General features: G+C 34.5%; 53 protein-coding genes (1 of these 53 running past the window's edge). 17 read left to right on the top strand and 36 right to left on the bottom strand.

Annotation, left to right across the window (positions count from 1 at the left end; all coding sequences use genetic code 11):
- Both katG and ABXQ82_RS15565 read left to right on the top strand, forming a co-directional pair.
- A protein-coding gene (gene katG / locus ABXQ82_RS15570) for a catalase/peroxidase HPI (RefSeq protein WP_367061784.1) crosses the window boundary here: on the top strand, positions 1 to 592 show its 3' portion. 1,613 nt of this gene lie to the left of the window's left edge; 592 of the gene's 2,205 nt are visible here — the last part of the coding sequence; its start codon lies beyond the left edge, outside the window; the stop codon is at positions 590 to 592.
- 256 nt (positions 593 to 848) lie between these two features.
- Complete coding sequence (locus ABXQ82_RS15565) at positions 849 to 1,319, top strand: ankyrin repeat domain-containing protein (protein ID WP_367061781.1); 471 nt, start codon at positions 849 to 851, stop codon at positions 1,317 to 1,319.
- Positions 1,320 to 1,370: 51 nt separating this feature from the next.
- On the opposite strand, the gene ABXQ82_RS15560 is transcribed toward ABXQ82_RS15565, so the two are convergent.
- Entirely contained in the window at positions 1,371 to 2,396 is a 1,026-nt protein-coding gene (locus ABXQ82_RS15560; protein WP_367061778.1) for a COX15/CtaA family protein, read from the bottom strand.
- 189 nt (positions 2,397 to 2,585) lie between these two features.
- Positions 2,586 to 4,028 carry an HD domain-containing protein gene (locus tag ABXQ82_RS15555; protein WP_367061775.1) on the bottom strand — a complete coding sequence of 481 codons (1,443 nt, stop codon included), beginning with the start codon at positions 4,026 to 4,028 and terminating at the stop codon, positions 2,586 to 2,588.
- Positions 4,029 to 4,243: 215 nt separating this feature from the next.
- On the opposite strand from ABXQ82_RS15555, the gene ABXQ82_RS15550 reads away from it, so the two are divergent.
- Both ABXQ82_RS15550 and ABXQ82_RS15545 read left to right on the top strand, forming a co-directional pair.
- Entirely contained in the window at positions 4,244 to 5,116 is an 873-nt protein-coding gene (locus tag ABXQ82_RS15550; RefSeq protein ID WP_367061772.1) for a hypothetical protein, read from the top strand.
- 1 nt (position 5,117) lies between these two features.
- The gene (locus ABXQ82_RS15545) at positions 5,118 to 5,915 is read left to right on the top strand and encodes a glycosyltransferase family 2 protein (protein WP_367061769.1); all 798 of its coding nucleotides are present in this window, start codon (positions 5,118 to 5,120) and stop codon (positions 5,913 to 5,915) included.
- Here ABXQ82_RS15545 and ABXQ82_RS15540 read toward each other — a convergent pair.
- Positions 5,912 to 6,850: a glycosyltransferase gene (locus tag ABXQ82_RS15540; protein ID WP_367061766.1), complete on the bottom strand. Its 939-nt coding sequence runs from the start codon at positions 6,848 to 6,850 to the stop codon at positions 5,912 to 5,914. The genes ABXQ82_RS15545 and ABXQ82_RS15540 overlap by 4 nt on opposite strands.
- Positions 6,851 to 7,034: 184 nt before the next feature.
- Between ABXQ82_RS15540 and ABXQ82_RS15535 the strand changes: the two genes are divergently transcribed.
- Entirely contained in the window at positions 7,035 to 7,802 is a 768-nt protein-coding gene (locus ABXQ82_RS15535) for a lipopolysaccharide kinase InaA family protein (RefSeq protein WP_367061763.1), read from the top strand.
- A 261-nt stretch (positions 7,803 to 8,063) separates the two neighbouring features.
- Here the strand turns inward: ABXQ82_RS15535 and ABXQ82_RS15530 are convergent, their stop codons facing one another.
- Positions 8,064 to 8,828, bottom strand: coding sequence for a glycosyltransferase family 2 protein (locus ABXQ82_RS15530; protein ID WP_367061760.1), 765 nt, complete (start codon positions 8,826 to 8,828; stop codon positions 8,064 to 8,066).
- A 44-nt stretch (positions 8,829 to 8,872) separates the two neighbouring features.
- Between ABXQ82_RS15530 and ABXQ82_RS15525 the strand changes: the two genes are divergently transcribed.
- Positions 8,873 to 9,691 (top strand): glycosyltransferase family 2 protein, encoded by an 819-nt coding sequence (locus ABXQ82_RS15525; RefSeq protein ID WP_367061757.1) that lies wholly within the window; start codon positions 8,873 to 8,875, stop codon positions 9,689 to 9,691.
- On the opposite strand, the gene ABXQ82_RS15520 is transcribed toward ABXQ82_RS15525, so the two are convergent.
- Both ABXQ82_RS15520 and ABXQ82_RS15515 read right to left on the bottom strand, forming a co-directional pair.
- Positions 9,681 to 10,742, bottom strand: a complete 1,062-nt coding sequence (locus ABXQ82_RS15520; protein WP_367061754.1) for a glycosyltransferase family 9 protein — start codon at positions 10,740 to 10,742, stop codon at positions 9,681 to 9,683. The genes ABXQ82_RS15525 and ABXQ82_RS15520 overlap by 11 nt on opposite strands.
- Before the next feature lie 92 nt (positions 10,743 to 10,834).
- Complete coding sequence (locus ABXQ82_RS15515) at positions 10,835 to 11,650, bottom strand: 2,3,4,5-tetrahydropyridine-2,6-dicarboxylate N-succinyltransferase (protein WP_367061751.1); 816 nt, start codon at positions 11,648 to 11,650, stop codon at positions 10,835 to 10,837.
- A 327-nt stretch (positions 11,651 to 11,977) separates the two neighbouring features.
- On the opposite strand from ABXQ82_RS15515, the gene ABXQ82_RS15510 reads away from it, so the two are divergent.
- From ABXQ82_RS15510 to ABXQ82_RS15485, 6 genes are all read left to right on the top strand, one after another.
- A complete protein-coding gene (locus ABXQ82_RS15510) occupies positions 11,978 to 12,241 on the top strand; it encodes a hypothetical protein (protein ID WP_367061748.1) in 264 nt (87 codons plus the stop codon).
- Between the two features lie 447 nt (positions 12,242 to 12,688).
- Entirely contained in the window at positions 12,689 to 13,099 is a 411-nt protein-coding gene (gene ruvX / locus ABXQ82_RS15505; protein WP_367061745.1) for a Holliday junction resolvase RuvX, read from the top strand.
- A gap of 70 nt (positions 13,100 to 13,169) precedes the next feature.
- Complete coding sequence (gene def / locus ABXQ82_RS15500) at positions 13,170 to 13,760, top strand: peptide deformylase (RefSeq protein WP_367061742.1); 591 nt, start codon at positions 13,170 to 13,172, stop codon at positions 13,758 to 13,760.
- A gap of 59 nt (positions 13,761 to 13,819) precedes the next feature.
- Positions 13,820 to 14,242, top strand: a complete 423-nt coding sequence (locus ABXQ82_RS15495) for a DUF5606 domain-containing protein (protein ID WP_367061739.1) — start codon at positions 13,820 to 13,822, stop codon at positions 14,240 to 14,242.
- A 92-nt stretch (positions 14,243 to 14,334) separates the two neighbouring features.
- Entirely contained in the window at positions 14,335 to 15,006 is a 672-nt protein-coding gene (locus tag ABXQ82_RS15490; protein WP_367061736.1) for a Crp/Fnr family transcriptional regulator, read from the top strand.
- Positions 15,007 to 15,078: 72 nt separating this feature from the next.
- Positions 15,079 to 15,942 (top strand): anti-sigma factor, encoded by an 864-nt coding sequence (locus ABXQ82_RS15485; protein WP_367061865.1) that lies wholly within the window; start codon positions 15,079 to 15,081, stop codon positions 15,940 to 15,942.
- A gap of 84 nt (positions 15,943 to 16,026) precedes the next feature.
- Here ABXQ82_RS15485 and ABXQ82_RS15480 read toward each other — a convergent pair whose 3' ends face one another.
- From ABXQ82_RS15480 to ABXQ82_RS15430, 11 genes are all read right to left on the bottom strand, one after another.
- On the bottom strand, positions 16,027 to 18,015 hold the full coding sequence (locus ABXQ82_RS15480) for a DUF349 domain-containing protein (protein WP_367061733.1): 1,989 nt from the start codon (positions 18,013 to 18,015) through the stop codon (positions 16,027 to 16,029).
- A 97-nt stretch (positions 18,016 to 18,112) separates the two neighbouring features.
- A complete protein-coding gene (locus ABXQ82_RS15475) occupies positions 18,113 to 18,856 on the bottom strand; it encodes a shikimate dehydrogenase (RefSeq protein WP_367061729.1) in 744 nt (247 codons plus the stop codon).
- Positions 18,849 to 19,865 (bottom strand): DUF368 domain-containing protein, encoded by a 1,017-nt coding sequence (locus ABXQ82_RS15470; RefSeq protein ID WP_367061726.1) that lies wholly within the window; start codon positions 19,863 to 19,865, stop codon positions 18,849 to 18,851. Before ABXQ82_RS15470 ends, ABXQ82_RS15475 begins: the two co-directional genes overlap by 8 nt.
- Positions 19,865 to 20,785, bottom strand: coding sequence for a DUF368 domain-containing protein (locus tag ABXQ82_RS15465; protein ID WP_367061723.1), 921 nt, complete (start codon positions 20,783 to 20,785; stop codon positions 19,865 to 19,867). Before ABXQ82_RS15465 ends, ABXQ82_RS15470 begins: the two co-directional genes overlap by 1 nt.
- Before the next feature lie 44 nt (positions 20,786 to 20,829).
- Positions 20,830 to 22,218 (bottom strand): tetratricopeptide repeat protein, encoded by a 1,389-nt coding sequence (locus ABXQ82_RS15460; protein WP_367061720.1) that lies wholly within the window; start codon positions 22,216 to 22,218, stop codon positions 20,830 to 20,832.
- 147 nt (positions 22,219 to 22,365) lie between these two features.
- Entirely contained in the window at positions 22,366 to 23,550 is a 1,185-nt protein-coding gene (locus ABXQ82_RS15455) for an aspartate aminotransferase family protein (RefSeq protein WP_367061717.1), read from the bottom strand.
- A gap of 25 nt (positions 23,551 to 23,575) precedes the next feature.
- Positions 23,576 to 25,714: an OstA-like protein gene (locus tag ABXQ82_RS15450; RefSeq protein ID WP_367061714.1), complete on the bottom strand. Its 2,139-nt coding sequence runs from the start codon at positions 25,712 to 25,714 to the stop codon at positions 23,576 to 23,578.
- A 148-nt stretch (positions 25,715 to 25,862) separates the two neighbouring features.
- On the bottom strand, positions 25,863 to 26,855 hold the full coding sequence (locus ABXQ82_RS15445; RefSeq protein ID WP_367061711.1) for a ThuA domain-containing protein: 993 nt from the start codon (positions 26,853 to 26,855) through the stop codon (positions 25,863 to 25,865).
- Between the two features lie 11 nt (positions 26,856 to 26,866).
- The gene (locus tag ABXQ82_RS15440; protein ID WP_367061708.1) at positions 26,867 to 27,916 is read right to left on the bottom strand and encodes a ThuA domain-containing protein; all 1,050 of its coding nucleotides are present in this window, start codon (positions 27,914 to 27,916) and stop codon (positions 26,867 to 26,869) included.
- Positions 27,917 to 27,983: 67 nt separating this feature from the next.
- The gene (locus ABXQ82_RS15435) at positions 27,984 to 28,964 is read right to left on the bottom strand and encodes a Gfo/Idh/MocA family oxidoreductase (protein ID WP_367061705.1); all 981 of its coding nucleotides are present in this window, start codon (positions 28,962 to 28,964) and stop codon (positions 27,984 to 27,986) included.
- 119 nt (positions 28,965 to 29,083) lie between these two features.
- Positions 29,084 to 29,575, bottom strand: coding sequence for a hypothetical protein (locus ABXQ82_RS15430; RefSeq protein ID WP_367061702.1), 492 nt, complete (start codon positions 29,573 to 29,575; stop codon positions 29,084 to 29,086).
- 137 nt (positions 29,576 to 29,712) lie between these two features.
- Here ABXQ82_RS15430 and ABXQ82_RS15425 point away from each other — a divergent pair, with 137 nt between their 5' ends.
- The gene (locus ABXQ82_RS15425) at positions 29,713 to 32,637 is read left to right on the top strand and encodes an FAD-linked oxidase C-terminal domain-containing protein (protein WP_367061699.1); all 2,925 of its coding nucleotides are present in this window, start codon (positions 29,713 to 29,715) and stop codon (positions 32,635 to 32,637) included.
- 876 nt (positions 32,638 to 33,513) lie between these two features.
- Entirely contained in the window at positions 33,514 to 34,575 is a 1,062-nt protein-coding gene (aroC, locus tag ABXQ82_RS15420; RefSeq protein WP_367061696.1) for a chorismate synthase, read from the top strand.
- A 163-nt stretch (positions 34,576 to 34,738) separates the two neighbouring features.
- On the opposite strand, the gene ABXQ82_RS15415 is transcribed toward aroC, so the two are convergent.
- Complete coding sequence (locus ABXQ82_RS15415) at positions 34,739 to 35,917, bottom strand: hypothetical protein (protein ID WP_367061693.1); 1,179 nt, start codon at positions 35,915 to 35,917, stop codon at positions 34,739 to 34,741.
- A gap of 250 nt (positions 35,918 to 36,167) precedes the next feature.
- Positions 36,168 to 37,451 carry a fumarylacetoacetase gene (gene fahA, locus ABXQ82_RS15410; RefSeq protein WP_367061690.1) on the bottom strand — a complete coding sequence of 428 codons (1,284 nt, stop codon included), beginning with the start codon at positions 37,449 to 37,451 and terminating at the stop codon, positions 36,168 to 36,170.
- A 191-nt stretch (positions 37,452 to 37,642) separates the two neighbouring features.
- Here fahA and glyA point away from each other — a divergent pair, with 191 nt between their 5' ends.
- Complete coding sequence (glyA, locus tag ABXQ82_RS15405) at positions 37,643 to 38,914, top strand: serine hydroxymethyltransferase (RefSeq protein ID WP_367061687.1); 1,272 nt, start codon at positions 37,643 to 37,645, stop codon at positions 38,912 to 38,914.
- Positions 38,915 to 39,285: 371 nt separating this feature from the next.
- Here the strand turns inward: glyA and ABXQ82_RS15400 are convergent, their stop codons facing one another.
- The 7 genes from ABXQ82_RS15400 to ABXQ82_RS15370 form a co-directional block, all read right to left on the bottom strand.
- Positions 39,286 to 39,594 carry a DUF6122 family protein gene (locus tag ABXQ82_RS15400; RefSeq protein ID WP_367061684.1) on the bottom strand — a complete coding sequence of 103 codons (309 nt, stop codon included), beginning with the start codon at positions 39,592 to 39,594 and terminating at the stop codon, positions 39,286 to 39,288.
- The gene (locus tag ABXQ82_RS15395) at positions 39,594 to 40,217 is read right to left on the bottom strand and encodes a WbqC family protein (RefSeq protein WP_367061681.1); all 624 of its coding nucleotides are present in this window, start codon (positions 40,215 to 40,217) and stop codon (positions 39,594 to 39,596) included. Before ABXQ82_RS15395 ends, ABXQ82_RS15400 begins: the two co-directional genes overlap by 1 nt.
- A 59-nt stretch (positions 40,218 to 40,276) precedes the next feature.
- A complete protein-coding gene (lepB, locus tag ABXQ82_RS15390) occupies positions 40,277 to 41,872 on the bottom strand; it encodes a signal peptidase I (RefSeq protein ID WP_367061678.1) in 1,596 nt (531 codons plus the stop codon).
- Positions 41,873 to 41,937: 65 nt separating this feature from the next.
- The gene (dapB, locus tag ABXQ82_RS15385; RefSeq protein ID WP_367061675.1) at positions 41,938 to 42,642 is read right to left on the bottom strand and encodes a 4-hydroxy-tetrahydrodipicolinate reductase; all 705 of its coding nucleotides are present in this window, start codon (positions 42,640 to 42,642) and stop codon (positions 41,938 to 41,940) included.
- Position 42,643: 1 nt separating this feature from the next.
- The gene (locus tag ABXQ82_RS15380) at positions 42,644 to 43,264 is read right to left on the bottom strand and encodes a DUF5683 domain-containing protein (RefSeq protein ID WP_367061672.1); all 621 of its coding nucleotides are present in this window, start codon (positions 43,262 to 43,264) and stop codon (positions 42,644 to 42,646) included.
- A complete protein-coding gene (locus ABXQ82_RS15375; RefSeq protein ID WP_367061669.1) occupies positions 43,254 to 44,168 on the bottom strand; it encodes a ParB/RepB/Spo0J family partition protein in 915 nt (304 codons plus the stop codon). The genes ABXQ82_RS15380 and ABXQ82_RS15375 overlap by 11 nt, the downstream gene beginning before the upstream one ends.
- Positions 44,169 to 44,171: 3 nt before the next feature.
- Complete coding sequence (locus tag ABXQ82_RS15370; RefSeq protein ID WP_367061666.1) at positions 44,172 to 44,936, bottom strand: AAA family ATPase; 765 nt, start codon at positions 44,934 to 44,936, stop codon at positions 44,172 to 44,174.
- 185 nt (positions 44,937 to 45,121) lie between these two features.
- On the opposite strand from ABXQ82_RS15370, the gene ABXQ82_RS15365 reads away from it, so the two are divergent.
- Positions 45,122 to 47,890: a pitrilysin family protein gene (locus tag ABXQ82_RS15365; RefSeq protein ID WP_367061664.1), complete on the top strand. Its 2,769-nt coding sequence runs from the start codon at positions 45,122 to 45,124 to the stop codon at positions 47,888 to 47,890.
- 206 nt (positions 47,891 to 48,096) lie between these two features.
- On the opposite strand, the gene ABXQ82_RS15360 is transcribed toward ABXQ82_RS15365, so the two are convergent.
- From ABXQ82_RS15360 to ABXQ82_RS15315, 10 genes are all read right to left on the bottom strand, one after another.
- Complete coding sequence (locus tag ABXQ82_RS15360; RefSeq protein ID WP_367061661.1) at positions 48,097 to 48,714, bottom strand: hypothetical protein; 618 nt, start codon at positions 48,712 to 48,714, stop codon at positions 48,097 to 48,099.
- Positions 48,690 to 48,884: a hypothetical protein gene (locus ABXQ82_RS15355; protein WP_367061659.1), complete on the bottom strand. Its 195-nt coding sequence runs from the start codon at positions 48,882 to 48,884 to the stop codon at positions 48,690 to 48,692. The genes ABXQ82_RS15360 and ABXQ82_RS15355 overlap by 25 nt, the downstream gene beginning before the upstream one ends.
- A 727-nt stretch (positions 48,885 to 49,611) precedes the next feature.
- Positions 49,612 to 50,178 (bottom strand): hypothetical protein, encoded by a 567-nt coding sequence (locus ABXQ82_RS15350; RefSeq protein WP_367061656.1) that lies wholly within the window; start codon positions 50,176 to 50,178, stop codon positions 49,612 to 49,614.
- A 12-nt stretch (positions 50,179 to 50,190) separates the two neighbouring features.
- Positions 50,191 to 52,425, bottom strand: a complete 2,235-nt coding sequence (gene scpA, locus ABXQ82_RS15345) for a methylmalonyl-CoA mutase (protein WP_367061861.1) — start codon at positions 52,423 to 52,425, stop codon at positions 50,191 to 50,193.
- Positions 52,425 to 53,102 carry a hypothetical protein gene (locus ABXQ82_RS15340; protein ID WP_367061654.1) on the bottom strand — a complete coding sequence of 226 codons (678 nt, stop codon included), beginning with the start codon at positions 53,100 to 53,102 and terminating at the stop codon, positions 52,425 to 52,427. Before ABXQ82_RS15340 ends, scpA begins: the two co-directional genes overlap by 1 nt.
- Before the next feature lie 5 nt (positions 53,103 to 53,107).
- The gene (locus ABXQ82_RS15335) at positions 53,108 to 54,478 is read right to left on the bottom strand and encodes a methylmalonyl-CoA mutase subunit beta (protein ID WP_367061652.1); all 1,371 of its coding nucleotides are present in this window, start codon (positions 54,476 to 54,478) and stop codon (positions 53,108 to 53,110) included.
- Positions 54,471 to 54,800, bottom strand: a complete 330-nt coding sequence (locus ABXQ82_RS15330; RefSeq protein WP_367061649.1) for a septum formation initiator family protein — start codon at positions 54,798 to 54,800, stop codon at positions 54,471 to 54,473. The genes ABXQ82_RS15335 and ABXQ82_RS15330 overlap by 8 nt, the downstream gene beginning before the upstream one ends.
- A gap of 3 nt (positions 54,801 to 54,803) precedes the next feature.
- A complete protein-coding gene (udk, locus tag ABXQ82_RS15325) occupies positions 54,804 to 55,409 on the bottom strand; it encodes a uridine kinase (protein ID WP_367061647.1) in 606 nt (201 codons plus the stop codon).
- Between the two features lie 69 nt (positions 55,410 to 55,478).
- Positions 55,479 to 55,883, bottom strand: a complete 405-nt coding sequence (locus ABXQ82_RS15320; protein WP_367061644.1) for a cytochrome c — start codon at positions 55,881 to 55,883, stop codon at positions 55,479 to 55,481.
- 3 nt (positions 55,884 to 55,886) lie between these two features.
- Positions 55,887 to 57,014 (bottom strand): PQQ-dependent sugar dehydrogenase, encoded by a 1,128-nt coding sequence (locus ABXQ82_RS15315; protein WP_367061642.1) that lies wholly within the window; start codon positions 57,012 to 57,014, stop codon positions 55,887 to 55,889.
- A 255-nt stretch (positions 57,015 to 57,269) separates the two neighbouring features.
- On the opposite strand from ABXQ82_RS15315, the gene ABXQ82_RS15310 reads away from it, so the two are divergent.
- Positions 57,270 to 57,596, top strand: coding sequence for a GIY-YIG nuclease family protein (locus ABXQ82_RS15310; protein WP_367061640.1), 327 nt, complete (start codon positions 57,270 to 57,272; stop codon positions 57,594 to 57,596).
- Positions 57,597 to 57,671: the final 75 nt, after the last annotated feature.

The following is a 57,671-nucleotide window of genomic DNA, read 5'->3' as shown; positions in this document are numbered from 1 at the left end:
TTTGGCTGGTACAGCAGGCGTTGAAGAAGCTGCTAAAAAGGCTGGGCACAATGTGAATGTTGAGTTTACGCAGGGTAGAGGTGATGCGTCCCAAGAACAAACAGATATAGAATCGTTCAGTTATTTAGAACCCATTGCCGATGGATTTAGAAATTACATCAAGTCCGATTCCAAAATAGCTGCCGAAGATTTATTGGTTGATAAAGCTGAATTACTAACACTTTCCATTCCAGAAATGACTGTTTTGGTTGGTGGCTTACGAGCAATGGGTGCAAATTATAATGGTTCCGATTACGGCATTTTTACAGATAAGGTTGGAAGCTTAACCAATGATTTCTTTACAAATATTCTGGATTTCACATATACATGGAAAGCGACTTCGAGTGATGATACCATTTTTGAAGGAAGCGATCGCAGAACTGGAGCCGTAAAATTTAAAGGTACACGAGCAGATCTGATTTTTGGCTCTAATGCCGAATTGCGTGCTGTTGCCGAAGTTTATGGTGCAGACGATGGACAAGAAAAATTTGTAAACGATTTTGTTGCAGCCTGGACAAAAGTGATGAATTTAGACCGTTTTGATTTGAAATAATTAGAGGGTTACTAATTTTAATTGGGGTAGATGTTTTGATACATGTATCCCAATTTTAGTTTTAGTTCTGTCATTCCGCACTTGATGCGGAATCCACCAAAGTTTAAATGGGAAAGCCCCTAATAAATTTAACCAAAACTGTCCTCGAATTAGTTGACTTTTACAAGTTCGAGTGTCTCGTATTTATTTCGGGATGTATCGAGAACCCATCAAATGACAAAAATTTTTAATTGAACAGAAAAAAATAATAAAATATATGAATGACGTAAATTTTTTCTTCGAAGCAATTCAGTCTGGTGAAAAAGACCGTGTTGAAATGCAATTGAAATTTCATCCAGAACTAGTAAACTCAAAAGATACTAGAGGATTTACACCTTTAATTTTTGCTTCTTATTTTGATAAAAAAGATATTGTTGAAACCTTATTAGAATTTGATGCACCTGTTGATGCTACAGATGGTTCTGGAAATACGGCACTTATAGGTGTTGCTTTTAAAGGAAATACGGATTTAGCCCGTCTATTAATTGAAAAAGGAGCAGACGTAAATGCAAAAAACAACCTTGGAATTACACCGCTTATTTTTGCCACTATGTATCAGCAAACTAAAATGGTGGAATTGTTGCTAACCCACAAAGCAGATAAAACCATTAAAGATAACGAAGGGAAGATTGCTTTAGATTATGCTACCGAAAAAGGGTTTGAGGATATTATTGAAGTGTTGAGGTGATGTTTTGTTTCTCTTTTTGTGATTTTGATAATAGCTCTAAAGTCTTGTTTTTTACCTACTAAAACGATGCAAAGTAAACGTCATTGCCGTAAGCAATAAAAAAGCACCTACTTGATGCGCCACGCCCAACCAAACTGGTACTTGCAGTAAAATAGTAAATACACCCAATAAGAATTGTACAGTTACTATTATTAACAAAGCGTTAATACCTTTAATTTGGTAGGACGTCAACATTAGTTTTCTGCATTTATACCATATTAAAATCACAATAAATACGACTACATAAGCCAGAGTTCTATGTACAAACTGCACACCGCTTTTGCCTTCTATAAAATTTTTATAAATCGGGGTTTGCTCTATATAAACCGTTTCGTGCATAAATTTGCCTTCGCTCATCATGGGCCAATGGTTATGAATCCAACCGGCATCTAAACCTGCTACAAAAGCGCCGTAAATAATTTGAAGTAAAAGCACACCCAATCCAAAACGGACTAAATTTCTAAAGTTTTTATCGATTTCTTTTTTATCAGGAAATATTAAATCTAAGGCCACCCAAAATGTATAGGCAAAGGTTATAAACGCCGTAGTCAAATGGGCTGCGAGACGGTAATGGCTCACGTCTGGTCTGTCCACCAAACCACTTTTCACCATATACCAACCTAAAAAACCTTGAAATCCACCTAAACAAAGTAACACGATTGCTTTTTTTATTGTGGACGTTGTAAGCTGTTTTTTTATTAAAAAATATAAAAATGGAATAAAAAACACCAAACCAATAAACCGACCTAAAACACGATGCAGCCATTCCCAGAAATAAATAGCCTTAAAATCCTGAAGTGTAAAATGAGTATTGAGCTTTTGGTATTCCGGGTATTGTTTGTAAAGATTAAAGGCTTCTTGCCATTCAACATCATTCATAGGAGGAATAGTGCCTGAAATCAATTTATAATTAGAAATTGATAAGCCTGAATGTGTTAACCGCGTGATGCCGCCAACCACCACCATGATAAAAATTAAAACACAGCCTGTTAAGAGCCAGTATATTACTGTTTTATTATCTTTTCTTTTGTTTGCCACGATACAAGAATTTTCTATTCTCCATTCTCCATTCCCTATTCCCTATCCTAACTACCTCTCTCATTTCATGCAAAAAAAAGTCGCGCAAAGCCGCGGAGGCGCAAAGAAGAAGGGCGTAAGGGTTGGTGCTGTAAGTACAATTAATAGTATTAATACTTTTTCTATTTTCTATCTTCTATCTTCTATCTTCTATCTTCTATTATCTGTTTCCTTTCTCCCGTCTAAACTCAATCCTAATTCCTTTCCTTTCTTCAACATTAATTCAAATGCTGCTTCATGTTCATTGGGGATGTCGCCTTCTAAGATAGCTTCCTTGATCGCTTCTTTTATAATACCAATTTCACGAGACGGTTTTAAATTGAAGGTTTTCATGATTTCTTCGCCAGAAACTGGGGGCTGAAAATTACGGACTTGATCTCTTTCTTCAACTTCAATGATTTTCTCTCTAACTATTTTAAAGTTATTATGATATTTATTAAACTTTTTAGGGTTCTTGGTTGTAATATCCGCTTCACAAAGTGTCATTAAATCATCTACATATTCGCCAGCGTCAAACACCAAACGTCTTACCGCAGAATCTGTTACCATATCTTGCGCCAAAACAATAGGTCGGGAGCTCATAAACACCATTTTCTGAACAAACTTCATCTTGTCATTTAAAGGCAATTTCAACCTTTTAAAAAGATGATACACCATTTTAGAGCCTTCAAATTCGTGCGCATGAAATGTCCACCCCACTTTTTTGCTGAATCTTTTTGTGGGCGCTTTTCCAATATCGTGGAGCAGGGCAGCCCAACGTAGCCAAAGGTTGTCTGTGTTTTGTGCAATATTGTCAACAACTTCTAAGGTATGGTAAAAATTATCCTTGTGTCGTTGTCCTTCAACTTCATCAATGCCTTTTAGCGCGGTTAACTCTGGCATAATAAATTCTAGAAGTCCTGTTTTTTCAAGCAACAAAAACCCAACAGATGGTGTTGTGCTTTCCAAAATTTTATGCAGTTCTACAACAATACGTTCGTTGGTAATTATCTTAATACGTTCTGCATTTCTGGTTATTGCATTTAAACTTTCATCTTCAATTGTAAAGTTTAACTGGGTTGCAAACCGAATGGCGCGCATCATTCTCAAAGGGTCATCGCTATACGTAATATCAGGATTTAAGGGCGTACGGATCATTTTATCTTCTAAATCTTGAATGCCATTAAATGGGTCTAGCAAGTCACCAAAAGAAGCTTCATTTAAACTCAATGCTAGTGCATTTATGGTAAAGTCCCGCCGGTTTTGGTCGTCTTTTAAACTCCCGTTTTCTACAATCGGATTTCTACTGTCTTCGGCATAAGATTCCTTTCTTGCGCCGACAAATTCAACTTCAATATCTTGATAGCGCAACATTGCTGTTCCGTAGGTTTTAAACACCTGAACTTTCGGTTTTGTTGGTAAGTTTTTTGCAACTTGTCGCGCCAATGCGATACCGCTACCAATGGCAACAACATCAATATCTTTGGCATCTCCTCGTTTTAGAAGAAAATCGCGCACAAAACCACCAATCACGTAACTGTCTAATTCTAATTGATGAGCAGATTTTGATATGACTTTAAATATTTCGTTTTGTAGAGCTTCTTTGTAATTCATATTAGTTTGCACGATCCCGATAGCTATCGGGACACGATTGTTTTATAGCTGTTTTTTTCTTCCTGCAAATTTACGACATACCAAAGACCTTTTAAAACGGCAGGCACTATTTCTTTAAACGTTTTTCGAGAGGGCTTTGTGAAAGAAAACTATTCGGCTATCTTTGTTACATACTTGCACAATTACGTTGAAGTGATTATGAGAATAACAATTTTATGAAAAAAATACAAGTTGGTTTTTTAGTGTCTTATGATTATGAAATGCTCAAAAATTCTATACCCTTAATCTATGAGGAAGCTGATACCATTTTTCTTGCAATTGATAAAAACAGAAAAACATGGAACGGTGCCCCAATAGCTATTTCGCCGGATTTCTACGAATGGATAGAAAACTTTGATACAAAAGGTAAAATCACCATTTACGAAGATGATTTTTATGTTCCAGAATTATCAACCATGGAATGTGAAGTTAGGGAGCGTAAAATGATGGCAGAAAAGATGGGTATTGGCAATTGGATCATTCAATTAGATGCCGATGAATATTTTATCAATTTTAAACGGTTTGTGGATTTCCTGAAAAGCAAAAACCACTATTTGGATCACCCAGAAAAGAATAAGGTGCTTATTCAGCCATTCCATGTTAATTTATATAAGAAAACAGAAAACGGTTATTTTTACGTTAATGAGGCTACAAAAACTGTGGTAGCAACCAATTATCCAGATTACAAAGTTGGGCGAAAAACCAAAGGAAAAGTCATTTATTTTAATGCGCTTATTTTACATGAATGTTTAGCTAGAGATAGAGAAAAATTAATTCAGAAATTGACGAACTGGGGTCATAATGAGGAAGTTGATTTGGACGGATTCATGAAAAAATGGGATAGCGTAAATGAGACTAATTATAAAGAGATGGAAAATTTCTTTTTTTTAGAACCGGAAAAATGGAAGTATTTAGATTTTATAGAAGGGAAAAATTCAACCGAATTATTTGAGAATTTTAGAGCAGAGAAGGAAAAGGGACTTTATAAATCTAATGTCTTCATATTCAAGAAAAATCTAGGTCAATTTTTTAAACACTTATTTAAATAAAATGAACCTTACATCCACTTTGATTATAGCAACATATAATTGGCCAGAAGCGTTGGATTTGGTGTTGATTAGTGTGAGAAATCAAAAAGTTTTTCCTTCGGAAGTTATTATTGCTGATGACGGTTCTAAAGAAGACACAAAGCAATTGGTAGAAAATTATCAAAAGGATTTCCCTGTACCATTACATCACGTTTGGCATGAAGATGTTGGCTTTACAAAATCCATCATTTTGAACAAAGCCATTGCTAAAGCTAGTGGTCATTATATCATTCAAGTTGATGGCGACTGTATTGTACATCCACAATTTGTAAAAGATCATTTGAAATTTGCTGCATCTAATGTTTACCTGTTTGGAAGTAGGGTAACCATTAAAAAGGAGTTTCTACCCATTTTATTTTCAACAAAAAAAGTAAATTTCTCGCCTTTTTCTAAAGGTATCAAAAAGCGTACTAGAGCATTGCATGTGCCTTTGTTTGGGAAACTATATGGCACAAGTGCAGAATTCTCAAAAAAGTATAGAGGTTGTAATACGTCTTTTTTTAAAAGTGATTTTATAGCTGTTAACGGTTATAACGAAGATTTTAAAGGCTGGGGAAGAGAAGATTCTGAACTGGCAATCAGATTCTTGAATTACGGTTTAAGTGCCAGACGATTACGTTATTTAGGAATTGTATATCATATATTTCATGTTGAAAAACCTAAAGACAGACTCGAAATTAATAATGATATTGAAGCCACAACCATAGCTAAAAAAGTGAAATTCTGTAAAAATGGCGTAGATAAATATTTGCTGAATTAAGTTAATGTTTCACCATTAATGACTCTTTCATATAGTGAAAGATAGTTTAACGCCATGGTTTTAGAGTTAAATTTTTCAACAGCATAATCTCTACAGGTTTTAGGACTAAAAGACATGTTTTTTGCAGCATTTATTAGGTCGTCAACATTTTCACTAACATAGCCAACATCCTCATTGATAAGTTCTGGTAAGCTACCATAAGTAGAACCGAAAACAGGACAACCGGCATACATGCTCTCTATAATTGCCAAACCAAAAGGCTCGTGCCATTTCACAGGAAAAATTAAACCTTTTGATGCGCTCATAATTTTCATTTTGGTATTGTTATCAACCATACCATGATATGTTATCAAAGGATGCGCTTTCCAATACCCGCCACGTTTTAAATTCTCATAATTCCATTTTTCGCCACCTAAAACCCTCAATTCTGTTTTTGTTTTTACGGCTATTTTTGCAGCATCGGTTAAGTTTTTAACTTTCCATGTGGCTTTGCCCAAAAAGTGAAAATAGTTTCTTTTTGTGTCAATTGAAAAAGGCTCAAATTCGTCCCAATCTAAACCATTATACACATAAGTGCTTCTATTATTGCGTGTTGCATGATTTTTAGAAATGCAAATTGTATTGTTTGGCATCTCAAATTCTGAAAAAATATTACCGTGTAATGTAAATACATTAGGAATATTTAGTGCGTCTAAATTTAAAACAGAATGTGAATGGATAACATCTATACCATCAGGAATTTGTGACTTTAAATCAATGGTGCTATCATAAAAAATAACATCAGCAAAATCGCAATAGGAGTCTTTTTTTACTAAAAATGTCACTTTATGTTTTAATTTGTAAAGCTCTTTGCCTAAGCTCCAAATCACACGTTCTGTACCTCCGTAGTTTATTACAGGGATTTTGTTATCAATTGCAATAATTAAGATGTGCATAAACTATGGGTATTTAAGATTCACAAATCTATCAATTTTAATTAATTCTATGCTATTTTTGAAGAAATTGAAATATGAAACCTAAAGAAATTTGGTTTAAAAGAGTTCATTAATTGTTTATGCGTAATTTGCAGCTTTTTAAAATATATTATTCTTTATAAAATTAATAGTTGACCTTAGATTCGTGAAATGTAAAAAAGTAATACATACAGATTTTAAATCGCATGATGATTTTTTAGATGACATCATTTATCATTTTGATGAAAAGGGAGAACCTTTTGGAAATCAGGATAGGAATTCCTTGAAACTGTTTGATTTTGAAGATTTTAAGTTGAATGTAAAATCATTTCGAGTACCAAACCTCGTCAATCAAATAGCCTATAGGTTTTTTAGAAAAAGTAAAGCACAACGCTCTTTTGAGTATGCCAATAAACTTACCGAATTAGGTGTGGGAACACCACAGCCCATTGCATATTACGGATTTACAACACCTTTTCTTTTTAAAAGCAGTTATTATATCAGCGAACAGCAACATTGTGATTTAACTTATCGGGAGTTGACAACCGATTTTGATATTCCCAACCACGAAGCTATTTTAAGGGCATTTACAAGATTTACGTTTAACCTGCATGAAAAAGGGATTCACTTTTTAGACCATTCTCCAGGAAATACGCTTATTGAACTTAATGATGGCGACTATAAATTCTACTTGGTAGATTTAAACCGAATGGAATTCAAACCTTTAGATTTTGAAACACGGATAAAGAATTTTGCACGATTGACCATTCATAAAAATATGGTTGAAATTATGAGTGACGAATATGCTAAATGCTCTGGGGAATCATTTGAAACCATTTTTAATTTGATGTGGCAAGAAACTGAAGCATTTCAAGAAAAATACCATCGCAAACGCAGATTGAAAAAGAAACTGAAGTTTTGGAAGAAAGCTTAAAAAGACAGGGAAAATGCAGATTATAAATTTTGTTTGTTAATCCCATTTTAGAGCTAAAATGGTATAAACCAAATTTTTAGTTTTCAGAAACCCCGAAGGGGTTGTATATGCATAGCCCAATCGTTTTTTTTATATGCGACCCCGTTGGGGTCGTATCTTTCTTGGCCCATCGATGTTATAACTATTTGAATCCTTCGGATTCATTAATGAGACCTATTCTTGTTATGACAACTCAAAATGTTTATGGTATGTTTACTCTACCTAATTAGATTTATCCTTTTGCAACTCCCAAAGCTTGGTATATTTCAAAAATGTAATATTGGCAGTTTGTGCACAAATTACAAATCCGTTAATGCCATCTAGAAACCCCAATCTTAAGAAATAGGCCTTGAAAAATGCCCAAGCAGGATTAAAGACTATTTTAATAAAAGACGCTGTTTTTCCTTTATCAAAATACGCTTTTGCGGCAATGGTCGAAAAATATTCGGTTTTGTTGTTAAATTCAGAATAGCTCTGATAGGTCCAATGTAAAATATCGCCCTTTAAATGTCCAACTTCAGCCTTTTTATCATTTAATATGACATTATCATGCGGATTGATGCCTGTCCATGCTGCTTTTCTTCTATCAAAAACCCGAAGCTTTTTATTAGGATACCAATCGGAATATTTTATCCATTGTCCGCAAAAATTATTAAACCTGTTGCAGAAATAGCCATCGTATTTCCAATTGGATTTTAACTTCAAAATAGCATCTTGCAATGCTTCGGAAAGTGCTTCATCGCCATCTAAAGATACTACGTGGTTGTAAGTTGCTTGCGTTAACGCAAAGTTTTTTTGTTCTATATATCCCAAAAATTTTTGCTCTATAAATATCACATTATACGAAGTGCAAATGGATTTTGTACTATCGGTTGAAAAAGAATCTACCACAACTATTTCATCAACAATATCTACAAGAGACTTTAAACATTTTTCAATATTTTTTTCCTCATTAAAAGTTATGATAACTCCTGATAGTTTAATCATGCTAAGATTCAATAATTTTGGTAAAAATAGTTATTTTTGAAGCAATGAAGACAATTGAAGTTTCAGTAATTATTAGCACCTATAATAACCCGGCGTGGTTAGAAAAAGTACTGTGCAGTTATAACTGCCAAACCTATAAAAATTTTGAGGTTGTTATTGCCGATGATGGTTCACGCAAGGAGACCAAAACCTTAATTGCAACCATGAAATCTAAGGTGGACTATCCCATCCAACATATTTGGCATGAAGACAATGGGTTTCAAAAAACAATCATTTTAAATAAGGCGACCGTTGCCAGCAAAGGCAGCTATTTGGTCTATACCGATGGCGATTGCATTGCCCGAAAAGATTTTTTGGAAGTTCATATGAATAGGAGAGAAGCGGGTTATTTTTTATCTGGAGGTTATTTTAAATTGCCAATGTCTATAAGTCAATTAATCACAAAAGAAGATATTGAAACCCAAAATTGCTTCAACATTAATTGGTTGAAAGAACATGGACTAAAATCTTCATTTAAAAATAATAAAATCACTTCAAAAGGTTTAAAAGAAAAACTGCTCAATAAATTCACACCAACAACAGCCACTTGGAACGGGCATAATGCTTCAGGTTATAAATCAGACATTATTGCAGTAAACGGTTATGATGAGCGGATGCAATACGGTGGCGAAGATAGAGAAATGGGCGAGCGTTTATTTAATGCTGGCATTGAAGCGAAACAGATTCGATATTCTGCTATTTGCCTGCATTTAGATCATAAACGAGGTTATGTGACACCAGAAATGATAGAGAAAAACAAAAAGATACGTGAGGTTACTAAAAAAGATAATGTTAAAAGAACACCTTACGGCATTATAAAATAGCTTTTAAGAAGGTTTTTAATTTCGGAATAATTAATTCAGGCGTAAATTCATGATAGTATTTAGAATGGTCCTGCTTGACCGATTTTAAATCTTTGTCTTCATAAAGTTCAGGTTTTACATCTTTTAAATGAATGGAATCGTTTTTATGTCCGTCATCGAACATATTCCAGGCTTCCTTTAAAATCCATGGGGAAAAAATGGCAAAGGTAGGTTTATCAATAGCTTTTGCCATATTAATAGCACCGCCTTCATTTCCTATTAATGCCGTGCAATGTTTTGTTATGGCGATAAATTCCCTGAGACTTTTTCCAAAAACGTTAAAATGTATCTGCTTTTTGGTTGCATCAGCACAGTATTCCATCAGTTGCTTTACATCTTCTTTTTGGCTAGGCATATAATTGAACAAAATGTAGCCTTTAGTTTGAGAGACAATAACATCAATCAATTGTGCCATATATTGTAATGGATATGTTTTTGTTGGGCCACTTCCTAAAACACTTATCATAAATAATGGTTCGGATCCATCAGTTTTGAAATTGGTAAGCAATTTTTTAGCAGTATCGATTTCTGCTGGTGTTAAATAAATTTTCGGTTTAATAGGAGAAAAATCAGTATTACAGATTGGTTTTAAAAGTTTTAATCTGTTTTCAATAGCTAAACCTGCATTTGTTTTTGGAGTTTTACTTTCTTTTAAGGTATGTGTGTAAATAAAAGAACTATACCATTTGTATTTTGAAATTTTTGTTTCAGCTCCAGAAAAAAAAGTAATTAGATTACTGGAGTAATTAGAATACACATCAACTACAACATCATATTTTTCCTCTCGGATGTGCTTTAAAAATGAATAAAACAACCTTTTGCTCTTTTCTATCTCTGGAGTAAAGAATTTAAATTCATCTATAAAAGGATGGTGTTCTACAACTGGGTAGGTGTGTGAATTAACCAAATAATGCAATTTCGCATCAGGATATTCAGCGCGTAATGCTTCAAACAGAATACTGCTTGTAAGCACATCGCCAATCATTTTTTGTTGTATTACTAAAATCTTCATAGACCATTCAAAGTACAAACAAAAAATTCCAAATTCCAATTTAAAATGATTGGAATTTGGAATTTAGGTATTGAAATTTTTAAACTTTGAGTTTACACCGCTACGCTATGTTCACGAAGTGCATCATTTAAGGAGGTCTTTTTATTGGTGCTTTCCTTACGTTTGCCGATAATCAACGCACAAGGTACATTATAACTTCCTGAAGGGAATTCTTTGGCATAACTTCCTGGGATTACCACAGAACGAGCAGGCACAATACCTTTGTATTGAATTGGTTCATCACCAGTAACATCGATTATCTTAGTGCTCATGGTCAATACCACACCAGCACCTAAAACAGCTTCAGTTTCTACTTTTACACCTTCAACCACGATACAACGTGAGCCTATAAATGCATTGTCTTCTATAATTACTGGGGCAGCTTGTAATGGCTCTAAAACACCACCAATACCAACACCACCAGATAGGTGTACATTTTTGCCAATTTGCGCACAACTACCAACCGTGGCCCAAGTATCCACCATAGTGCCTTCATCTACATAAGCACCAATATTTACATAACTTGGCATTAATATAGTACCAGCAGAAATATAAGCACCATGTCTCGCAACAGCATTTGGCACCACACGAATCCCTCTTTCTGCAAAATTTCGTTTTAATGGAATTTTGTCATGGTATTCAAAAATACCAGCTTCCAAAGTTTCCATTTTTTGAATTGGAAAATAAAGTACAACCGCTTTCTTTATCCATTCATTAACTTGCCATCCGCCTTCAATAGGTTGTGCCACACGTAATTCGCCCTTATCTAATAGGTCAACTACTTTTCTAATAGCCTCTTTTGTTTTGCTTTCCTTTAAATGATCCCGGTTATCCCAAGCACTTTCTATAATTTGTTGTAAATCTGTCATCAGTAATATTATTTTGGGCAAATATACTACCTAAAGCCTAAAAGTTGCCTGAATTTCATCTTTAAATATGTTGAAAAATTTTAGCGGTTTTCTGATGATTTTCTAAAATATAGAACCTCTTTTTTCCTTTGAAAAAATATTTTTTATAGATGAAATGCATTTTTTGTGTTATTCATCGGTAAAAATACGCACTTCCACTATTCATCGACCAATCTTTTCCGATTCTCTAGTAATCGAAAATTCCGTGTTGTATGACTAATTTTTTATAGATGAGCTTGCTTATGGATATATATTTGAACCGTTGAAACAAATGAAATACCCCAAATCATGAAAACTAATTTTTACATCTTATTTATCTTATTACTGTCTTTTTCAGCAGTAAGTGCTCAGAACGAAGTTAAGACTGATAGTATTGAAAAAACGATTACTGTTTCTAAAACATTGGAAAACACAATAATTATTGATTCTGTAAAAATTAAAGAAACTATTGCACGTAGTAGTAGTGATATTAGAATTTTCTTAAACAGAGAAAGAAAAGTTGAGAACATCAAATTAGTATTTCCTAAAATTCACAGAAGAAAATTATCTTAAACAAGAGTAGTATTCAAATTTAATAATAAGGTTAAACACGAAAGAGACTGTCTGAAAAGGCAGTCTTTTTTTTTTAGTGAAACCCAAAACCTAAAAGCGCAGCGCATTAGGTTTTGATGGTTGAACTAATCCCGCTATTGGGCGGGATCTGGAAACCCAAAACCTAAAAGCGCAGCGCATTAGGTTTTGATGGTTGAACTAATCCCGCTATTGGGCGGGATCTGGAAACCCAAAACCTAAAAGCGCAGCGCATTAGGTTTTGATGTTGGACTAAATTTCCAAAACCCAATAACTAAATTCCAAAAAATAAAAATCTATAGATTTTTAAAAAAATCCGTGAAAATCCGTGAAATTCGTGTCTTAATACTCTTAATCGGTTTTACATAACCCCATCATTAATCTCTCTATATTTATTTTGAAAGAAGTACTTTTGCACAAAAGAAGTTTATGCCCAGAATTTTAGCAATTGATTACGGAATGAAACGCACAGGAATAGCTGTAACCGATGAGTTGCAAATAATAGCTTCTGGACTTACTACTGTTAATACGAAAGAATTGATACCTTTTTTAAAAGAATATACCTCCAAAGAAAAGGTTGAGCTTTTTTTAGTGGGAGAACCAAAACAAATGGATAACACCGCTTCTGAAAGTGAAGTATTAATCATTCCTTTTTTAAAACTGCTTGATAAAACATTTCCGAATATCCCCGTTACCAGAGTAGATGAACGTTTTACTTCCAAAATGGCATTTCAAACCATGATTGATAGCGGGCTAAAAAAGAAACAACGCCAAAACAAAGCCCTGGTTGATGAAATTAGCGCCACATTAATACTTCAAAGTTATTTGTACTCTAAATAGATTTTTCAAATAATAGCCTAAATTTAAAGAAGAAGTATCGTATTTTTGCAAAAACCACATTACCCTAACAATGATATTACCAATCGTAGCTTATGGAGATCCTGTTTTAAAAAAGATAGGGGAAAACATAACAAAAGACTATCCAAAACTAGAAGCACTTCTTGAAAACATGTTTGAGACCATGTATAACGCCATGGGCGTAGGTTTAGCAGCACCACAGATTGGATTGCCCATACGTTTATTTTTGGTAGATACGTCTCCTTTTTCCGAGGATGAAGAGTTTTCAGAAGAAGAAAGAAAAGCACTTAAAGATTTTAAACGTGTATTTATAAATGCTAAAATTACAGATGAAGAAGGCGATGAGTGGGCATTTAATGAGGGGTGTTTGAGTATTCCAGATGTTCGTGAAGATGTTTTTAGACAGCCAAAAATTACTATTGAATATGTTGATGAAAATTTCAAGAAGCATACAGAAACCTTTGATGGTTTAATTGCACGGGTTATCCAACACGAATATGACCATATTGAAGGTATTCTATTTACAGATAAATTGTCAACTTTAAAAAAGAGATTAATTAAAGGGAAGCTCTCAAATATTTCAAAAGGTAAGATTAGCGTAGATTACAGAATGCGTTTTCCAAATCAAAAAAAGAAGCGATAATTTTTGCATTGCTTTTTAAATATGTGATATTTGCCACTTTCAAAAAATAATAACTTTATATGGGCTTAGAAAAAGTTTTAGCTATTGCAGGAAAACCAGGACTTTACAAATTAGTAACTCAAACTCGTGGGGGTTTTGTTGCAGAATCTTTGATTGACGGTAAAAGATTATCTGTAAGTCTGCAAAATAATGTGAGTGTTTTAAGCGAAATAGCTATCTATACTTTAACAGAAGAGGTGCCATTACATAAGGTCTTAAGTAAAATTAAGGACAAGGAAAGCGGTAAGCCTTCTAGCGTTGGCCATAAAGAAAGTAAAGATAAACTTGAAGAGTATTTCTTTGATGTGTTGCCAGATTATGATGAAGATAGGGTATATGCGAGTGATATTAAAAAGATTATACAATGGTATAATTTGCTTCAAAAACATGATATGTTAAATTTACTTGAAGAAGAAGAAACATCGAGTGATGAAGAAGAATAAAAATGAAGCCTCCAAATTGGAGGTTTTTTTTTTGACTTTTATTGTAAGTTTTTGTACTGCTTCTCGACATTACTTTAATAAAAATATACAAGATGAAGTCCCTTTGGTTTTTTGAAGATGTCAACCTTTTTAGAAAGCTTTGTCCGCATAAATTCAAAGCCTACAAGTCCAATCATGATTTTGATGCTTATAAGAAGCAAGACTATATTTATTTTGAAGAAGATTCTGCAAATAAAGTCTATTTAATAGAAAAAGGCAAAGTAAAATTGGGTTACTACAACGAAGATGGACAAGAAATAGTTAAGGCTATTTTAACTCGTGGTGAATTGTTTGGGGAAACTGCAATATTAGGTGAGTCAAAACGTGAAGAATTTGCCCAATCTGTTGAAAACACGACAAGTATTTGCCCAATTAGTGTTGAAACAATGCATAACTTAATGCGGGATAATCAAACCTTTAGTTTTAAAATCTATAAGTTTTTGGGGCTGAGATTGAAAAAATTAGAACGCAGACTTCAGCTGTTATTATTCAAGGACACAAAAACAAGGTTGCTAGAATTTTTACATGAGCTTTGTACAGATTATGGGTACGACTGTGAGAAAACGGGAGATAAAATAATTTGCCACCCATATACTCAAAAAGATATTGCTTGCTTAATTGGTACTTCTAGACCAACGTTAAACATTCTTTTAAATGAATTAAAAGAAGAAAACGTTATTGAATTTTCAAGAAAAAAAATAAGAATTTATAAAACATCTGCTTAATGTTAGCTGGCTAACATTTCATGAATTTAATATCATATAATTTTGAGTTAAATAACAAAAAAAATTAAAATGATGATTAAAAAAATGTTTTTAGCCTTAGTGGCAATAGGTTTCTTCACTACTTCTTGTAGTAATGATGACGATGGAGGTTCAACAAATTCAAACTTAACGTTAATCTTACAAGGTTTAGAAGCTTTAGGTAATGATTATGTGTATGAAGGTTGGATTATTGTAGATGGTGCGCCAGTTTCAACAGGTGTCTTTACAAATGTAGCTTCTGCTCAAACTTTCTCTGTTAATTCTGAACAACTTAATAAAGCAACACGGTTTGTTTTATCTATTGAGCCTACCAATGATCCTGACCCTGCTCCTGCCGATACAAAAGTTTTAGTAGGGGATTTCTCTGGTAATTCAGCGACTTTAAATTCATCTATTGTTGGAGATTTTAGCAATGCTTCTGGAGCATTCTTTTTAAGAACTCCTACAGATGAAACTGGTACAAACAATGGAAATGACCAATATGGTGTTTGGTTTGGTACTCCAGGAGCACCACCAACCCCTAATTTTGTTTTACCAACATTACCTGCAGGTTGGGCATATGAGGGTTGGGTAGTTGGAGACTCAGGGCCATTAACAACAGGTACATTTAATGTGTTTAATGCAGTTGATGGTTTTGATGATTTTAGCGAAACTTCACAACCAGGGCCTCCGGTACCTGGAGAGGATTTCTTTAGAAATGCTCCAGCTGGAGAAACATTTCCTTTAGATGTTAGAGGTAGGACAGTCGTAATTTCGGTTGAGCCAGTTCCAGATAATTCCCCTGCACCTTTCTCAATGAAACCTTTATTGGGAACTGCTGGTCAGGCAACTGCTCCTGCAACCCATGATTTTGGGTTAAACCTTGCCTCATTACCTTCTGGTACTGTTTCAAGATAGTTGATCTTTAAATATTTAAGTGAAAAAAGCATGATTTCAAAATTTTGAAATCATGCTTTTTTTGATAAGAGTTCTACAATTCAATTAATACATCTCTTTAATTTTGCTAAGTTTAGATTTCCAAAGTTTCAATTCTTCTTTGTGCTTATCAATATTAGCGTTTACCTCTTTCATCAAAGGATTGTCGTCATCAACATTAGTAAAAAACTGTAAGTTGTTTTCCAATTGATTGATTTGACCTTTAACTTCATCTATTTTTTTACGAATAAAAAAGCGTTCATTGTCCAAGCTTCTATTATTATCTTCATTTGCATTTAAAGTTTCGATCTTAGTTTCAAATTTTATCATTTCAGCCTCACGCTTGTCAATCTTCAACTTAGAAAATAATTCATCTACAACTTTATTAAACTTACCTTCAATGTAGCGTTTATCGTTTGGAACTCTTCCAAGATTTTTCCAAGTATTTGCATGCTCTTTAATAAGCGCTAAATCTTTGTCCTTGTCTTTTGATAATTTAAGGTTTTTTAGTGTTTCTAAAAGCTCTTGTTTTTTGTTAAAGGCTTCTATAAATTCTTTGTTAGCTTCATTCCGCTTAGCATTGATTCTATCAAAATAATAATTACAGGCAGCTTTAAATTGTTTCCAAATTTTATCGCTATCCCTTCTCGGAACGTGCCCAATCTTTTTCCAATCGCTTTGAATTTTTTTCATCAAAGGTGTAGTAACCTCAAAATCTTCGCTATCCTTATTATCTTCAGCAATTTGAACTAACTCTCTCTTTTTTTGAAGGTTTTGATATTGTTCCTTTTTTAAATCTTTATAAAATGCATTTTTGCGTCTGTTAAAATTTCTAACGGCTTCCTTGAATTTTGCCCAAGTGGCTTCATTCATCTTAATTGGCACTTTTCCCGCGTTAAAAAAATCGTTGCGTAAGGCTTCAATTTCTTTTATTTTCTTTTGCCATGCAGCGTGAGAGTTGCTAGGTTCAGCAGCTATGGTTTCAATAGCAGCAATTATTTCTTGTTTTTTCTCAAGATTTTTTTCGTAAACCTTATCAATCTCTTTATAATAGAGTTGTTTTTTATCGTTGATAATTTTAGTGGCAGCTTTAAAGCGTTCCCAAATTTCCTCCCGATGTTCTTTTCCAACGGGTCCTAGTTCTTCTTTCCACAATTTGTGCAACTCTTGCAATTCCCTGAAGGCACGCATTGTATCGTCATCTTTTGCTAATTCTTCCGCGCGCTCTATAATCAATAGCTTTTTTTCTAGATTATGTTTAAAATCTAAATCGCGTAAATCTCTATTGAGGTGCAGAAAATCGTAAAAAATTTCTACATGGTGGTGGTAACTGTTCCATGCGTTATTGTATTTATCTCTTGGTATTGGCCCAGTATTGCGCCAACGCTCTTGCAGTTCCTTAAAATGTTTATAGGTAGTATTGATATTTTCTTCAACATTTATCAAACCTTTTAGCTCCTCTATAATTTCAAGCTTTTGTTGAAGATTTTGTTTAAGGTTTTGCTCTATGTTTTTATAGTGGTTATTAAGTTTGCTTCTGAAATCTCTGTAGGCATTTTTAAAACGTTTTTGAACAGGTGTGGCGTAGTAGAAATCAATTTCATTACCGCCATCGGCAATAAAATCAGCCTTTTTTTCATCTAATAAAGCATTGAATTTTGAGTTGAATTCATTTTTTATAGCATCAACATGACTTCTGATGGCTTGAACTTTTTCTTTTTGAACCAATTTTTCGAGTTCTATAGCTAAGGCCTCCAAAGACATTTTTTCATATTCCTTAGTCTCTATTTTATGACGGTCTTTGTTGCCTTCATCTTCTGCATCTTCAGCATTAGATTCGTCTATTTCATTGATGGCATCGTCATCATCAGTAGATTTCTTCTCAACTTCATTTTCTTCCGAGATTTCTTCAGTAACAGTTTCCTCTGTTGTTTCGGTTATTCCTGAATCATCTTGATGTTCTAAATCTTTTGTGTGTTGAGTGGTTTCAGTTTCTGAAATCTCAATTTTTTTTTCTTCTCCGTCTGCGTTTTGCAGGTTATCTAGCTCTGACATTTTAACAAATGTTTTGGGTTCGTAATCTTTATTTCTTAAAGATACTAACAACTAGAGTAATTACAAAAAAGGAACGGGGTTTTAACGGCTAAAGTTTTTAGTTCATGATATTCCAAATGGACCACGCTTTTTCTGCTTGCAGTTTTAGCATATTTAGACCATTAATTATAACAGCACCATTTTGTTTGCCTTGACTTAGGAATTTTGTTTCTTCAGGATTGTAAATTAAATCGAAAAGAATGTGCTTATTGGTGATGCCCTGATATGGAATATCCGGACATTCATGAACATTTGGAAATGTTCCAAGTGGTGTGCAGTTTATGATGATTTGATGTTTAGAAATAATTTTTTCATTAAGGTCAGCGTAGGTGTATTTCACGTGTTTTGAAGCTCTTCTTGAAACATAATGACACTTTATATTCTTTTGTTTTAAGGTGTAAAGTACCGCTTTACTCGCGCCTCCTGTTCCTAAAATCAATGCTGTTTTATGATGTTTTTTCAAGAAGGGTTCTAATGTTTTTTTAAACCCATAACAGTCTGTGTTATAGCCAACTAATTTGCCTTTTTTAGTAATTTTTATGGTGTTAACCGCTCCGATTTCCTTTGCTTTTTTATTCAGTTTATCCAAATAAGGAATCACGGCTTCTTTATAGGGTATGGTAACGTTTAATCCTTTTAAGCCCTCTGTGTTTTTTATAATTTCGGGGAATGATGAAATATCTTGAATATCGAAATTATCGTAATTGACGGAGTCAATGTCTTCCTTTTTAAATTTATTTCTAAAATATTCTCTTGAAAAAGAGTATGAAATATTTTTACCTAAAAGTCCTAATTTATACATGTTTTCTTTGCTTGTTACCATAAATTTCGAGTCCCACAACTATTGCAAAACCTAATATAATAAAACCTATGGCGTAATATGTTTCAGAATGTAATTTTGGAATAAATCTATGATAGTTCTCTATTATTTTTTCTCCCCTTGAATCCAACAGAAAATCACCATTTTCCATGAGTTTGTAAATTGTTTCTTTCCATGGCCATACCACTCCTAGTGAGCCTACTATAAACCCGATTATGGCCGCAGTTGTGATACTTTTGTAATGTTTTAAAATATAACTGAGCACATGCGAGAACGTCACTAAACCAGTTACGGAACCCAATGTAAAAACAGAAAGTACCTTTAACATTCTAATGCGCGCTTGATTTTCGATAAAACTAAAGTCTCCACGAATTATTTCAGAAAAAGTATCAAATAGGGCATTGACCGAATCCACTAAGAGCAGTACATAATTCCCGAGTATAATAAGTATGAAAGAACCGGAAAAACCTGGTAATGTCATCCCTGATACACTTATAATGCCACAAAAGAACACAAAAAATAGGTTGTCATTTTCTTTTGCAGGATTCAAGAAACTGATGCTTAAACCTAAAATAATTCCTAATGTTAATGAGATATAAGTTTTGTTGTTCCAATCCTCAAAATCTTTATTGATGTAATAAATGGAACCGATAATCATGCCAAAGAAAACACTCCAAACGTACAGCTCATAGTGCAGAATAAGATAATCCAATATCTTTGAAACACTAAAATAACTCACAACCATTCCCAGAAAAAGAAGTCCGAGAAAACGCCCATTTATATAATTGAAAAAACTTTTATACCTCCCGTTTATTAAAAGCTTAAACGCTTTACCATTTACCTTTTTAAGCGAATAAATAAATTCCTCGTAAAACCCGGCTACAAAGGCAACCACACCTCCAGATACACCAGGCACTTTATTAGCGGCACCCATACCTAGTCCTTTTAAAACTAGAAAGATTTTATCTTTAAAGGTTCTGGTGCTTTCCATTATTGTTTTTTACTGCCTAGTTTTTCAAGAATAAAAATAGTTAAAAATCCTAGAATCATTAAAACTAGTGCAAAAACAACTTGGTGTTCTCCTTCGAAGTTGAAGGGAGACACGCTTTCTTGCAATAAGGGGGATTCAATGCCTTTAGAATCTGTGTGCCAAGACAAGGTTTTTTTCCAGGGCCAAACCTTATTTAGAGACCCAAAAATAAAACCTGTTAATAATGCTAAAGTGGTATTATGGTAATTTTTGAATAACCATTTTAAAACATGGCTAAAGCTTAACAAGCCAAAAATTGCACCTAGGGTAAAAACTATAATTTTTTTTACATCTATATCATGAAGGGCATTGCTCAATGTTTTATAAGCTCCAAGAATTATAAGTATGAAAGAGCCAGAAATACCAGGTAATATCATTGCACAAATGGCAATGGCACCTGCAATAAATAAGAAGTAATTATTGGTGTTATTTTCTAAGGATGGTAATGTAGAAATATAATAGGCCATAACTGTTCCTAGAACTAAAGCTACGATCGTTCCAAGATGCCATTTCGTAATTTGTTTCCCTACAAAATAGATACTGGCAATTATAAGACCAAAGAAAAAAGACCATATAAGCACGGGATAAAATTCTAAAAGGTATTTTGCGATTCTCATAAAAGAGACAAAACTCACAACAATTCCACCTAATAAAGCAACGATAAAATTCCCATTTAGTTTTTCCCAAAAGGGTTTAATGCCTTGTTGGAACAATACTTTAAACAGTGCTAAATTTACGTTGCTAATGGTTGAAATTAGTTCTTCGTATATACCAGAAATAAAAGCTATAGTTCCTCCAGATACGCCTGGAACGGCATCGGCGGCACCCATTGCCATACCTTTTAAGGAAACCATTAAATAGTCAGTTAATTTTCTTTGCATGTATTGATTTTTAAGAAAACCAAAGGTATGCAATTTGAGTTGAATTAGGATGTAGTTTTTAGTAGGGTTTTTACCTGGTCGCTATTTGCAAAATCAGGAAAAAGCTCATCGATTATAAAACTATAATCACGGTTGTTTCGCAGTCCGTTTTTAAGATAAAAAAGCCCTTTTGTATTTTGATTTAATGTGAAATTCAAACCTGCCAAACGGTATTCAATTTCAGCATTTTCTGGGAAGAATTCCAAAGCTTGTTCAAAGTTGAATAGTGCTGCTTCTGGTTCACCAAGTTTTAGCAATAAATCGCCTCTAGCAATCCAAGTATCAATTTCGAAATTGCCTAACTCTAACGTTTTTTTATAGCCACGCTCTGCTTCTTCAAAGTGATTTAAACGTTGGTTGATTTGTGAATACAATTTCCAATAGTGAACATTTTCAGAATCGATATTAATGGCCTTATTGATATAATATAAAGCTTTTTGGTAGTTTTTCTCTTTTTTGTAAAACCTTGTAATGGCAATCCAGCCCTTATCTAGTTGTGGGTCTTCTTCAACTGTTTTGTAGTAATACTGAACCGCAACATCTAAATTGCCTAATTTTTCATAGCAATGTCCAATTCTTAATAACGCAAATGCAGTAGGGTCATCCAATCTTAATGTAAGATTGTAACTTTCAATAGCTTGCAGGTATTCCCCAAGTTTTTCTAAAACCTTCCCGCGTTCTAAATAGGCACCTACAAATGTATCATCTGAAATGATTGCAAAATCAAAAGCCGCAAGTGCTTTTTTGTATAGTTCTAAAGTAACATACTGTTTTCCTAATTGATGCCATGCAACTTCGCAATATGGGTTTTTATCTAAAAAAGTATTTAGATAGTCTGTGGCAGCTTGGTTTTGTTCCAGATAATCAAAACAATATATCACATTATAAAGTGCCGAGTAATCGTCAATGTCTTCTTCAAGACATTTCTTAAAATATGTTTTTGCATTTTCAAATTCATCTATAAACAAGTATTCCATTCCGATTAAGGAGTAGATATCTACAAGGTCATCGGTTAAATCTAAAGTATGTTTTAAAACTTCAATCGCCTTTATATGGTTATCTTTTTTAGATAAAATATTAGCTTTTTGAATAAAAATTTCTTCGTTATGAGGTTCGATTAAATATAGATCGTTCAAAAGCTTGTCTGCTTCATCTAAATTATTTTCAAATACGTGAATTTCAACTTTAAATAATCTTAAATTAATGGAGGTAGGATGTTGTGCCAAACCAAGTTTTATCGCTTTTTTTGCTAAAGCTATTTTTCCTTGGTTAAGATAATGATGAATGATGTTCTCAAATTCTTCGGAATCAAAAAACAAAACGTGATTTGTTTTTAACATCGATTCAAACTTAGTAAGAGGTAAATTGTTGTTGTCGCTTTGACTAAACTCCATAAACAAGTTGTAACTATTTTACAGCAATAAAAGTAATGTTATAGGTTAATTGATGATATGCAATATTGCAAATGTTTTTAACAAAGTAATGAACATAGGTGTTGTGAATGAGTCCTAATTGCTGTTTTTCAATGTGTTGAGATGGATTTAAGCTTTATGCATTTCATCGAGAACAGAGAGAATAATATTACATCCTTCGGCTATCTCTTTGTTAGAAATGGTTAGGGGCGGTGTAATTCTAACGGCTTTTGGTTCAAATAACAACCAAAATAAGATGAGACCTCGGTTTTTACTTTCCAGTATTAAAGCGTTGGCGATTTCGGCAGATGGTAAAATTAAGGCAAGCATTAAACCTTTTCCTCTAATTTCATTGATTAATTTATGCTTTAATAATTTTCTAATGAGTTGTTCTTTTTTTAAACTTTGCGCCATTACATCACTTTCAATAACTTCAGATAAAGTTGCAAGGGCAGAAGCTGCAATAAGTGGGTGACCGCCAAAGGTGGTAATATGTCCCAGTTTTGGGTTGTCTTGTAATAGATCCATCAATTCTCCCGAAGCAGTAAAAGCACCAATTGGCATTCCGCCGCCTAATCCTTTTCCTGAAACTAAGATATCTGGGATACAATTATAATTTTCAAAACCAAAGAGTTTGCCTGTTCTTCCAATTCCTGATTGAATTTCATCTAAAATTAATAAAGCACCAACTTCTGAACAACGTTCGCGGACTTTCTTTAAGTAATTATTTTTAGGTTCAATAAAGCCAGCGCCACCTTGAATGGTTTCTAAAATAACACATGCCGTTTTATTGGTGATAGCTTCTAAATCATTTTCATTATTAAACGCAATAAATCTAATATTTGGTAATAATGGCCTAAAGGCTTGCTTGCGCTCTTCGAAGCCCATGACGCTCATGGCGCCCATGGTGTTGCCGTGATAGGCATTTTTTGCAGCAATAATCTCATGGCGTCCAGTAGCGCGTTTAGCCAATTTTAATGCGCCTTCAACGGCTTCTGTGCCAGAATTGGTTAAGTATGTTTTTTCTAAATGCTTAGGTAAATTTTTTGCTAAAAGTTTTGTGAGCTCAACCGCGGGTTTTTGAATATATTCACCATACACCATGACGTGCAAATATTTATCCAGTTGGTTTTTAATGGCTTCGTTTATTTTAGGATGATGATGTCCTAATGTACAAGCTGAAACACCTGCGACAAAATCCAAATACTGTTTATTATTTGTGTCATAAATATAACAGCCATCAGCATGGGATATTTCAAGTGCTAGAGGGGTAGGAGTGGTTTGCGCTTGGTATTTTAGGAAGTCTGGTTTCATATATTAACGCAAATCATTTCTCAAATTAATCCTCAAACAACTCAGGATTCCATATTTCAACACTATTAGTAGATTTGAATCTACTTATGATAACTCTAATTTTATTCCCATCATTGTCTTTTTTACACTTAACAGAATGTTTTACCCATTTTTCTGAAAGTTCCAAAACTTTAACTTTGTACTTTGTAAGGTCACCACCATGTTCTTCAAGACCAATCAAAATTGAACCCTTGCCCTTTAGCCAAAGTGTTAAAGTGAAATTCCCAGTTAGGTTAGGGACATGTTGATACATATAACCACTTTTAGGTCCAGACCCTACTAATTTATTGGTCATAGAGGTGTTAATTGGAGATATGGCTTTACTGGGTTTAACCAATACTCTCACTTTTTCCCAGTCTTTAGATTGAAAATTATTATTAGATTTCAGTAAATTTTTAGAAGTACCGAGATCAATTTCATTTTTAACTTCTAATATCTTATTTGCTTTAGGCTTTTTTCCTATAAATTTAATCCGCTCTGAAATTTGGTCATCAAAAAAATCTTCTTGTGGCACATAATCCTCCAGTCCTTGAATTACTGGTAATTCTAATGGCGGATCATCTTTAAATAAATCCTCAACACTATTGGGGCGCTCATCTTCTCGCCAATCAAATCCTTTTAGAATTCTTTCGTTTTTTGGGAATTTGGATTCTGGATAAATATCGCCGTCTATTTGGTTTATTTTTCTAACTTCTTGAATCGCGTTATCTTCAATGAAAATAGTAATTAATCCCGATTTCGACTTATCAATACCTACCAATTCATTGTCTTCATTTCTGAAGTAATAAATGGACTGCGCATTTTTAATGATATCGACCTGATTTAATTCATTTTTATCATTAAACAAGCCAATTAATCGTTTACCGTTTATTTGGTTGTAGCCATCGCCAAGCGTGTCCTTACTTATTAAAAACGCATGATTAAATACGATAAGTGAGTCTAGTTTGTCTTTTTCGGTATCTGATTGTAAATGAATGGTGTCACCTGTCATTTGATTGGCCAAATTCCATAAGATAGGTTTCCGGGCTGTTGTGAATGCACCACTAGAACTGGCATCATTGATGTTGATAAGTTGCGTTAAGCCGCTTTCGTGATCCATGTGAATTGAATCAGATTTAGCACTAATATCAGATTTGTAAAGTTTTACATTCCTAAAAATTCGTGTAATCCTTTTTTCTGGTTTACCTGTTACCATTAGGGTATCTCCGTGAATGTAGATGGAATCTTTTTCTTGAACAGTTATGGCATAAGCACGTTTGGTTATAAAAATGGAATCTTTGGCTTTAAAAACTTCGGCATAATGGCCTTTTACAACACTATTGTTTAAAGTATCGGTTATTTTAATATTATTTGTTGCTGATGAAAAGTTTCTATTTTGATCAAAAAATAAACTGTCGCCAACTATTTCTTTGTCATCATAATCAATTTTGGCATTTTTCATGGCGTAACCAGTTTTTGCCTTAGTGTCATAAAAGCCCTTTTCACAGTAGGTAACACTTTCTTCAGTAGTTATTGTAGAAGGGCCAAATAAATAGGCATAACCTGTGTCGGAATAAAAATCGAAATAATCTGTTAAAACTTTAGCTTCTGGATTAGTGAGCACAACGTCTTCAACAAACTGATATTTTTTATCGTTCATATAATAGCGTCCTATTTTACTTGTAATAGTACCAGATGAGTCTTTAACAACTGTACCCATATTACGGTAAAAAGCCTGTTGTCTTTCCCTATCAAAATATAGCGTGTCTGTAGAAATTGTGGAACCAGGATCTGTTAAAACCACATCGCCACTTGCAAAAGCCAATTGTGTAATACCACTATATTCAACGTATTTTGAAGTCATATTAATAGTATCACCCTGTATCATTTTCACATTTCCGTAAGCCTCAATAAAGTTTTCTTTACCGTAATAATAAGCTTTGTCGCACCACATGTTTGTACCCTCATGAAAAATGTGTACTTGCTGAGAATCATCTCGGGTCAATATTTTTGCACCAGGATACGCTTCTTCATCAAAATTTAGGAAACCAGAATATTTAATTTCAATCATTTGTTGCCCCATTAAATTTGAGGTGCCAAATGCAAGAATAAATACTAAACTGTATAGGAGATTAAGTGTTTTCAAATCTGAAAATGTTTATCGCAAAAATAACGATTAATATGATGTATAAGTATAAATGAGTAGAACAAAAAAACGCTTCACCTGAAGTTGCAGCACAAGCGTTTTTAATATTTATTAGAAGTTTACTTCAAGTCTTTTTTAATTTATTTTCTTAAGGCAACCATTTCCGAACACTAATTTTGTCTGAATTTGGAAAGTCTTGAGGCACTTTTTGCGTTACATTACCTGTAGCTGCCCATTCTGAACCGCGTTGAAAAGTAGTTATAAAACCAACACATTCCATGGAATAGTCCATGTGTCCCAACGTTGTATGAAACACGCGACCTTTTTTGTAATTAATGGTCATTAACATTGGCTCGTGTCTTCCTGTGCGGTTTTTATCGTTTTTTTTATCTGAATATGCTGTCGCAAGAATGGTCATATTTTCAGCAGGACCTCTTAGTTTTTCATACAATTCATCTTTTGCGTGCAGCCATTCCTTAGGTAAGCCTTTCATAATTGGGTGTTCGGGAACTCGTGTGGTTAAAATAAATTCAGACTGTTTTCCGTGTTGTCCACAATTACCTTTTGATGGGTCACGTTCAACTTCATTTTGATCGTTATAAAACACATAAGGCCCAGTTATTTCGTTTCTACCGCCCCAGCCACCTAGACCGATCATTTTATTAAATTCATCCCAGTCTCCCCAAGCGTTATCTGCTGCGTGAATTACAACTAATCCGCCACCATTGGCCATGTAATTTTCAAAACTAGCTTTGGTTTCATCTGGTAAATCAGAGGCTTTCCAACCTAAGTTGGAAACCACCAAATCATAGTTGCTAAAATCTGGTTTAAAATTTGGGTCGTATTTTGGCTCTTTAACTGGAGTTGTTTTAATAGGTGGTGTTAACGGAAATTTTTCAATAAGTTTTTCTCCTTTCCAAGTATATGCTTTCCTGGTAATGTCAACTTTAAAAAGCCCAGTTTCTTCTAAATAATCTTGAAGCATTACTGTGGTTTTTGGCCAAATGGCATGATTGTTTTCACCGTCCATTATCAGCACCCTGAGTTGTGTTTTAGTGACTTTGCTTGTAGAATTTGTTTGAGATTTGCAACTGTTTATTAAAACAGTCCAACCTATTAAAAGTGCTATTTTTAGTTTCATATGAATTTCTCCTATTCAGTTTTTAATGTCCAGTTTATAGCACAGGATGTATCAGCGGTTGGAAAGTTTTCAGGAATAGATTGTGTAACGTTTCCAGTAGCTGCCCATTCTGCACCACGCTGAAATGTCGTTATAAAACCAATACATTCCATAGAATAATCCATATGTCCTAAGGCTGAATGAAACACACGACCTTTTCCGTACTCAACAGCAATCAACATTGGTTCATGTCTTCCAGTTCCTTTTACGTCTTTTTTCCATGGTGGCGCATTGCCTTCAATGTCAGAGTAGGCTGTGGCTAGAATTGTCATGTTTTCTCCTGGACCTCTCATGCGGTCGTAAAGTTCATCTTTTGTATGAAGCCATAGCTTTGGTAAACCTTTCATAATAGGATGTTCTGAAGCTCTAGTTTGAATTTGAAATTCGTATTGTTTGCCATGGGAAGCACAAATACCTTCTGAAGGATCTCGCTCAATTTCATTGTTTTCATTATAAAAAACATAAGGCCCCGTTTCTGCATCTCTACCGCCCCAAGCGCCAAGACCAATCATTTTATTGTATGCGTCCCAATCTCCCCATGCATTATTTGCGGCATGGACTATAACCAAACCACCCCCATTCTTCATATAGTCTTCAAAATTTTGTTTTGTTGCTTCTGGCCATTCAGAAGATTTCCAACCTAAATTATTCACCACCAAATCATATTTTTTAAAATCTGGATTAAAATCGGGATCGAATTTTGTGGAATCTACAGGTGTTCTGGAAACACCGTCATTTAAAGGATAGAGCATCAACAATTCATTAATGTCTTCAATACCTTCAACTTTATTATAATGTGGCCCAATCCAAGTATATTTTTTTCTGGCTATTTCAACATCAAATAATCCTGTTTGTTCCAAAAAGTCCTTCATCATAAACGTACTCTTTGGCCAAATACCATGATTGTTTTCGCCATCTACAATTAAAACTTTGAGCTTTTCTTTAGTTTCAGATGATTTTGATTTACAACTGGATAAAAGTGTTATTCCTAAAAGAAAGGTTAAAAAATATCGAAGTTTCATAGTGTGAATTTAGTTCTGTGAAGATATTAAAAATGAATCTCAGTCTTAGGAAAAAATTAGGTTGAGGTTATAGTTTTCCAAGAATTTTATCCATAACCCAACTGGTATGTGTAGCGGTTTTTCCAGTTGATGGATGTTTGGAATTGTTAAAAAGTAATTCATCACGCATACCGTTTACATGATACAATTGAATGTGTTTTGGGTTCTCAATAAAAAGTTCTTCTTCGGTATTTTCAGTCTTTAAATAAACAGGGTTTTCTAAAAATACAGAAAAACGAATTTGTCCTTTACTACCAATGATAGTAACATCATCCATATGGTTATGACTTCCAAAATTCCAACTTCCAGAACCAGTTATTTTATGTTTATGAACCCAAGACCCAGTAATCGCATCATGAGCATCATAAAGGTTTTGCTGGTTTTTACAAATCCCTTGAGCATCTTCAAAATCACCTAACAAGAATGCAAATAAGTCCAGACCATGGCTAGCTAAATCATCAAAATACCCTCCGGGAGCAATTTTAGAATCCGTTCTCCAATTATAGGTTTTCGCTAAGTCCATAGCGTTTGGTGGTTTGCAAAATGACCAATTAATGTGTCGAATTTCTCCAATAGTACCATTATCAATCCAAGACTTCACTTTTAAAAAACGAGGTAAAGAGCGACGATAATAAGCAACAAACAACGGAAGGTTTTTAGATTCAAATACATTTTGAATCTCTAAACTGTCTTTATAACTAGGTGTTAATGGTTTTTCAATGCAACAAATTTTTCCTGCTTCCGCAATTTTTAAGGCATATTCTTTATGGCTATCGGGAGGTGTCGCTATATAAACGGCCTCAACATTTTCGTCATTAATTAACGCATCTGCATCGTTATAATATGCTGAAATATTATGACGTGCAGCATAATCTTTTGCTTTGTCTAAATCGCGGCGCATAACTGCAACTACTTCAAAACCTTCAGTTTGTTGGTGGTATGCGGGACCGCTTTTTACCTCAGTAACGCTACCACAACCTATAAAACCCCATTTCATAATTTTCTTCATACTTGATTATTAATACAATTTCAAAGATATATTATTAAGCAGTTTTTAAAAACAAATTATTGGTAAAAAGAAAAGCACCCAAAAAAGGGTGCTTCGATATTATAATGAAAAATGCTTGGTTAAAATTGGTAACGAATGCCTAAAGCGATATCAAAATCTAAATCATTATTATTAAAGGTGTCATCACCAAAACCAATTTCTGGTCTAAAATCCAATGACAATAATAATGGGATATCAAAGTTGTACTCAATCCCCACATCACCAGCGACGAATACGAAAGTATCAGAGATATCTTTTCCGCCGGGGTTGTTAAAACTAAAAGATCCTAATCCGCCACCAACACCAGCATACCAGTTAAAACCGCCATCTAAATCCCATACCCATTGGTATAAGCCAGCAAGTTTGAAGCCATCGTAGTTGTTTCCATTTCTCCAGCCTAAATCTAATTCTAAACGATTGTTTGCGCCTAACGCACGTTGGTAAGATACTTCAGCACCAAACCCGTCGCTGTCGCCTAAACGAAGCCCGATTGCATTCTCGGAAATATCTTGGGCATTAGAGGTGAAAGAAAAACCGACTACGGCAATTGCCAATAAAAATAATTTTTTCATAAGTTTTTAAATTTTTAGTTTCAATTCATATATACGGTCTATTTGTTTAAAAAGACCATGTTTATTATTCTGAATAACTTTGCAAAAATAACGCCAAAAATGTATTTATATTTAGCCTTTAATTGAATTTGATGTCAATGCAAACAAATAAGTATCTAAGTGTCTTAAAGTCAGAGTTGTCAGGAGAATTGTTTTATGATGATTTAATGAAATCATTATATGCCACAGATGCTTCTGTATATAGAATTCTACCATTGGCTGTTGCATACCCAAAAAATAGTCAAGATTTAAAGGAACTTATAAGATATGCTAAGGCACATAAAACGTCATTAATTCCAAGAACTGCTGGAACTTCTTTGGCAGGACAATGTGTTGGAGAAGGTATTGTTGTTGATGTTTCAAAATATTTTACAAAAATTTTAAATTTTAATCAAAACGAGAAAACGGTAACAGTGCAACCTGGAGTGGTCCGGGACGAGTTAAATAACTATTTGAAGCCTTACGGTTTGTTTTTTGGACCTAATACTTCTACTTCAAACCGCTGTATGATTGGTGGGATGGTTGGTAATAACTCTTCAGGAACAACTTCAATTCGATATGGTGTTACGCGAGATAAGGTTTTAGGGTTAAGAACGATTTTAAGTGATGGGAGTGAAGCTACTTTTGGAAGTATGTCTTCCGAAACCTTCATTCAAAAAACAAAGGAAAGTGCTCTAGAAGGTAGAATTTATAAAACTTTGTACGAGGAATTAAAGCCTGAGTCAGTTCAAAATGAAATAAAAGATAATTTTCCTAAACCAGAAATTCATAGAAGAAATACGGGCTATGCTATTGACGAATTGATTAAATCTGACATTTTTTCAGATAGTTCTGAAAAATTCAACATGTGTAAATTGTTATCTGGTAGTGAAGGCACATTGGCATTTACCACGGAAATCACGCTGAAGTTAGACGCAATAGCACCAGAATATAGTATGATGGTAGCTGCACATTTTGACAGTATAGAAAACTGTTTAAAAGCAGTAGTTCCAGTTATGAAACATAAGTTGTACACCTGTGAAATGATGGATAAAACCATTTTAGATTGTACAAAACGCAATAAGACACAGCAAGAAAACAGGCGTTTTTTAGTTAAAGATCCTATGGCTATTTTAATGTGTGAAGTAAAATCTAAAACACTTGAAGATGCCAAAGCACAAACAGATGCGCTAATTAGGACCTTACAGAAATCAAATTTAAGTTATGCAACACCAGTTCTTGTCGGGAACGATATTGATAAAGCAAACAATTTAAGAAGTGCGGGTTTAGGCTTATTAGGAAATATGATAGGCGATAAAAAAGCAGTTGCTTGTATTGAAGATACCGCTGTGGTGCTGGATGATTTGGCAAGTTATATTTCAGAGTTTACAAAATTAATGGCTGCATACAATCAAAATGCGGTCTATTATGCCCATGCAGGGGCAGGGGAAATTCATTTACGGCCTATTTTGGATTTAAAACAGAAAGAGGACGTCGTGTTATTTAGAAAAATAACGACCGATGTAGCACACTTAGTAAAGAAATACAATGGCTCTTTTAGTGGAGAACATGGCGACGGCATTGTACGCGCCGAATTTATTCCATTAATGATTGGCGATAAGAATTATCAATTATTAAGACGCATAAAACACGCTTTTGATGCTGATAATATTTTTAATCCTGGTAAGATCGTGGATGCTTTACCTATGGATAAATCGTTGCGCTATAAAGAAGATAGGGTAGAACCACAAATTGAAACCCTATTGGATTTTTCAAAATCACAGGGTATTTTACGGGAAACAGAAAAGTGCAACGGTTCTGGTGATTGTAGAAAATTACCAGAATTCGGAGGTACCATGTGTCCAAGTTATCGCGCTACTAGAAACGAAAAAGATACAACTCGAGCAAGAGCCAATGCCTTACGTGAGTTTTTGACCAATTCTGATAAATCAAATAAATTCAATCATAAAGAATTAAAAGAAGTGTTCGATTTATGTTTGAGCTGTAAAGCATGTTCAAGCGAATGCCCGAGTAGTGTAGATGTGGCGAGTTTAAAAGCTGAATTTCAATACCAATATCAAAAAGAAAATGGCTTTTCTTTGCGTACTAAATTATTTGCTTATAACAATAAATTAAACATTATTGGAAGTAAATTTTCGAGGTTGGCCAATTTCATGTTTTCGAACGGATTAACGACTTCAATTTTAAAAAAATCACTTGGAATTGCGAAAGAAAGAAGCTTGCCTTTGATTTCAAATAAAAATTTAAATGAGTATTATCAGAATTTCAAATTAATTAGAAATAGAGGAAATTATATTAAAACCGTTTATTTATTTAATGATGAGTTTACAAATTATTTAGATACTCCTATTGGAATTGATTCTTTAGAACTTTTGAAAAGTTTAAATTATTCTGTTGAAATTATAGAAAACTCAGAATCAGGTCGCACATTTTTATCAAAAGGATTGCTAGAACAAGCAAAAGAATTAGCGAATAAAAATGTTTCAATATTCAAAAATAAGATTTCAGAAGCAACGCCATTAATAGGAATTGAACCTTCAGCAATTTTAACGTTTAAAGACGAGTATTTAAAATTAGCGGACGATAAAACTGCTGCGGAAGCAATATCTGAACACACTTATTTAATTGAAGAATTTATTCAAAATGAAATAGCAATAGGCAACATAAAACCAGAGCAATTCACTTTAGAATCGAAAGAAATCAAATTCCACGGCCATTGCCATCAAAAAGCAATGCAAAATCAACTTTCAAGTTTTTCAGTTTTAAATTTGCCTAAGAATTATAAAGTGACCATTATTCCAAGTGGCTGTTGTGGTATGGCAGGGAGCTTTGGTTACGAAAAGGAGCATTACGAAATCAGCATGCAAATAGGCGAGCAAACCTTGTTTCCAGCAGTTCGAAAAGCTTCATTGGAAACAGTTATTGCAGCAAACGGAACGAGTTGCAGACATCAAATAAAAGACGGAACGGATAGGGAAGCGAAGCATCCTGTGACTATTTTGAGGGAAGCGCTTGTTCAGTAGGCAGTCGCAGTAAACATTAAGCAGTTTCAGTCAGTTATTTACATATTTACAAGCTTACTAAATCCACTTCTTTTTCTGCCGTAACATTTAACCTCAAGATCTCTTTGCGCCTTCGCGACTTTGCGAGAAAAGTTTTCAGTATTCAGTAGGCAGTCGCAGTAAACAGTAAAAAGTAGGCAGTAGGCAGTCGCAGTAAACATTAAGCAGTTTCAGTCAGTTATTTACATATTTACAAGCTAACTAAATCCACTTCTTTTTCTGCCGTAACATTTAACCTCAAAAACTCTTTGCGCCTTCGCGACTTTGCGAGAATTTTTTTTTCAGCATTCAGTGGGCAGTCGCAGTAAACAGTAAACAGTTTCAGTCAGTTATTTACATATTTACAAGCTAACTAAATCCACTTCTTTTTCTGCCGTAACATTTAACCTCAAGATCTCTTTGCGCCTTCGCGACTTTGCGAGAAAATTTTTCAGTATTCAGTGGGCAGTCGCAGTAAACAGTAAACAGTTTCAGTCAGTTGTTTACATATTTACAAGCTAACTAAATCCACTTCTTTTTCTGCTGTAACGTTTAACCTCAAGATCTCTTTGCGCCTTCGCGACTTTGCGAGAAAATTTTTCAGCATTCAGTGGGCAGTCGCAGTAAACAGTAAACAGTCGCAGTCGCAGTCGCAGTCGCAGTTTGAACTAAAACTTAAACAATTCCAACTATTTTAAGTTTTTCTTAAATGTCCTGAATATTCTAAGGTTACATTTAACCTCAAAAACTCTTTGCGCCTTCGCGACTTTGCGAGAAAAATTTTAGAGATCTCTTTAGAATTCATCCAAAATTAGCGTAATTCAAGCCGATAGTTTATTTTAGCAAAAAATTAAAAACATGGCTGGAAATTCCTTCGGAAAACTATTTAATCTAACAACTTACGGCGAATCTCACGGGCCTGCTTTAGGTGGCGTAATCGACGGTTGTCCTCCAGGGATTGAACTAGATTTAGACGAGATCCAAAACGAATTAAACCGAAGAAAACCAGGGCAATCTGCCATTGTTACCCAACGTAAAGAACCAGATACCGTAAAGTTTTATTCAGGTATTTTTGAAGGTGTAACCACAGGGACTTCCATAGGTTTCGTTATAGAAAACACCAACCAGAAATCTCACGATTATTCCCATATAAAGGACAGTTACCGCCCAAGCCATGCCGATTATACCTACGATAAAAAATACGGCATAAGGGATTACCGTGGTGGCGGACGTAGTTCTGCCCGCGAAACGGCATGTCGTGTGGTAGCAGGTGCCGTAGCAAAACAAATGCTCAAAGACGTGGCCATTTATGCCTATGTTTCTGGTGTTGGCACCATGAAACTCGATAAACCATACAACGAATTAGACCTTACTGAAATTGAGTCAAACATAGTACGTTGTCCAGATCAAAACATGGCGGCAAAAATGGAAACTTACATTAAAGAGGTCCGCGGAAAAGGCGATACTGTTGGTGGTATTGTAAGTTGTGTTATCAAGAATGTTCCCGTTGGTTTAGGCGAGCCCGTGTTCGATAAATTACATGCCGAATTAGGTAAGGCCATGCTATCTATAAACGCCGTCAAAGGTTTTGAATATGGCAGCGGATTCCACGGCAGCACCATGTACGGCAGCGATCATAACGATGCTTTTAATAGTGATGGCACCACAAAAACCAATTACTCTGGCGGTATTCAAGGCGGAATAAGCAACGGGATGGACATTTATTTTAACGTCGCATTCAAACCCGTAGCAACGCTTATCCAGAAATACGAAACCATAGATAAACAAGGCAATACCGTAGAAATGCAGGGCAAAGGGCGTCACGATCCTTGTGTCGTACCTCGCGCAGTACCTATTGTAGAGGCAATGGCTGCGCTTGTTATTGCCGATTTTTACCTGATAAATAAAATATATTCTTAGATTTTTTCCCGTACTGAACTTGTTTCAGTATTTCATTATAGTTTGTGTTTAAATCTAATTTCTGGGTAAACTTTAAAATTCAGTCTTAGCACAAAAAGGTTAAGGCTATCGCAAAATAATCGAACGAAAAAACCCCAAGAAATTCTTGGGAGTTTTTTGTTTTTTATCTCACAGCATAAGACCCAATAATATCCTTCAACTGCAATTTCAAGTCTTCTCCAGTATCAAACACCATTTGTTCGTTACTTGGGAAGGGGAGACGTCTGTTATTCAACAATTGTCTGTCTTCTTTAATTAATGCACGTTTATCGCCTTTATATCTTGCAAAAATATGCTCGAATGTAAAACCACTATCTATGGTAAAGGTGTCTATGGCTTGATTGCTTTCAGTATCTATATATACCACATCAGCAATTACTTGTGCCGTTTTTGTTTGTATGGTTTCATATAAACGACCTCTTACTTTGATGATTTTTTCATATTTAATATCGTTTCCTAAACTGTCTTTTACAACATTTCCTTTGCGGTCTTTTTCGTATTTCCAACCATCGGCAACTTCTCTTTCTCTTAAAAATTCACGTTGGTTGATTCGTTCTGGAGACACATCAATGTGCTTTAAATTAAGGTGGAGTGCATAATCATATTTAAGATTTGGCATTTTATTCGCATGATATTCACTCCAAAATTTATTTAAACCATAGGTGTCAAAGTTTAATAACTCGGCTTCTAAACGTTGCGGAATAACTTGTTGCGTATCGTTATGAATTGAAACCAAGATATGGTCCTTTCCTCGTTGGTGCGCTTCTGCTAAAAGGTCTCTTGTGTTTTCGTAATTTGGACTGATACGTTCTAAATACGATAATTCACTATACGCTTCCCTGATCAATCGCTTATCATCAGACTCTAAAAGGTCTAATCCTTTTTCATAAGTATAATCTGCAAGTTGTGTTTTAGAAGCTATAATATCGTTACTATAATTGTTAAACTCAAACGGAATGTTTTTTCCATTTACGTATAATGGTAAAATAGGTTTTATAGCATTTTGTCTTGCATCTAAATCTAAATAACTTTCATAGATATTTCTGAACGTTTCAGGATTGTTGTCTTTTTTAAGATGCGCAATGTTTTCTAAATCGCGTGCTACAACTTTATAATAGGCATCTTGAAGCATAATAATGTAATCGTAATTACGCTTTTTGTCTTTATTTTTTCTTAGTTTTTGAAGCGCAGTAGTAATTGCTTGGTCGTAATTTCCAGAATTGACCGCGGTTTCAACTTGCTTTCTTGTGTTACAGGACACTAAGAATGAAACTAGTATTGTAAAAAGTAATGCTTTTTTCATGGGTTAACTTTTTTGGTTATTGGTTATACTTTCCAATAGCTGTGCCAAAATAGCAAATACATGTTATAACGACTAATAAATCAGATGAAATGTATTTTGTTTGCTATAAAAGTAAGTTTTTGATTACTTTTAAGATTTTTTATGTTGATTTTAGATGATTGTAATTCTTCAACCATATTCAGGATAAACAAACAAAAAAATCCCGCATTTCGCAGGATTCTTTTATCTCTAATTTGTAAGTGGTAAACTACTATTTCTTCGTATAGATTGGCAACAACTTTGTGGATACTTCTCCAAAACCGATCCGTGTACCGTCTTTTTCGCAATAGCCTCGCATAATTACCGTGTCGTTATCGTTGATGAATTTACGTTCGGTACCATCATTCATTTTTAATGGTTTTTCGCCTTTCCATGTCAATTCTAGCATAGAGCCGTAACTATCTTCTGTTGGACCTGAAATTGTGCCGCTTCCCATCATATCGCCCGAATTTATAGGGCACCCATTTATGGTATGATGCGCCAATTGTTGCACCATATTCCAGTACATATATTTGAAATTGGATTTACTTACCACCGTTTCCTTAGCGCCTTTTGGCTGAATGGAAACTTCTAAATTGATGTCGTAACTTTTTTTCCCTTTATAGTGTAAGTAAGGGAGTTGCTTTTTTAACGGTTTTGGCCCTTGAACACGATAAGGCTCCAAAGCATCTAGTGTGATAATCCATGGGGAAATGGACGATGCGAAGCTTTTAGCTAAAAAAGGCCCTAATGGCACATACTCCCATTTTTGAATGTCGCGCGCACTCCAATCGTTTAATAAAACGAGTCCGAAAATATATTCTTCGGCTTCTTCTATTGGGATTGGTTCGCCTAAATCGTTTGCATCAGTAGTGATAAATGCCATTTCTAGTTCGAAATCCACCAGTTTACTTGGGCCAAAAACAGGTGTTTTGGCATCGCCCGGAAGTGTTTGTCCTTGTGGTCTGTTTATAGGGATTCCAGAGGGGATAATAGAAGAACTTCTACCATGATAGCCCACGGGAATATGCAACCAGTTTGGTAATAGCGCATTTTCTGGGTCTCTAAACATAGTGCCAACATTTGTGGCGTGTTCTATGCTGGAGTAGAAATCGGTATAATCGCCAATGTGGACAGGTAATTGCATTTCTATTTCGTCTAAACGGAACAATACCGTTTCCTTATCCTTTTTATTGTTTTTTAAAGTGGTGTTTTCAGCATCAAAAATTTCTGCAATTCTGTTTCTTACAGCGCGCCATGTTTTTCTACCGTCAGCTATAAAATCGTTTAATGTATCTTGAAGAAAAATATCATCTGTTAACGCGATACCCTCAAAATAACCCAATTGGTGTAAAGCACCCAAGTCTATGGCAGTATCGCCAATGCGAGTACCGATGGTAATGATGTCATCGCGGGTTAAAAACACACCAAAAGGTATATTCTGAATTGGGAAATCTGAATTTTTATTGACGTGTAACCACGACGTTCTATCTGGGTTATTTGCTGATAAGGGCATATTTTTTGATTTTTAGTGTTACTCAAACCTACACATTTTTTTCATTTAAATAGAAAAAAAACAGTAAAAAGTAAGTTTCGTTATGAGGTTAATAAATCGGTGTATAACTTCATTAGTAAATATATCTATTGTGATGTTTTAACTAATCTATTTGTTATTTTTGCGCAATTATTTAACGACAATTATAATTTATGCAACGCGACGAACAAATTTTTGAACTTATTGAAGCTGAAAAAGAGCGCCAATTACATGGTATAGAACTTATTGCATCAGAGAATTTTGTAAGTAACCAAGTGATGGAAGCTGCAGGATCTGTATTAACCAATAAATATGCTGAAGGTTATCCTGGAAAGCGTTATTACGGTGGGTGCGAAGTTGTAGATGAAGTTGAGCAAATAGCAATAGATCGCGCAAAAGCTTTGTTTAATGCAGCATATGTTAACGTTCAGCCACACTCTGGAAGTCAAGCCAATACTGCTGTCTATCATGCCTGCATCAAACCTGGAGACACCATTTTAGGATTCGATTTATCCCATGGTGGGCATTTAACCCACGGATCGCCAGTTAACTTTTCTGGAAGACTATACAACCCAGTATTTTATGGTGTTGAAAAAGAAACAGGCGTTTTAAATTATGATAAGATTCAAGAAATCGCTACAAAAGAGCAACCAAAACTAATAATTGCTGGTGCGTCTGCATATTCTAGGGATATTGATTTTAAGCGTTTTAGAATAATTGCCGATAGTGTTGGTGCTATTTTATTGGCCGATATTTCGCATCCTGCGGGATTGATTGCAAAAGGTATTTTGAATGATCCCTTACCACATTGTCACGTTGTTACGACAACTACCCACAAAACCTTGAGAGGACCTAGAGGAGGAATGATTATGATGGGAAAAGATTTTGAAAACCCTTTTGGAATTAAATTGAAAAACGGCAGCTTAAGAAAGATGTCTTCTTTACTGGATTCTGCAGTTTTCCCAGGAAATCAAGGAGGCCCATTAGAGCACATTATCGCCGCAAAAGCGATTGCGTTTGGAGAAGCGTTAACAGATGATTTTTTAACGTATCAACTTCAAGTAAAGAAAAATGCGTCAACTATGGCGGAAGCATTGGTGGAAAAAGGATACAACATTATTTCTGGCGGAACTGATAACCATATGATGCTAATCGATTTAAGAAACAAAAACGTTTCAGGAAAAGATGCAGAACAAGCCTTGGTGAAAGCTGATATTACGGCAAATAAAAACATGGTGCCGTTCGATGATAAATCACCATTTGTAACCTCTGGAATCCGTTTAGGTACTTCTGCGGTTACGACTCGTGGTTTAAAAGAAGACGAGATGCTAACAATAGTAGAATTGATTGATGAGGTGGTTACTAATTTCGAAAACGAAACAGTTTTAGCATCAGTTAAAGAAAGAGTGAACACGATGATGAAGAACAAACCTTTGTTTGTGTAAGCTTATTTTAAATATATAAATTAAAAATCCTGCTTTATGCGGGATTTTTTTGTTTTGGGGCGTTTCCCTCTGGGTCAGGTTTGCGGGACAACACTATCTCACGGAGTTGCGCAGAGAACCCGAGAGTTTCACAGAGAAATAGTCCATCAATTATTAGTTTTTATTTTTTTACTTTCCCTTCTGTGTCACTCCGCGCAATGTTTGTTTATCTTAAACCTCTGCGCCTCCGCGGCTTTGCGCGATTAAATTATTACACAGAGTTGCGCGGGAAACCACAGAGTTTCACAGAGAAATTTGTCATCATTTATAAAAATTTTACTTTTCCCCTGTGTCACTTTCCGAAAACTCCACGAATTTCTGCATAATAACCTTTACATAAAAGAGCAATCCACCACATCTGCTACAATATGAATCACCAAGCCCAAACCCACCAATCGCGATTTCTTCGGAATACATAAAAAGATGTAAAACAAAACAGCAAAGTAGGAGTGTAGTGGATGAAAACCAATACTGCAACGATTAGGATCGAAAATAGGAGTAGCGAACAAGTGATCTAAATCAATCAACATGCCAGCAATCATAACAAGATAAGCATACTTCCAATTCGATTTAAAAAAGAGTAGCGCTACTAATAAAGGCAATAAAAAGTGAGAACCATAATGCGCAAAGGATTGTAACATTATTTTATAGATATAGTTTGGGATTCCAAATAATTTAAAGCATTCGGGCCTTCATTAAATAGTAAATCCAAAATACTCAAGTTATTTATAAATCCGAGTTTATTGCTAAAAACTTGAGTGTAAGTTTCAAAGTTATGAATAGTTTCAATTTTAGAATTTACCAAAAACCTAAAGTCAGTTTTATCTTTAACTTTCTTTTCAAAGGTAATCGTTTTAGATGTTTCCAACTCTAATTGTAAACACTCACAAATAACTTGAAAGCATTTTATATTAAATTCCAAAAGATATTCTGCTTCTTCAAAAAATAAAGGTTTTATTTCATCTTCATAAAATTCGAAAAAAGGAGAGGTTTTGTAAGCGGATTCTAAAGATTTCCAATGTTGAAGTTGCCATTTTTCTTCATTAAAAATTTTAACGTCACTATATTTTTGTCTGTTTTTTTGTGAGTAAATAACTGGGATATTCAACATGAGTTTCCCATTTGCGCCATAGATGTAGGTGCGATTGCGATAGGTTTGTTTTACAAAATTGTCTTGCATTTCAAACGTGATGTTTTTCGCCCGCACCATTGCAATAAAATGTGCAATGTTTGGAAAATATGTAGGATGAATAATAACTGTCATTTGTTTAGTTGTATGTTGTTAAGTTAAGACGAACTAAACTCGTAACTACTTAACCCAAATTAGCTATTGGTTTTTTTTCGTTTACGCCATGAGTTAAAACCAATCCATCCAAACAACAACACTAAAAAAGGTATAAAATAAGAGGTACGCTCTCCTTCGCCTTTAACAGTTGTAAAGAAGCGTTCCCAACGCGGATTTTTAATACCGTCCCAACTCATCCAGATAAATACTGGTTTACCAAGAACATGATCAAATGGCACAAATCCCCAACGTCTTGCATCGACTGAATTATGACGGTTATCACCCATCATCCAATAGTAGTTTTGTTTAAACGTATAGGTGGTAGCAACTTCTCCGTTAATAATGATTTGATTGCCGTTTACTTTTAGCGTGTTGCCTTCATATTCGGTTATTAACCTTTTATAAAGTGGTAAAACTTGTAAATTGATATCAATAGTTTTTCCTTCTTCAGGAATGTAGAGTGGCCCAAAATAATCAACATTCCAAGGATAATCGGGATGATGCGGAAAAATATTAGGATCTGGGTCTTCTTTAGTAGCGATGACCTTAGTTATTTTCGCGACACTAGGATGATTTTTAAATTGATTTGCAGCTAAATCGGTAGCTGCTGGAATAGTAATTTTATTAGTTACTGGATTACGATATATACCATCAGTAATATCATATCTTTCTTTTAAATACCCTAGAATATTATCATTAAAACCTTGTCCTGGTTTTAAATCAATTTCATAGCTAAATTGTAATTTAGCCCTGTCTGGTAATTCATTCTTTTTACCATTAATATAAACGTACCCACCACGAACTTCCAAAGAATCTCCGGGAACACCAACACAACGCTTTACAAGATTTGTTTTCTTATCTATGGGTTTATAATAGTTTCTGTCCGGTCGAAAAACATTCATATCCAACAGCGTATCTGCTGGTTGATTAAAGACTACTATTTCATTTCTATCTATCTTCTCAAACCCTGGTAATCTTAAATAAGGGAGTTGTAGTTTGTTTTTCCAAGATGTTTTTCTTTCATCATAATGATCGTTAAATAAATAGGATTTTTTATTTAATACAGGTATGGTATCGTGAACCATTGGTGCGGCCACAGTTGTCATTGGCACTCTTGCGCCATAATGGAACTTGCTCACAAAAAGAAAATCGCCCACCAACAAAGATTTTTCCAGGGAAGACGATGGAATTGTAAAAGGTTGCATAAAATAAGTATGCACAATAGTTGCCGCTACAATCGCAAATAAAATTGAGCTGGTCCATTCTCCAGATCCAGAAATTGGCATCAAGGCTCTATTTTCAACATATGTTACGTCGGCTACATAGTTTAAATAGTAATTATAAAACCCTAAGGTAACAACCGCCAAAAACGTATCTAAATAAGTGTTTTTTCCAAAACTTCTGGCCGTTTCAACCCAAACCACCATGAACATAATTACGTTCACAACAGGTAAAAATAGTAACATAATCCACCACCACGGACGATTGATTATTTTCATTAAAACCACGCCATTATAAACAGGAACGAAAGCTTCCCATGCTTGTCTGCCAGCTTTAATGTATAATTTCCAAGTCCCTAAACCATGAATTACTTGTAGTATCAAGAAGAAAATAAACCATTGTGTCCAAGTCATAATCTCAAAATTTTAATTTTTTGTTAGTAGTAACAGGATTTTTATTGTTACGGGTTTATTTAATGTTAACCAATATTTAACACGTCATTCATTGTGAAAACACCTGTTTTTCCTGCCAACCATTCTGCGGCAATAACAGCTCCTAGAGCAAAACCTTGTCTGTTGTGGGCAATATGTTCTATAGAAATAGTATCTACTTCACTTTCGTAATTAACAGTATGTGTACCAGGTACATCTTCAATACGTTTTGCAACTATCGGAATTATTTTTTCGCCACTTTTGTCCAATTCCCAAGCATCGTAATTCTGATTGTTTTCTATCACACCATTTGCCAAAGAAATAGCTGTGCCGCTTGGAGCATCTAATTTTTTGGTATGATGGATTTCTTCCATAGTAACGTTGTACTGCTTGAGATTGCTCATCATTTTGGCTAAGGTTTTATTCAGCTCAAAAAAGATATTTACGCCTAAACTAAAATTTGAAGCATAAATAAATGCGCCATTTTTTGCTTCACATAAGGCAACGGCATTTTCATAATTTTCTAACCAGCCCGTAGTACCGGAAACCACGGGAACGTTATTGTTGATACAATTCGAAATATTATCAAAAGCGACTGATGGAATACTAAAATCTATAGCAACATCAGCTTTACTCACATCATAATCTGTATCATCTTTATCGACAGTAAGCACAATGGTGTGTCCCCGATTAATTGCTATTTGTTCAATGGTTTTACCCATTCTACCATATCCAAGTAATGCTATATTCATATTAAAATTTAAAATTTAAGGTTAGGCCAACGGTGTTGGTTCTATCAATATTGTTAAGCTCGTAATGTGGCAACAAGGTAAGGTTTTCATCTACATTATACTGCAACAAATGCGCGTCAACATTGGCGTCGATGATGTTTAGTGCATATAAACCTGCCGTGACTAAAAGTGAAATTTCCTTGTTTCGTCTAAAGAGTTTTTGGGCGCGACGAAGCCCATCATCGGTTACTCTTGGAGATTGTAATTGTTGTCCTTGAGAATTCAAATAAAACTCATCATTTTTAAAACCTGCCAACCTGCTTTTGTAAGCATCTCTATAGCGTTTGTATTGCTTGTCGTTGGTCACATAAAAATACACACCAGTACCTAAAGCACCATAAACTAAGGGTATTTTCCAATATTTTTTATTGTAGGCTTGTCCTAAACCGGGTAAAACTGCGGATAGAAATGCAGCCTTTGCGGGTTTTAGCGGATCATAACTTTCTCTAGCAACAATAACAGTATCTTGAATTTTTAATGTTGCAGGGATACTATCTTGAGGCGATGGGTTTTTATCTTGTGCTATAGATGAAAAACAGCAAAAAAGAGATAATACCAGTACTATAAACAGTTTATTTGGCACGTTGTACTAATTTTTTAATACGGTTAAAATCTTCTTCTGAATGAAATGGAATAATTATTTTTCCTTTTCCGTTTTTAGAGACTTTAACGTCTATTTTATGCCCAAAGTATTCTGAAAATTCTTTTATACCTTTTTTAACATGCTTTGGCACATCATCTTCATTGCTCTCTTTTGATGCAGAATTGTTTTCAGTATCAGGATTATTGTAGTGTCTTACCAGTTCTTCGGTTTCCCTGACCGATAATTTTTTGGACAATATGTTTTCATAAATTTCCAATTGATCGTTTTGATCTTCTATAGCAATAAGCGCACGACCATGGCCCATGGAGATAAATCCATCACGCATCCCCGTTTGGATAATCGGATCTAATTTCAACAAACGCAAATAATTGGCAATGGTAGAACGCTTTTTTCCAACACGCTCGCTCATTTGCTCTTGCGTTAAATTAATTTCATCAATTAAACGTTGGTAAGATAATGCGATTTCAATAGGATCTAAATCTTGACGTTGAATATTTTCAACCAGCGCCATTTCTAGCGATTCTTGATCGTTTGCAATCCTGATATAAGCAGGGATAGTTTCTAATCCAATCAATTTTGAAGCACGATAACGACGTTCTCCAGAAACCAATTGGTATTTGTTGAATTCTAATTTCCGAACCGTAATAGGTTGAATAATCCCTAATTCTCTAATGGAAGATGCTAATTCCTGTAAAGATTCTTCACTAAAATTAGTTCGTGGCTGAAATGGATTGACTTCAATAGATTCAATATCCAATTCAACAATATTGCCAATTACTTTATCGGCATTTGTATCTTGAACAGATTTTATATCGTTACTTGGGTCTTTTAAAAGTGCCGATAAACCTCTCCCTAAAGCCTGTTTCTTGGTTGCCTTCGCCATAATTTAGGAATTTTTAGTAATTATTTCTTCAGCTAAACTTAAGTAATTACTTGCGCCTTTACTACTCGCATCATAATTAATGATACTCTCGCCATAACTTGGAGCTTCACTTAAACGTACATTTCGTTGAATGATGGTTTTAAACACCATATCGTTAAAATGTTTTTGGACTTCTTCCACAACTTGGTTAGATAAACGTAAACGAGAATCGTACATGGTTAGCAGTAAACCTTCATAATCTAAGTTCGCGTTATGTATTTTCTGAATGCTTTTGATCGTATTTAATAATTTGCCCAAACCTTCAAGTGCAAAATATTCACATTGAATAGGAATGAGTACCGAATCTGCCGCGGTTAAAGCATTTAACGTTAACAATCCTAAAGACGGCGCACAATCTATTAAAATAAAATCATAATCATTTTTAATAGGCTCCAATGCTTTTTTCAGCATATACTCGCGTTCATCTTTGTCCACTAGCTCTATCTCAATAGCAACTAAGTCTATATGCGCAGGAATCATATCCAAATTTGGAGTGTCTGTAGCAACTATCGCTTCTTTTGCCGAATTTGTATGTTCCAATAACTGGTAAGTACCTATTTCAACACTTTCCACATCAATACCCAAACCAGAAGTCGCATTGGCTTGTGGGTCTGCATCTATGAGCAAAACTTTTTTTTCGAGAACACCAAGTGAAGCTGCTAAGTTTACTGATGTTGTTGTTTTGCCTACGCCTCCTTTTTGGTTAGCAATTGCAATGATTTTACCCATTAATCGATTTGGTTTTTAAGGCGTAAAAATACGATTATTTATGAGGAATAAAAACCCAACTTGTTAACAGGGTATTAATAACTTTATTTGGCTTTGATGTACTGTAAATATTGAAAAGTTTAACATTTCTTTGTGAGAGAAAAATCGAATGAAATAGGAAATTTGGGTAAAATAAATTCACAATCATGAAAAACTCCCATACTTTTCTACAAAAGTTACTGATTGTAGCTTTGATTACTACTGTTTCTTTGCAGCTTGAAGCGCAGATTAAAAAAACAGCTTCTGTTGAAGGAATTACAGAATATAAATTGGATAACGGACTAAAAGTATTGCTGTTTCCAGATAATTCTGCGCAGACAATTACGGTTAATATTACCTATTTGGTAGGTTCGAGACATGAAGGATATGGCGAAAAGGGGATGGCGCATTTATTGGAGCATATGGTGTTTAAAGGTACGCCTAATCATCCAGATATTCCTAAAGAACTGACTGCACACGGTGCTAGGCCTAACGGAACAACATCTTATGATAGAACCAATTATTTTGAAACCTTTAATGCAACCGATGAAAATTTAGAATGGGCTTTGGATTTGGAAGCCGATAGAATGGTGAATTCCTATATCGCTAAAAAAGATTTAGAATCTGAATTTTCAGTTGTTAGAAATGAATTTGAAAGAAGCGAGAATTCTACAACACGGGTCTTGATGCAAAATGTTGTAAATGCAGCGTATCTATGGCATAATTACGGTCAAGCGACTATCGGTAATCGTTCTGATATTGAACGTGTACCTATTGATAATCTTCAAGCTTTCTATAAAAAATATTATCGACCCAGTAATGCGGTTCTTATGGTTACTGGAAAGTTTGAAACGGATAAAACCTTATCGCTTATAGAAAAAAAGTTTACGGCTATTAAAAACCCAGAGAAACCATTAATTGATAACCCAACCATTGAACCAGCCCAAGACGGCGAAAAACGTGTTCATTTAAGCCGTGTTGGTGACTTGCAGTTAGTTTCGGCGCTATACCACACGCCAGCAGGTTCTCATGAAGATTATGCGGCACTGTCCATAGCCGAACAAGTGCTTACGGATAATCCTTCGGGGAGATTGTATAAAGCTTTAGTGGACAGTAAAAAAGCATCTAGCCTTTGGTCGTATATGCGTTTTACCAAAGAGCCTTCGCATCTTTATATTAACGTTGATGTGCCATCGGATAAGTCTTTATCAGAGGCAGAAACTACGATGTTAAATCTTTTAGATGATTTAAAAAATAATCCTGTAACTGAAGAAGAATTAAATAGAGCGAAATCTAATATACTGAAACAAATAGATCAAATCAGCAGGAATTCTGCCTTTTTAGGAACCTATATGAGTGAATTTATTGGTGCAGGAGATTGGCGATTGGCTTTTATTCATCGCGATAGAATTGAAGAAATGACAGTAGATAAAGTGAACGCTGCCATTCAACGTTATTTAATAAACACCAATAGAACAGTTGGTAATTTTATTCCAACAAAAAACCCAATTCGTGTTGAAATTGAGCATACTGAAGGTTTAAAAGAATTAGTTGAAAATTATAAAGGAAAAGAAGGATATGGTGCTGGGGAAGCTTTTGATGTGTCTTATGAAAACATTCAAAACAGATTAGATTCAGGAACACTTCAAAAAACACCAATTGAATACGGATTTATTAAAAAGGACAATCGTGGTAAAACGGTAAATCTTTCATTCGTTATCAGAAATGGGAATGTAAACGATTTTATGAACAAAGGTAGGATAGCCAGTTATACAGCACAAATGCTAAACAAAGGCACAACCAATAATTCAAGGCAAGATATTGAAGATAAATTAAGTGCTTTAAAATCTTCTATTTGGTTTTCTGGTTCTAACGGAAGAATTAGTGCAAATATCAATTCAACCGAAGAACATCTCATGGAAACTTTGGCATTGATGACCGATATGTTGAAAAACCCAAAATTTGATGAAGCTGAATTAGAAAAACTGAAAACCCAAGAATTAGCTGGCATAGAAAAAAATAAAACTGAACCTCAATTTTTAGCAAGTAAGAAGCTCGGGTTATTAAATCAGCATTACGAAAAAGGGCACCCGCTTTATAACTCTACCATTGAAGAAGATATTGAAGAAATAAAAGCAGTAAATGTAGCTGCCATAAAAGCGTATTATGATGAATTTTATGGTATTTCAGATAATGCATCATTAGTGGCTATAGGTAATATAGACGAACAAAAACTTAAGGATTATTTCGAAACCAATTTTGCGGATTTTAAAGTGAATAAACCTTATCAAAAAATTCAGGATGCTCACAGATTGAATAATGCAGCAAACGAAAAAATAACAACTCCAGACAAAAAAAATGCGATTAGTATTGGTATGATGTCTTTTGAAGGAAGTCAGGTTGATGAAGACTATGCAGCACTTCAGATTGCAAGTTCAATTTTTGGAGGAGGTGTTTTAAGTTCTAGAATTAGCACTAGATTACGTCAAAATGACGGCATAAGTTATGGTGCAGGCGGACGTGTAAATGTTGATGCCGACCCAAAAGATGCAAAATCCAGTATTATGGTATATGCCATTTATGCCCCTGAGAACGCTGCAAAAGTTCAAAAAGGATTTAAGGAAGAAATTGAACGATTTATTAAAGAGGGCATTACCGAGGACGAATTAAAAGTAGCCGTTACAAGTTGGGTACAAGGACAAAACGTGTCTAGAGCTAAAGATAATGAGCTCTCAAATACCATAAATAATAATTTATATTATGATAGAGATATGCTATTTCATAAGGCTATTGAAGATAAAGTAACGTCTTTGACGGTTGAAGATGTAAATAAAGTGATTAAAAAATACTTTAAGACTTTTGAAAATTGGACGGTTGTAAACGCAGGAGATTTTGAAAAGCAACCAGAGATTAAGAGTGATAAGAAGATGGATTAGCTGTAATTGCTTTTGAAGTTTTTGGAAAGCCGGACATGAATTTTGTTTGGCTTTTTTATTTTGTTATTTAGAAGAAATGAAAGGAGGTGTTTGAAAAGGGGTATTGCTCTATCGATTAGAAAAAAAGTTAGCCTAACATGTTCGTATTATGATTAGTTGCAGACAAGTACACGATTCATATGGCAACATCAATGTTACGCACAGTATTATATTAACGGAAACTTGCTATTTATTTCTCTTGGATGAAAAAACCCTTTTATACAGTTAGGATTTCTTATGCAAATTTGGATATGGTCCTTTTCTCTAAAACCAGCATTTGGATATAATTCTTGACCTTCCCAAAAAACACCTCTTACGCTATCGAAGGGAGCTAAATTTTCGTCTTTACGTACTTTGTGTAGAGTTTCAATGACAGCACAATCGAGTTCTCGTAACATCAGTTCTTGTAAATTTCCGATAGGTTCATTTATGGGTAAAGGCTTGTTCGAACTTCTTAATGTAGCTTCTAAAATTTCATAACCAAACTTTAATAAGTTTAGTTTTTCGTAATCTAGTAAGTCTAAACAATTTCCTAAATGAATTACCGATCCAATCACAGAAGGATTTTTTATTGGGTTTTTCGATTTCCCTGGATTATTCATTAAGTGAGTTGCGAATTCTAGTGCTCGAGAAGGACTATTTTCCCAAAAGTACATTCCATTACCAATCCAATCGTATTTGTTTATGCTTTCTTTTAATGGTTGTTTGAGATTTACTACTTTTTCGGCAATTGATTTATCGCAGCCGTGAAAACCATATATTATTCCTGAACCTCTGGAATACATATATTTCTATAGTTTTTTTTAAGATTTCCTTTTTCGGTTATAACACCTAAATCAACAAGAAATTTTTTTGAAGTCTTTTCAGTTCTTGATACTTTCTCTTTATATTTTATCAATATAGAGATAAACTGTTCAGTTTCTTTTTCTTTTAAGTTTACTGTTTTAGTTTTCATATCTATATGCTATTTGATAAAATAATACAATTACTCAAAAGTAATATTTTTAATTTATTTAAGTGTTATAGTTTTCAAATATATTGTGCCTAATGTTCTTTATGTGTATGAAATCGTTTTTTATGTTTTACATCTGAAGTTAAACGAAAGTAGTTGAAAACCTTAAAAAATTTCATTCAAATCCTATCTTCCAATAATTGCCATTGTTTCAACAATATTATTAATTTTATAGTAAATACAATCAGACCCACAAACTCAACGTCTGTAACCTACTTTAATAAAATCAACGGCTTCAAATGAAAATGGTCGTAGCGCAATAATATAAAATACTCAAAAAAAAGCATCAAAGTATGTATCAGCTTGCGACACTCCGAATTTTTTAACGCGTAATGATGAATTCTTCTCAAGTCTTCTTTGTTAGAATTACTCAGTTTATATTTAGCCATTAAGTAAGGCTTTCGATTGCTTTAAAATATCTTCTTTACTGTCATTTGTAAAACCGCTATTTCAGCCGAATCTATTTTGTCCTAATCCAATCAATTTGAAATTGCTGACTTCTTGCTTGGCTAATCAAAACATTAACAAGCTCACTTTTACTAGTGTATTCTTTATTTTCTATTTGAGATTTTAACCATTCATCGTTTCGAGTTGTGATTAAGATACTTTGGTCTTGCCATAATTTTCGTTTTGATGTAAATTTATGCCAAATACAAATCAATTATAAGTTTTATTCTTCCAATAGTTCTTTTGGAGAGATAGGCGTTACAAACGAAATTAATTCTTTATTCTGTACAGCACCTATATAACCATAACCTTTCTGATAATAAAAAGTAAATGTTCCGTTTTCGAATATAGATTTTAAAACTAAAAGGTTTTTATATGTGCAAATAGGAGTTTTTAGTTTTCCTTTTAAGGTAATAATTTCATATGAAGACAAGCCATCTGCAGATTTCCAAGTCAATCCATTTTTTGGTTGTTTTGGGATTCTTATGGTATCATCACTACAACATTCTTCAAATTGAAAAATAATACCATCATGTTCTCTAAGGTATAAATATGCTACATGTCCCGACTCCCAAGTTTGAGTGAATTCTTTATATGTTTTATTATTTAATTTTTTTTTCCCAACTAATTTTTCAACATAAAAGGTGTTTCCCCAAACAATATATTTTTTAGAATCAATGGAAGGAAAATAGGTTTCGGTTTCATCCCCTTCACAAAATATTTGCCCTTCTTTTTGAGCACTTGTAGAAAAACTGGATATGAAAAGAATAGTAATAAGTAGGTTTTTCATTTTATTAAATTATTAATCAATCAAAATCTCCAAAATCTTTATAGCAGCATCACTAATTTTAGTGCCGGGTCCAAAAACAGCAACCGCACCGGCATCAAATAAATAGTGATAATCCTGTTTGGGAATAACACCACCAACAATGACCATAATATCATCACGACCATAGTTTTTTAATTCCTCAATAACTTGGGGCACCAATGTTTTGTGTCCTGCTGCTAAAGATGACACACCAAGAATGTGCACATCGTTTTCAACGGCTTGTTTAGCGACTTCCTTTGGTGTTTGAAATAATGGGCCAATATCTACATCAAAGCCAACATCGGCATAAGCGGTAGCCACAACCTTCGCACCTCGGTCATGACCGTCTTGCCCCATTTTTGCAATCATAATGCGTGGTCTCCTACCGTCTTGCTCGGCAAAAACATCCGCAAGTTCTTGTGCTTTTTTAAAGGATTCGTCGTTGTCCATTGCTTTACTATACACTCCAGAGAATGATTTTATTTGTGCTTTGTGTCTTCCAAATGCTAGTTCAAGCGCATCGCTTATTTCGCCTAAAGTGGCTCTAGCTCTTGCAGCTTTAATAGCTAAAGCTAATAAATTATAATCCTCACGTAGGTGAGTATCTTTTGAATTCATTGCTTTATTTCTATCAGAATTAAAATCATTTGAATTTACTGAAAATTTAGCTGCCTCTGTTAAATTAGACAAGGCTTCTTTTACTTTTTCAGAATCACGAGCAGATTTAATAGTATTCAAACGCTCTATTTGGGAATTTCTAACCGTTTGATTATCCACTTCCAAAGTGGAAATAGGATCTTCATTTTCTAATTGGTACTTATTGAGTCCAACAATAATATCCTGTCCGGAATCTATATGTGCTTGTTTCCTGGCAGCAGCTTCTTCAATTCTAATTTTTGGGATTCCAGCTTCAATGGCTTTGGTCATACCGCCCAATTCTTCGACTTCTTCAATTAAAGCCCATGCTTTTTTTGCAATATCGTGCGTGAGTTTTTCAACATAATAACTGCCTGCCCAAGGGTCAACCGTTTTTGTGATTTTAGTTTCTTCCTGTAAAAATATTTGTGTGTTTCTGGCAATTCGTGCTGAAAAATCGGTAGGTAAAGCAATAGCTTCATCTAAAGCATTGGTATGTAAACTTTGAGTCCCACCAAAAACCGCAGCGGCAGCTTCAATAGTTGTTCGGGTGACATTATTAAACGGGTCTTGCTCCGTTAAACTCCATCCTGAAGTTTGGCAATGCGTTCGTAATGACAGCGATTTTTCATTTTTAGGATGGAATTGTTTTACAATTTTTGCCCATAACATTCTTGCAGCTCGCATTTTAGCAATCTCCATAAAATGGTTCATGCCAATGCCCCAGAAAAATGATAACCTTGGTGCAAAGGTGTCGATGTCCATTCCGGCTTTTAAACCTGTTCTTAAATATTCCAGTCCGTCGGCTAGGGTATAAGCCAATTCAATATCGCAAGTTGCTCCAGCTTCTTGCATGTGGTATCCCGAAATACTGATACTGTTGAATTTTGGCATGTGTTTACTCGTAAACTCAAAAATATCAGAAACTATTTTCATGGAGGGTGTAGGAGGGTATATGTACGTATTGCGCACCATAAATTCCTTTAAAATATCATTTTGAATGGTGCCAGATAAGTCTTTTAATTTTACACCTTGTTCCTCTGCAGCAACAATATAAAATGCCATAATGGGCAAAACCGCGCCATTCATGGTCATGGAAACCGACATTTTATCCAAAGGAATTTGGTCAAAAAGCAGCTTCATGTCCTCGACAGAATCTATGGCAACTCCAGCTTTACCAACATCGCCAACAACACGTTCGTGGTCGCTATCATAACCACGATGTGTTGCCAAATCGAACGCAACCGACAATCCTTTTTGTCCAGCTTCTAAATTTCTTCTATAAAACGCATTGCTTTCTTCCGCAGTACTAAAACCTGCATATTGGCGAATAGTCCAAGGTCTGCTTACATACATGGTGCTGTAAGGCCCTCTTAAATAAGGTGGAATACCAGCCACAAAATCTTGATGCTCAACAGCATTTAAATCATCTTTTGAGTAAGTGGGTTTAAGATCAATACCTTCAGCGGTAGCAAAAGTTTTGACTTCGGTCGTCCGTCTTCGGTCGTCCGTCTTCGGTCTTCGGTCTTCCGTCTTCCGTCTTCCGTCTTCGGTCTTCAATCCAATATGTTGAAGGTTTTTTCTCAAATCAATTAATGGTTATGTCCAGCATGCGGATCTGTTGCATCAGGTGCTATAGGAGGAATTTTATTAAAATCTACTTTAGGTTCTGGTTTTTCAGCTACTTTAGATAAATCGACGTTAAATAATTTAGCGTAGAAAAAATCGAAGGCTAAATAAGCCGATAAGTATTTGTCTTTAATTGCAGCAGAATAGTTAGATTGAATCGCTGGGCCAAACAATTTTGGACTCATACTGTTTGTACTTACCAATGCATTTAAAGTGGTTTTTAAATCTTTGTCCGCGATGTTGTTGGCAATACAGCTAAAAACAGGACTGTTGTAATTTAATTTACTTGTTGCGCTATTTGGATGCCATAAATCTTCTTTTGATTTTAAAACCTCAAATATTTTTACGGTATGGGGCGAAGCGATGTCTTCAAATTTTGCTCTACCATATATGGCGTTGCTTATAAACTGGTTGTAAGCGCGAGCTATGTTAGGATTATTCTTTCCGTAAAATTTAATAATGTCTTCTTCAAAAGAAAATAATGCTTCATTCAGCAATTTTACATCAAAATTATCGCAGTTTAATACTGTTCCTTTTTCAGTAAATTTATAATCGTTTAAGGTTTTTTCTTTTACTTCATTTTTACAGCTGAATAAAGTGATTACTACTAAAAGCGTGATAAGGTTAAATTTTAAATTCATAATAATTACTCTTTTTTTAATCGTTCTTGTTCTAAATTTTCGGTTAATCGTTTTTCAATAATGGGTTCAATTAATGTTTTTCGGTGTTGCTTTTTAACAAATGGATACAATTCTAAATCGGCCCTCATTTTGTCATTTTTGTTGGGGTGTTTGTTACTTCCCAGTATGATTTCTTCGCCCAAATTAAATTGTTCTTGTTCTTTGGCAGCACTTTCTTTTATTTTACGCTGAATGGTGTTGTTTTTAAGTTGTTTCAAAAACCCGCCATTTACTTCAATGTCCTTAAATAAAATGAGTGCCTTTTCAGCAAGTTGATGGGTTAAGGTTTCAATATAATAACTCCCGTCCGAAGGATTAGCAACTGCATCAAAATAACTTTCGTGTTTCAATATTAACAGTTGATTCCTGGCAATGCGAGTTCCAAACTCATTTTTTTTGTGAAATACAGCGTCATACGACACATTACAAATGGTGTCTGAACCTCCTAAAATAGCGCACATACATTCTGTGGTGGTTCTTAACATGTTGGTATTGTAGTCGTAAATGGCTTTATTTCGTTTGGTTGGCGTTGTAAAAATATGGCAATTGTAATCTATTGAATAGGCACTTGATATGGTATCAAATAATAATCGTAATGCTCTGAGTTTAGCAATTTCAAAAAAATAATTTGTACCAACTGATGCATTAAAAGTAACTGTTATTTGTGTATTTGATTTTGAAGGAATTGCGTTCTCCAAATGATTGAAATATTCGTTGGCATGGGCAAGGGCATAGGCTAATTGTTGCACCATATTTGCTCCAGCATTTTGATATAACGATAAGTCTATGCTAAATGATTTTGAAGTTGTTACAACCGTTTCAAATTTTGAAAAATCTTCTTTTAAGTTTGAAAACCAATTACCGGTTTTTGATAAATTTCCAATGATGTCTGTATTAATATGGATTCCTGTCTTAGCAGGAATGACAGAAATATTTTTAATAAATTTCTCTGATAAAAACTGCAATTCGAAATGAATTGAAACGTTATCAAGATCAATATTTTTTAATAAATTTTCAATTGAAATAGCTTCGGAAGGTATTATAAATTTCAGACTTTCCGCTCCAGAATTAATGGCCGAAATGGCATTTTTATTGGATTTTCCAGCATGTTGCACAAAGATAGCGTCACAAATCTTGAATTGACTTGCCTGTGTGCCAGATAATTTTGGGGTTGTTTTAAAATCGTCAGCATGGTAAAACGGTTTTACCTGAATACCTTCATTGCTCGTCCAAACTAGCGTATCGTTATAATCAGCTCCTTTTAAATCGAACTGTATTTTTTGTTTCCATTGTTTGGCGGAAACAGGTTCAAATTCATTAAATAACGAGTTACTCATTATCTTTTAATTTTAAACTATCTTCATATTCAATAATAAATATGTCCTCGTTTTCCCGTTTCATATAGTATTCTTCGCGAGCAAACTTTTCTAAACCTTCTTTAGAGCTTATTTTTTTATAGTCTTTTTGGTCTTTTTCCTTTCCCTTTTTGTAGTATTCTTTTTCAGTTTTTAAATCTTCAATTTCATTATTCAATTCATTATGGATAAACCATGAGTTGCTGTCAAAAAACAGCATCCAAATCACAAAAACGACCAATATTAATATGTAGATGTTTTTAAAGGGCTTTAAAAAACGATGATTTGTATTGATTTTTTTCATCTGTTATAATTTTTCGTTGATGATGGTTTTTACAATATCAACTGCTACGGTGTTGTAATTATTGTTTGGGATAATGATATCTGCATATTCCTTCATAGGTTCTATAAACTGGTTGTGCATTGGTTTTAACGTGGTTTTGTAGCGCGTTAAAACTTCATCTAAATCTCTACCGCGTTCTGAAATGTCACGTTTTAAGCGTCTGATCAAGCGTTCATCAGTATCGGCATGTACAAATATTTTAATGTCGAACATGTCCCGAAGATCTGGATTGGTAAGGATTAAAATACCTTCTACAATCATTACTTTTCTGGGATGTGTTAAAATGGTGTCACCAGTTCTATTATGTTTAACGAAAGAATACACGGGTTGGTGTATGGGTTCATTGTTTTTTAGGACTTTTAAATGTGCTGCCAATAAATCGAAATCGATACTTCGTGGGTGGTCGAAATTAATTTTTACCCGTTCTTCATAACTCAAATGTGATGTCTCTTTGTAATAAGAATCTTGAGAAATAACACCAACCTCACCTTCAGGAAGCTCCCCGAGAATTTGATTTACAACTGTAGTTTTTCCACAACCAGTCCCTCCTGCGATTCCTATTATGAGCATTTGTTTTTATATTTCTTTAGCAATGAAAACAAAGTTAATAAATGTAAAAACATAAGGCGTGAAATATATTTATTTTTTCACTCTTGCAACTTCTTCAACTGTAACTATTTCTGAGTTTGAATTCCCCCAGCTATTGTTAATATAATTCATAACATCGGCTACTTCTTCGTCATCTAGTCCCATGGGCGCCATATAGCCGTTGTAAACTTTTCCGTTTACGGTAATTTCACCTTGCTGACCGTATTTAATACCACGGATACTAGCAGTTCTATTGTTTTTTAAATAGTCGGATTTTGCCAAAGGCGGAAACGTGTTTTCAACACCTTCGCCATTTGCCATATGGCAATTGATACAAAAATCGGTATAAATTTCGTTACCTCTTTTAATACTCTCTTGCAATTCATTTTGAACTCTAGCGGAAATTAATGCAAAGGTTAGAAACCCTCCAATAACTGTAAGCACAAAAAACTTCATAATTTAATTAGATTTAGGGACGATTTTTAAAATACCAGTGCCTTCAACTGCGGCATAGATATAACCATCTGGTGCTAGTTTTACATTTCGGAACCTGCCCAAGCCTTCAAATAACTTTTCGCGTTTTACCACTTCATTGTTTTCTAACACTAAACACTCCAAATATGAGAACTTTAGAGAACCTACTAATAAATTACCGTTCCAATCTGGGTATTTATCGGAGTTGACAAACGCCATGCCGCAAGGCGCAATAGAAGGCACCCAATAAAATAGGGGTTGTTCCATGCCTTCTTTGTGAGTTATCTCAGTAAATGATGTGCCGCTGTAGTTTATACCATAAGAAATTACAGGCCATCCGTAGTTTTTACCTTTTTCAATAACATTGATTTCGTCACCACCTTTTGGGCCGTGTTCGTGTATCCAAATTTTGCCAGTTTCGGGATTCCTAATCATGCCCTGTGGATTTCTGTGACCATAGCTGAAAATAGCTTTTTTTGCTTCGGAAGTATCAAAAAACGGATTGTCTGTTGGGATACTTCCATCATCATTCAGCCTATATATTTTGCCACAATCTCTGGTAATATCTTGAGGATTTACATCTCGATTTCCTCTGTCTCCAATTGAAAAATAGAGATAACCATCGTTATCAAATTCTAAACGAGAACCCCAATGTTGCCCCTTTTTTGTGTTCGGGACACCTTTGTAAAGTTGTTCTAAATCGATTAAAGTGTTTCCCTGTAATTTAGCGCGCATTATTGCTGTATTGCCACCATCGCCATCACCTTCAGCAGAAGCATACGAAAAATAAATCCAACCATTAGTTTCATAATCAGGATGTAATTTTATATCCATTAAACCGCCTTGTCCCCTCACATAAATTTCAGGTAGGCCCTCAATATTGGTTTTGGTACCATCTCTAAAGTGAATGAGCGTACCTGCTTTTTCTGTAATAAGCATACTTCCGTCAGGTAAAAATTCCATGCCCCAAGGAATGTCTAATTCTGGAACAATGATTTCGGTAGTATAGTTAATTTCAGTAGGATCTTCCGCAATAACATTTGATGGTGTTTGTTGGGCGCATGAAGAAAAACATATAAATAAAAGTATTGAAAATGGGAGGAGCTGTTTCATTGTAAATAGATTTGATATAAAGATACAATAAAGTACAATATTTGATTTTTTAAACCTTGAAAATTAAATTTATAAAATTGAATTGCAGATTGATTAAAAAAAGTATATTTGCAGCCTGTTAGAGATAACTAATTCGGGTGTACCACGCTAAGGCGTGGCAGGACGTAGCCCTGGTCGAAGATGACGCTTAAGGCGTTATTATCGCGCCACGTTTGGGACGTGGAGGCCGTCACGCTTGAGGCGTGACCACCACAGATGGATTATAGAGTTTATATATTATATAGTAAAACACGTTCTAGGTATTATGTTGGTCAAACAAATAATATCGAAAATAGATTGGAAAGACACAATAAAGGTCTTGTTGCATCCACAAAACATGGAGTACCATGGGATCTAATCACTACATTTAAAGTAGAGAATAGATCACTGGCATTGCTTTTGGAAAGAAAAATAAAAAAGCGAGGAGCAAAAAGATATTTAGAAGATAATCAGTTCGGGGTGTACCACGCTAAGGCGTGGCAGGACGTAGCCCGGTTATCGCGCCACGTTTGGGACGTGGAGGCCGTCACGCTTGAGGCGTGACCACCACAGATGGATTATAGAGTTTATATATTATATAGTAAAACACGTTCTAGGTATTATGTTGGTCAAACAAAT

Source organism: Algibacter sp. 2305UL17-15 (assembly GCF_040720935.1).
Classification (GTDB): domain Bacteria; phylum Bacteroidota; class Bacteroidia; order Flavobacteriales; family Flavobacteriaceae; genus Jejuia.
The sequence above is the reverse complement of the archived record's forward strand: the minus strand, read 5'-3'. Positions and strand labels throughout refer to the sequence as shown.

Coding starts and splice junctions, on each gene's coding strand:
- ABXQ82_RS15565 (WP_367061781.1), top strand. CDS start 849: ATGAATGACGTAAATTTTTTCTTCGAAGCAATTCAGTCTGGTGAAAAA.
- ABXQ82_RS15555 (WP_367061775.1), bottom strand. CDS start 4,028: ATGAATTACAAAGAAGCTCTACAAAACGAAATATTTAAAGTCATATCA.
- ABXQ82_RS15550 (WP_367061772.1), top strand. CDS start 4,244: ATGAAAAAAATACAAGTTGGTTTTTTAGTGTCTTATGATTATGAAATG.
- ABXQ82_RS15545 (WP_367061769.1), top strand. CDS start 5,118: ATGAACCTTACATCCACTTTGATTATAGCAACATATAATTGGCCAGAA.
- ABXQ82_RS15540 (WP_367061766.1), bottom strand. CDS start 6,850: ATGCACATCTTAATTATTGCAATTGATAACAAAATCCCTGTAATAAAC.
- ABXQ82_RS15530 (WP_367061760.1), bottom strand. CDS start 8,828: ATGATTAAACTATCAGGAGTTATCATAACTTTTAATGAGGAAAAAAAT.
- ABXQ82_RS15525 (WP_367061757.1), top strand. CDS start 8,873: ATGAAGACAATTGAAGTTTCAGTAATTATTAGCACCTATAATAACCCG.
- ABXQ82_RS15520 (WP_367061754.1), bottom strand. CDS start 10,742: ATGAAGATTTTAGTAATACAACAAAAAATGATTGGCGATGTGCTTACA.
- ABXQ82_RS15515 (WP_367061751.1), bottom strand. CDS start 11,650: ATGACAGATTTACAACAAATTATAGAAAGTGCTTGGGATAACCGGGAT.
- ABXQ82_RS15510 (WP_367061748.1), top strand. CDS start 11,978: ATGAAAACTAATTTTTACATCTTATTTATCTTATTACTGTCTTTTTCA.
- ruvX (WP_367061745.1), top strand. CDS start 12,689: ATGCCCAGAATTTTAGCAATTGATTACGGAATGAAACGCACAGGAATA.
- def (WP_367061742.1), top strand. CDS start 13,170: ATGATATTACCAATCGTAGCTTATGGAGATCCTGTTTTAAAAAAGATA.
- ABXQ82_RS15495 (WP_367061739.1), top strand. CDS start 13,820: ATGGGCTTAGAAAAAGTTTTAGCTATTGCAGGAAAACCAGGACTTTAC.
- ABXQ82_RS15490 (WP_367061736.1), top strand. CDS start 14,335: ATGAAGTCCCTTTGGTTTTTTGAAGATGTCAACCTTTTTAGAAAGCTT.
- ABXQ82_RS15485 (WP_367061865.1), top strand. CDS start 15,079: ATGATTAAAAAAATGTTTTTAGCCTTAGTGGCAATAGGTTTCTTCACT.
- ABXQ82_RS15480 (WP_367061733.1), bottom strand. CDS start 18,015: ATGTCAGAGCTAGATAACCTGCAAAACGCAGACGGAGAAGAAAAAAAA.
- ABXQ82_RS15475 (WP_367061729.1), bottom strand. CDS start 18,856: ATGTATAAATTAGGACTTTTAGGTAAAAATATTTCATACTCTTTTTCA.
- ABXQ82_RS15470 (WP_367061726.1), bottom strand. CDS start 19,865: ATGGAAAGCACCAGAACCTTTAAAGATAAAATCTTTCTAGTTTTAAAA.
- ABXQ82_RS15465 (WP_367061723.1), bottom strand. CDS start 20,785: ATGCAAAGAAAATTAACTGACTATTTAATGGTTTCCTTAAAAGGTATG.
- ABXQ82_RS15460 (WP_367061720.1), bottom strand. CDS start 22,218: ATGGAGTTTAGTCAAAGCGACAACAACAATTTACCTCTTACTAAGTTT.
- ABXQ82_RS15455 (WP_367061717.1), bottom strand. CDS start 23,550: ATGAAACCAGACTTCCTAAAATACCAAGCGCAAACCACTCCTACCCCT.
- ABXQ82_RS15445 (WP_367061711.1), bottom strand. CDS start 26,855: ATGAAACTAAAAATAGCACTTTTAATAGGTTGGACTGTTTTAATAAAC.
- ABXQ82_RS15440 (WP_367061708.1), bottom strand. CDS start 27,916: ATGAAACTTCGATATTTTTTAACCTTTCTTTTAGGAATAACACTTTTA.
- ABXQ82_RS15435 (WP_367061705.1), bottom strand. CDS start 28,964: ATGAAGAAAATTATGAAATGGGGTTTTATAGGTTGTGGTAGCGTTACT.
- ABXQ82_RS15430 (WP_367061702.1), bottom strand. CDS start 29,575: ATGAAAAAATTATTTTTATTGGCAATTGCCGTAGTCGGTTTTTCTTTC.
- ABXQ82_RS15425 (WP_367061699.1), top strand. CDS start 29,713: ATGCAAACAAATAAGTATCTAAGTGTCTTAAAGTCAGAGTTGTCAGGA.
- aroC (WP_367061696.1), top strand. CDS start 33,514: ATGGCTGGAAATTCCTTCGGAAAACTATTTAATCTAACAACTTACGGC.
- ABXQ82_RS15415 (WP_367061693.1), bottom strand. CDS start 35,917: ATGAAAAAAGCATTACTTTTTACAATACTAGTTTCATTCTTAGTGTCC.
- fahA (WP_367061690.1), bottom strand. CDS start 37,451: ATGCCCTTATCAGCAAATAACCCAGATAGAACGTCGTGGTTACACGTC.
- glyA (WP_367061687.1), top strand. CDS start 37,643: ATGCAACGCGACGAACAAATTTTTGAACTTATTGAAGCTGAAAAAGAG.
- ABXQ82_RS15400 (WP_367061684.1), bottom strand. CDS start 39,594: ATGTTACAATCCTTTGCGCATTATGGTTCTCACTTTTTATTGCCTTTA.
- ABXQ82_RS15395 (WP_367061681.1), bottom strand. CDS start 40,217: ATGACAGTTATTATTCATCCTACATATTTTCCAAACATTGCACATTTT.
- lepB (WP_367061678.1), bottom strand. CDS start 41,872: ATGACTTGGACACAATGGTTTATTTTCTTCTTGATACTACAAGTAATT.
- dapB (WP_367061675.1), bottom strand. CDS start 42,642: ATGAATATAGCATTACTTGGATATGGTAGAATGGGTAAAACCATTGAA.
- ABXQ82_RS15375 (WP_367061669.1), bottom strand. CDS start 44,168: ATGGCGAAGGCAACCAAGAAACAGGCTTTAGGGAGAGGTTTATCGGCA.
- ABXQ82_RS15370 (WP_367061666.1), bottom strand. CDS start 44,936: ATGGGTAAAATCATTGCAATTGCTAACCAAAAAGGAGGCGTAGGCAAA.
- ABXQ82_RS15365 (WP_367061664.1), top strand. CDS start 45,122: ATGAAAAACTCCCATACTTTTCTACAAAAGTTACTGATTGTAGCTTTG.
- ABXQ82_RS15360 (WP_367061661.1), bottom strand. CDS start 48,714: ATGTATTCCAGAGGTTCAGGAATAATATATGGTTTTCACGGCTGCGAT.
- ABXQ82_RS15355 (WP_367061659.1), bottom strand. CDS start 48,884: ATGAAAACTAAAACAGTAAACTTAAAAGAAAAAGAAACTGAACAGTTT.
- ABXQ82_RS15350 (WP_367061656.1), bottom strand. CDS start 50,178: ATGAAAAACCTACTTATTACTATTCTTTTCATATCCAGTTTTTCTACA.
- ABXQ82_RS15340 (WP_367061654.1), bottom strand. CDS start 53,102: ATGAATTTAAAATTTAACCTTATCACGCTTTTAGTAGTAATCACTTTA.
- ABXQ82_RS15335 (WP_367061652.1), bottom strand. CDS start 54,478: ATGAGTAACTCGTTATTTAATGAATTTGAACCTGTTTCCGCCAAACAA.
- ABXQ82_RS15330 (WP_367061649.1), bottom strand. CDS start 54,800: ATGAAAAAAATCAATACAAATCATCGTTTTTTAAAGCCCTTTAAAAAC.
- udk (WP_367061647.1), bottom strand. CDS start 55,409: ATGCTCATAATAGGAATCGCAGGAGGGACTGGTTGTGGAAAAACTACA.
- ABXQ82_RS15320 (WP_367061644.1), bottom strand. CDS start 55,883: ATGAAGTTTTTTGTGCTTACAGTTATTGGAGGGTTTCTAACCTTTGCA.
- ABXQ82_RS15315 (WP_367061642.1), bottom strand. CDS start 57,014: ATGAAACAGCTCCTCCCATTTTCAATACTTTTATTTATATGTTTTTCT.
- ABXQ82_RS15310 (WP_367061640.1), top strand. CDS start 57,270: ATGGATTATAGAGTTTATATATTATATAGTAAAACACGTTCTAGGTAT.